Below are 54,849 nucleotides of genomic sequence, written 5' to 3' on the forward strand. Positions count from 1 at the left end.
CCGTGCGCGATGCCGGCCCGCTGATGGGTCTGAAACAGCCGTTCCAGATCCTGAAAATGGACCGCCGCCGTGGCAATATCGTCGTGTCGCGCCGCGCCATTCTGGAAGAATCGCGTGCTGAACAGCGTGCCGAAGTCATCAGCAACCTGACCGAAGGTCAGGTCGTCGACGGCGTGGTTAAAAACATCACCGAATACGGCGCCTTCGTCGATCTGGGCGGTGTGGACGGCCTGCTGCACGTCACCGACATGGCGTGGCGTCGCGTGAACCACCCGTCGGAAATCCTGAACATCGGCGAAACCGTCAAGGTTCAGGTGGTCAAGATCAACAAGGACAGCCACCGCATCAGCCTGGGCATGAAGCAGCTTCAGGCCGATCCGTGGGATACCGTTGGTTCGAAATTCCCGCTGGGCAGCGTCCATTCTGGCCGTGTGACCAACATCACCGACTATGGTGCCTTCGTGGAACTGGAAGCCGGTGTCGAAGGTCTGGTTCACGTTTCGGAAATGAGCTGGACCAAGAAGAACGTCCATCCCGGCAAGATCGTCTCTACCTCGCAAGAGGTTGACGTGATGGTTCTGGAAATCGACGAACAGAAACGCCGCGTGTCGCTGGGTCTGAAACAGACCATGCGCAACCCGTGGGAAGTGTTCAGCGAAACCCACCCGACCGGCACCGTCATCGAGGGCGAAGTCAAGAACATTACCGAATTCGGTCTGTTCGTTGGTCTGGACGGCGACATCGACGGCATGGTTCACCTGTCGGACATCAGCTGGGATACTCGCGGCGAAGACGCGATCCAGGACTTCCGCAAGGGCGATGTCGTTAAGGCCGTCGTTCAGGAAGTGGACATCGAGAAAGAGCGGATCAGCCTGTCGATCAAGGCGCTGGAAAACGATGCCATGGTCGAGGCGACTGATGGCGTCAAGCGCGGCTCGGTCGTTACCGTCGAAGTGACCGCCATCGAAGACGGCGGCATCGAGGTGGAATATAACGGCGTCAAGTCGTTCATCCGCCGCAGCGATCTGGCCCGCGACCGTCAGGACCAGCGCCCCGAGCGTTTCCAGGTCGGCGACAAGGTTGACGCGCGCGTGACCAACATCGACACCAAGACCCGCCGTCTGGGTCTGTCGATCAAGGCCCGCGAAATCGCCGAGGAAAAAGAAGCTGTTGAGCAATATGGCTCGTCCGACTCGGGCGCCTCGCTGGGCGATATTCTGGGGGCCGCGCTGAAAGGCCGGAACTGATTGATTCTTCGGAATAAATGATGACGCCGCCTCGTGATGGGGCGGCGTTTTTCGTTGCGGGGCAGCAGGGGGCGCTCGCGCCCCCTCTTGGCCTTGCGGCCAATTCACCCCCTGAGGATATTTTCAGACAGAAGATGCAGCCGGGCGGCGTGAACGCGGCATTTCTGGTGTATAACTGTGGCGGCGGGCCTGGGCTGGTCTTTATGCGCTGCGCGAGTCGGCACGATTCCGCGCCAGTCCATGCAACCAAATGAAGTCTTTTACGTTTCCTCTTTCAACACTGGTTAAAAATGCCTAAGATTGCCGTCGCACGGGGCGACGAGTCGGGCCAGCCGCAGGGGTAATGATGATCCGTTCTGAACTGATCCAGAAAATTTCTGATGAGAACCCGCATCTGTTCCGCCGGGATGTCGAGCGGATCGTGAATACCGTGTTCGAAGAAGTCATCGGCGCGATGGAGCGTGGGGATCGTGTCGAGCTGCGCGGTTTTGGCGCGTTTTCGGTAAAAAAGCGTGACGCGCGCACCGGGCGCAACCCGCGCACGGGTGAATCCGTTGAGGTCGAACAAAAGCATGTGCCGTTCTTCAAGACCGGCAAATTGCTTCGCGACAGGTTGAACGGCGAGGCCTGATCGGTCACAACAGACCCGTCTGTCGCCGAAAGGATTCCCGATGCGTCTGATCCGCCTGATCTTTGTTGTTTTGCTGGCTCTGATCCTGATCGCCGTGGCTTTGGCCAACCGGCAGGTGGTGACGCTGAACGCCTTTCCGGCGCAGTTCGGCCAGTATCTTGGCGGCACATGGTCGGTGCAACTGCCGCTGTTTCTGGTGATTCTGCTGGCGGTGCTGGTCGGCATGGTGGCCGGCCTGATCTGGGAATGGCTGCGCGAGGCGCATTTGCGCCGCGAATCCAGCTATCGTGCTGCTGAACTGGCGCGTCTGGAACAGTCGCCGGGCCAAAGCAAGGCGAACCTGCGCCCGCAGGATGAAATTCTGGCCATCGTGGACGCGCCCAAGCGGATGCCTGTGACCCCGCGACCCATTGCCTCGGCTGAACCGGCTCCGGGCACTACGCTGCCGTCGGCTCCGCGCGGCTGATATGGCGCAGGTCAAGATTTGCGGTCTGCGTCAGGCAGCGCATGTTGATGCTGCCGCACGGGCAGGTGCGCGCTATCTGGGCTTTGTGTTTTTCCCGAAATCGCCGCGTGCGGTGACACCGGATCAGGCGGCGGCGCTTGGTGCGGATGTGCCGCCCGGTGTGGCGCGTGTCGGGCTGTTCGTGAACCCCGATGATGCGCTGCTGACCGAGACGCTGGCGGTGGCGCCGCTGGACCTGATCCAGTTGCACGGCGGCGAATCCCCCTCGCGCGTGGTCGAGGTCAGGGCGCTGACCGGCCTGCCAATCATCAAGGCTGTGGGGGTTGCCGCCCCGCCTGATCTGGAACAGTTGTGGGATTACGGGCTGGTCGCCGACATGTTGCTGGTCGATGCCAAGGCGCCGCCGGGGGCCGATCTGCCGGGCGGCAACGGGCTGGCCTTTGACTGGCGGTTGATGGCCGGGCGGCGGTTGCTGAAACCGTGGCTGCTGGCGGGCGGGCTGACGCCGGGCATTGTGGCCGAGGCGATCCGGCTGACCGGCGCGCCGGGGGTGGATGTGTCCTCGGGGGTGGAAACCGCGCCGGGGCAGAAGGACGCTGGGCTGATCCGCGATTTCGTCGCAGCCGCATCATGATCTGGCGTCAGGCCACCCGTGCAGACATCCCGGCCGTGGCGGCCATGCTGGCCGATGACATGCTGGGCCGTGCCCGTGAAAGCGCCGATCTTGCCCCCTATCTGGCCGCCTTTGACGCCATGCGGGCCGAAGGGGCGAACCATCTGATCGTTGCTGAGGAGGCCGGGCAGGTCATCGCCTGCTATCAGATTACCTTTATCAGCGGCCTGTCCCTGACCGCTGCGCGGCGGGCGCAGATCGAGGCGGTGCGCGTCGCGCGCAGCCATCGCGGGCAGGGCGTGGGCGAGGCGATGATGGCCGATGCCGAAGCGCGCGCCCGTGCTGCCGGATGCCGCCTGATCCAGTTCACCACCAACAAAGCGCGGGTCGATGCGCATCGCTTCTATGACCGCATGGGCTTCACGGCCAGCCATATCGGCTATAAGAAGGCGCTCTGACCCCCAGCAAACAAAGGCAGCGCCATGGCCGACGATCTGATGAACAGCTTTATGAAAGGCCCCGACGAACAAGGCCGGTTCGGCATTTTCGGCGGGCGCTTTGTCAGCGAAACGCTGATGCCGCTGATTCTGGATTTGCAGGCGGAGTATGAAAAAGCCAAGACCGACCCGAGTTTCTGGGCGGAAATGGACGATCTGTGGAAGCACTATGTCGGGCGGCCCAGCCCTCTGTATCGTGCCGACCGGCTGACCGAACGGCTGGGTGGGGCGACGGTTTACCTCAAGCGCGAGGAACTGAACCACACCGGCAGCCACAAGATCAACAACGTCTTGGGGCAGATCCTGCTGGCGCGGCGTATGGGCAAGACGCGGATCATCGCCGAAACCGGCGCGGGGCAGCATGGCGTTGCGACGGCGACGGTCTGCGCGAAATTCGGGCTGAAGTGCATCGTTTACATGGGCGCGCATGACGTCGAACGGCAGCAGCCGAACGTGTTCCGGATGCGCCTTTTGGGGGCCGAGGTCGTGCCGGTCAGATCGGGGCGCGGCACGCTGAAAGACGCGATGAACGACGCGCTGCGCGATTGGGTGACGAATGTGCGCGACACGTTTTATTGCATCGGCACGGTCGCGGGGCCGCATCCCTACCCGGCGATGGTGCGCGATTTCCAGACCATCATCGGACGCGAAACCAAGGCGCAACTGGCCGAGGCCGAGGGGCGCTTGCCGGACACCGTGATCGCGGCGATTGGCGGCGGGTCCAATGCGATGGGCCTGTTCCACCCGTTCCTTGACGACCCGACCGTGAAGATCATCGGGGTCGAGGCGGGCGGCAAGGGCGTTGATGATCGCGTGGAACATTGCGCCAGCCTGTCGGGCGGTCGGCCCGGCGTGCTGCACGGCAACCGCACCTATCTGTTGCAGGATGCCGAGGGGCAGATTCTGGAAGGGCATTCGATCAGCGCGGGCCTCGATTACCCCGGCATCGGGCCGGAACATGCCTGGCTGCATGATGTGGGTCGGGCCGAATATGTCAGCGTCACCGACGACGAGGCGCTGGCCGCCTTTACCCTTTTGTGCGAGACCGAGGGCATTATTCCGGCGCTGGAACCCAGTCATGCGCTGGCCTATGTCGCCAAGATTGCGCCCGATCTGCCGCGCGATCACCTGATCGTGGTGAACCTGTCGGGGCGTGGCGACAAGGACATCTTCACCGTCGCCAAGCACCTTGGGGTTGATATTAGGACCTGAGATCATCGCAATTCGCCACCTGCGGTAGAAAAAAACCGCCGCCGGAAACCTGATCCGACGGCACGCGTTTCTGTCTCATACCGCAGATGACGGAGAACAAGATGCTTATCAAGAAACCATTGACCCTGACCCTGATCGCCGGCAAGGCTGCCGCGCTGTCGGTTCTGATGTCGGGTGCTGTGATGGCACAGGCCCCCACGGTTGTTGAAACCCCCGGTGCGCCGGTAGCGGTGATCCCACCCGCTGCTGCCACTGAAACCCCGCCGCAGCATGTCTATCCGCTGACCGTGGATCGCAGCGCCAATGATCAGGCAATTGCCGAAACCCTGATCGCGCAGGGGTTCAGCAATGTGCATATTCTTCGCGACGCCGCCAAGCTGACGGTGACGGCACAGCGTGACAATCAGCCGATTGAACTGGTCTATCATCTGGTGCGCGGCGAGCTGCTGACCGTGAATGGCCAGCCGGTGCCTGCGGAAACCCCGGTGGATACCACTGCGGGCGGGCAGGACAGCCATTCGGCCCATGCGGATGCTGTCAGTGATGACGCGGCGGGCGACGACAGCAATACCGATGACGCTGCTGCCGATGATTCCGGTGCGGATGACACCTCGCAGGATGGTGAATCCGGCGATAACGGTTCGTCTGACAGTGGCAGTGAGAACGACTCGGGCGAAGGCACCGACGGCGAAAGCTGATCCTGGTTTCGTAACGAGTTTTCAGCCGGGGTTCAGATGCCCCGGCTTTTTGCGTTCAACGTGTCAGCACCAGCACGTTCAGCACAGATTCGACATAAGGGCGCGGAAACAGAATGCGCCCGCTATCCGGCCCGGTCATCTCGATCACCCCGACATCCGGGGCTGTGACGCCCGGATCAGGCGGCGGCGCCTCTCCGAAATCGGCATAGCGCAGAGGCGTGCTGCCCTGCACATAGGCGGTGCCAACATACAGCGGCAGCCCCGAAAAAATCGTTGTCTGCCCTGTCGTTCGCTGAGATCCCGTCACCTTGTCAAAGCTGCCGTCCGGCCCCGCCTGACAGCGGAACGGCGGATACACCACCAGCGGCAGGCCCCCACCGACCTTGATTGTCTGGCAGGTCCATTCGCCCTGCAAAGCCGTCAAAGCCTCTTGCGGGGGCAGGGGCTGGCCTTGCATGGCTTTGGTCAGCGTGGCCAGATCGGCGGGTGCAGCCTCGGCCAGTGCCTGACGCAGCGCCTGTCCGGTGGCGGCATCCAGATCGTTCAGCCGCGCGGCATCATCGGCGCGCAGCAAGGTGCCGTCGGGCAGGGTTGCAGTGCGATCTTGCGCAGCGGCAGGCGCCGCCAGCAGCACAGCCAGCAGCAGTGTGCGTGAAAAAGACATTTTCGGCTCCTGTTCAGTTCTGTGCGGGAACGGCGTGGCGGCGCAACAGTTCCAGCGGCACAATATCAACAGCACGTGCATGGGTTGATTCCAGCACCACCTGCGGTGCGGCCAGCTCACCCGCTGCTTGCAGAAAGCGCGCCGCGCACAGGCACCAGCGGTCGCCGGGTTTCAGCCCCGGAAAGCGGAACTCGGGGCGTGGCGTGGTCAGATCGTTGCCAAGGTATCGCGACATGGCCAGAAACTCGGCATCGACGATCACGCAGACGGTATGGCTGCCGTGATCGTCGGGTCCGGTATTGCAACAGCCATCACGATAAAACCCGGTCATCGGGTCTGTCGAACAGGGCTGTAAAGGCCCGCCAAGGACATTCAACGAAGGTTCCATTCCCGCAGGCTAGCGCGCCTGTCGCCGCGCGCCAAGCCCCTAGCGAAACCGATCTGCCAGCGATTTCAGCCGCTCGGTCAGGCTGGGGGGGTGGTCGGCGGCGGGTTTGGGGGCAGGTTTGGGGGCGGGGCGCGTGTCGTCTGCCGGTCTGGTGCCACTGTTGCGTGCAGGTGCGGTGCGGGCGGCGACGGCGTTCTGAAACCGCGCCTCGTCGCCTGCGGCCAAGGCAGGTGCGCCGTCCGACAATCCGCGCAGCAGATCGTCCAGCCAGTCCGCATCTGCCTTGGCGAAATCCGACAGAACATAGCCCGCCACCCGGTCCTTGTCGCCGGGATGGCCGATTCCCAGACGGACACGCCTATAGTCAGCGCCGATATGCTGGTGAATCGAGCGCAGCCCGTTATGCCCGGCATGACCTCCGCCACGTTTGACCCGGCATTTGCCGGGGGCCAGATCCAGTTCGTCATGCAGGACGATGACATCAGCGGGCGTCAGTTTCAGATAACGCATCGCCTCGCCCACCGACTGGCCGGAAAGGTTCATGAAAGTATGTGGTTTCAACAGCATAACGCGGGTGTCATTCAGCCGCCCCTCGGCGGTCAGGGCCTGAAACCGGCTTTTCCAGGGCGAAAAACCGTGGTCAGAGGCGATGCGGTCCACCGCCATAAAGCCGATGTTGTGCCGGTTCGCGGCATATTTCGCGCCGGGATTTCCCAGCCCGACAATGATCTTTCCCATGGTGGCCCTCTGTTAGATCAGGCAAATTTTCTGCATCCCTTGCGGCGGGCGTCGCCGGTTACTAAGACTCTGTCAACCTTTCCCGTCTATCACAGGCCAACAGTCAGGGGCGAATCGTGCGCGACGGGGCAAACAGGCAAAGGAATAAGATGAGCGATCCGGCAGAATTCTATATGAACACGCTTGTCCCGATGGTGGTCGAACAGACCTCTCGCGGGGAACGGGCCTATGACATTTTCTCGCGCCTGCTGAAAGAACGGATCATTTTCGTGTCCGGCCCCGTCCATGACGGCATGTCCACGCTGATCTGTGCGCAACTGCTGTTTCTTGAGGCGGAAAACCCGTCCAAGGATATTTCCATGTATATCAACAGCCCCGGCGGCGTCGTGACCTCGGGCCTGTCGATCTATGACACGATGCAGTATATCCGGCCCCGCGTGTCCACGCTGGTGGTGGGGCAGGCGGCATCCATGGGGTCGCTGCTGCTGTGCGCGGGCGAAAAGGGGATGCGCTATTCGCTGCCCAACAGCCGGGTGATGGTGCATCAGCCCTCGGGCGGGTATCAGGGGCAGGCGACCGACATCCTGATCCACGCGCGCGAAACCGAAAAGCTCAAGCGGCGTTTGAACGAGATTTACGTTCAGCACACCGGTCGCACACTGGACGAGGTGGAGCAGGCGCTGGAACGCGACCGCTTCATGTCCCCGGAGGAGGCAAAAGACTGGGGCCTGATCGACGAGGTTCTGGCCCCGCGTGGCAAGGCAGAGGTCGAAAAGAAGTAACGTCGGCGGCTTGCTGCGGGGCGGCAACTTTGGGATTGTGACGGGGCGTTACCATCCTTAACATAAGCGGATAATGGGTGCCCTCGATCATCGTGGGTATCCGTCAACGAAACGCAGCCCGCCGCAGCAAAGCGGATGGACGGCGAAAGGGGAATGGACGATGGCAACTCAGTCCGGCAGTGACAGCAAGAATACACTCTATTGCAGCTTTTGCGGCAAAAGCCAGCACGAGGTGCGCAAGCTGATCGCTGGCCCGACCGTGTTCATCTGCGATGAATGCGTTGAACTGTGCATGGACATCATCCGCGAGGAAACCAAATCCTCCAGCCTGAAATCCGGCGATGGTGTGCCCACCCCGCGCGAAATCTGTGGCGTGCTAGATGATTACGTGATCGGTCAGGAACACGCCAAGCGGGTTCTGTCGGTGGCGGTGCACAACCACTACAAGCGGCTGAACCACGGATCGAAAACCGATATCGAACTGGCCAAATCCAACATCCTGCTGATCGGTCCGACCGGCTGCGGCAAGACCTTGCTGGCGCAAACGCTGGCTCGGATTCTGGATGTGCCGTTCACCATGGCCGACGCCACCACCCTGACCGAAGCCGGTTACGTGGGTGAGGATGTTGAAAACATCATCCTCAAGCTGTTGCAGGCCAGCGAATACAACGTCGAACGGGCGCAGCGCGGCATCGTCTATATTGACGAGGTGGACAAGATCACCCGCAAGTCCGACAACCCCTCGATCACCCGTGACGTGTCGGGCGAGGGGGTGCAGCAGGCGCTGCTGAAAATCATGGAAGGCACGGTCGCCAGCGTGCCGCCGCAGGGTGGGCGCAAGCATCCGCAGCAGGAATTTCTGCAAGTGGACACGACCAATATCCTGTTCATCTGCGGCGGTGCCTTCGCCGGGCTGGAACGGATCATCGCGCAGCGTAACAAGGGCACAGCGATGGGCTTTGGCGCTTCGGTCAAGGAAAACGATGATCGCGGCGTGGGCGAACTTTTCAAGGAGCTGGAGCCTGAGGACCTGCTGAAATTCGGTCTGATACCGGAATTCGTCGGTCGTTTGCCGGTTATCGCCACCCTGACCGATCTGGACGAAGAGGCCCTGATTATCATCCTGACCAAGCCCAAGAATGCGCTGGTCAAGCAGTATCAGCGCCTGTTCGAACTGGAAGACGTCAAGCTGACCTTTACCGAAGACGCGCTCAAAGCGATCGCCAAACGTGCTATCCAGCGCAAAACGGGGGCGCGTGGTCTGCGCTCGATCATGGAAGACATTCTGCTGGATACCATGTTCGAACTGCCGGGCTTGACCAGCGTTGATGAGGTTGTGGTGAACGAAGAAGCGGTCGAGACCGCTTCGGCCAAGCCGCTGCTGATCCATGCCGAGACGAAAAAGGAAACCGCCAGCGCCAGTTAACGGTGTGCTTTGGGGGGGGGCGCTGCGGTAAGCTGGCTTCGTCAGGTGCTTGCCGTGGCTATCATCGCGGCCATACTGTATGCGCCCGTGATGTGGTGGCGGTCTTCTCACGCGGCAGAAGATCGCGACTATGCCGCGACACTGTTTGCGGGGCGTCTGCCTGTTGACGAAGTTTTGGCGTCACGTCGCTGGAATCGGGCGTTGATCTGGGACTGCACCTTCGCCGTGGTTCGGCTGGACAACGATGCGCCGCACATCCCGGCGACATGGCGCACTGATCGTCGGGCCTTTGATTTCGGCGGCGATTGGCGGCGAACACCGGCTCCGCCTTTACCGCAGGCCACCCGCGATGCCGTGGCCAGTTGTGCCAACCAGATACCACCTGAGGTGGCGAGGGAACTTGCAGTGGCACTGGCTGCACCCGGCGGCTGGTTCACCCGCGAACCGCCCGGTGAGGTTGTGCAGGTTTATGCCCCCGGCATGCGCTTGGCCGCGAAAATTCGTTATGGTGATTGAGGCGGGGCGAATACTGGCGATGATTGTGCCGATGCACTGATCCGTCAGCATGACCATCTGGCGAGGCAAGTTGATCCACACGCTGATTGGCCGCCTTGTCGGAATGGTCGCAATCCCTCTTTTCGGTGTGCTGTGGCCGCCCGCCCGGCGCAGCAAACCTCGGTTCCGGCTGGACCTTGGGCCGAATTTACGCCATATCCCGACATATACGCCGCTGATCCGAGGTGCCGACCCATGTCGTTGAAATCTACGTTCATCCGCTTTCTGACCTGGTGGAACGGGCAGACCTTCAACACGCAGTTCTGGACCTGGCGCCATGGCAAAAAGGTCGGCGAGGACGATCAGGGCAACGTGTTTTACCAGACCGCAGATGGCAAGCGCCGCTGGGTGATCTATAATGGCGAGGCCGAGGCCAGCCGGATCAGCCCGGAATGGCATGGCTGGTTGCACCACACTTGGGACCAGCCTCCGACCAAGGAACCGCTGCCGCATCGCGCGTGGGAGGAACCGCACCTGCCGAACCGGACCGGAACGGCGCAGGCCTATCTGCCTGAAGGATCGTTGTATCGTGCCGATCCGGTTCAGCGGCGCGACTACGAATCCTGGAAACCCGAATGAAGCCTGTCTTTGCCGCGCTGGCTGTCACGCTGGTGCTTGCCTCAGGTGCCGCCGCGCAGCAGGTGTCGCGCGGTGGCGGTGCGTTGTTGCGCGGGTTGGACAAAATTTCCGGGCAAACCACGGATATGGTCGTCGTTGTCGGGCAATCGGTTGATTATGGGCGCCTGACCGTCCGGCTGGGTGAATGTCGTTTTCCGTCGGGCGATCCCAGTTCTGACGCGTTTGCCCAGATGACTATTACGGATCGCGATCAGAATGTGACGCTGTTCAGCGGCTGGATGATCGCCTCGTCGCCCGCGCTGTCGGCGCTCGACGATGCGCGTTATGATGTCTGGGTGATTTCCTGCCAAAGCTGATCGGCATCGGGCAGCGGTTCGGCGTGGAAATTTGCCGGGGTTTGCAGGGCCGTCACCAGCCTGCCGCGATAATCGGCGCGGGAAATTTCGACACCGCCCATGCTGGCCAGATGCGGGGTCAGGAATTGCGTATCAAACAGCGTAAAGCCACAGCGCGCCAGATGCGATGATAGCCAGATCAGCGCTATACGCGATCCGTTGCGCCGCTGCGAAACCATTGATTCGCCAAAGAACGCCCCACCCAAGGTGACACCGAAAATGCCGCCCGCCACTTTACCATTCTGGCGAATGGTCAGCGCCTCGGCATAACCCAGATCGTGCAATTCGTGGTAAAGATCGCGCAGAGGTGCGTTGATCCACGTTTCGTCGCGGTCCGCGCAGGCCGCCACCACAGCGCCGAAATCATCGTCCAGATGCGCGCTCCACCCGCCGCGGCGCAGGTCGCGCAGCAAGGACCCTGCGGCATGGACCCCGCCGATTGGCAGGATACCGCGACGGGGGGGATCGAACCAATAAAGCCGTGGGTCATCCGCCGATTCGGCCATGGGGAAAATCCCCTGCGCATAGGCGTTCAAAAGATGCGCAGGGGTCAGCACGTCAGCCGAAACGCTGCTCCAGCCAGCGTTCCAGCCAGTGGATTGAATAGTCGCCCGACAGAATGTCGGGTTCTTGCAGCAAATCACGGAACAGCGGAACGGTGGTATCCACGCCATCCACGATCAGTTCCGACAGCGCACGTGCCAGCCGGGCCAACGCTTCGGGTCGGTCACGGCCATGCACGATCAGCTTGCCGATCAGGCTGTCGTAATAGGGCGGGATCGAATAGCCGTCATACAGCGCCGAATCGATCCGCACGCCCAAGCCACCTGGCGCGTGATATTGCGTGATCCGACCGGGGCAGGGGGTAAAGCCGGGCACGCGTTCAGCGTTGATCCTCACCTCGATCGCGTGGCCGCGAATCGACAGATCATCCTGTTCCAGCTCCATCGGCAGGCCCGCCGCCACGCGGATTTGTTCACGCACCAGATCGACGCCAAAGATTGCCTCGGTCACGGGGTGTTCCACCTGAAGCCGGGTGTTCATTTCGATGAAATAGAACTGTCCGTCTTCGAACAGGAACTCGATGGTTCCGGCACCGCGATAGCCCATTTCGCCGATAGCACGGGCACAGATGCCACCGATTTCGGCGCGCTGTTCAGCAGTGATGACTGGGCCGGGTGCCTCTTCCAGCACCTTCTGGTGGCGGCGTTGCAGCGAACAGTCACGTTCGCCCAGATGAACGCCCTTGCCACGCCCGTCGCCAAAGACCTGAATTTCGATATGACGCGGTTTTTGCAGATATTTTTCGATATAAACTTCGTCGTTGCCAAAGGCTGCCTTGGCTTCGGCCCGCGCGGTGCGGAAGGCGGTTTCCAGCGCGGCGGCATCTTTGGCGACCTTCATGCCGCGCCCGCCGCCGCCCGCCGTTGCCTTGATGATGACGGGATAGCCCATGTCATCGGCGACCTTGCGCGCGGTTTCGATGTCGGGCACGCCGCCATCGGACCCCGGCACCACCGGAATACCCAGCGATTTCGCGGTTTCCTTGGCGGTGATCTTGTCGCCCATCAGGCGGATGTGTTCGCTGGTCGGGCCGATAAAGCTGATGCCGTGGTCCTCGAGCATCTGCACAAAGCCCGCGTTTTCCGACAGGAAGCCATAGCCGGGATGCACCGCCTGCGCGCCGGTGATTTCGCAGGCCGAGATGATGGCAGGCATCGACAAATAGCTGGCCGACGAGGACGGCGGCCCGATGCAGACCGATTCATCGGCCATACGCACATGCATGGCGTCGGTGTCGGCGGTCGAGTGCACTGCCACCGACTGAATGCCCATTTCGCGGCAGGCGCGGATCACCCGCAGCGCGATTTCGCCGCGATTGGCGATCAGGATCTTGTCGAACATGGCCGCCTCACTCGACGACCATCAGAGGGGCGCCGAATTCGACCGGGGTGCCGTCATCGACCAGAATTCGCCGCACCGTCCCTGCGCGTGGGGCCGGAATATGGTTCATGGTCTTCATCGCCTCGACGATCAGCAGGGTATCGCCCTCGGCCACGGTCTGACCGATGGTGACAAAGGGGGCCGCGCCGGGTTCGGGCGACAGATAGGCCGTGCCGACCATGGGCGAGGTGACGGCACCGGGCAGGCTGGCGGGGTCGTCGGTGGTTGCGCCCGGCGCTGCCGTCGGGGTCGAGGGGCTGACAGGTGCTGCGGCAACCGGCGCGGGCATGGAAGCCGGGGCTTGCATCATGATGGCCTTGCCGCCTTTGGACAGGCTGACAGTCAGGCGGTCATTTTCACCGTATTCGCGCTTGACCGACAGTTCGGTCAGGTCATTCCGGTTCAGCAATTCCGCCAAGGCCTGGATAAAGGCCACGTCGCCTGCGTTTTCCGGTTTCTTGTTATCGGAGTCCTTGCTCATGCCGTCCTCTGGCTTGTTGGGGTGGCCGCGTTCTGGTCGCGCGGGGATTTGTATCGGGTTATATGTGTTCCCCGACCCGAGGGAAAGCAATTTGGGCTGACAGTTCGCCGCAACCCCGCCGGGCAATAAAAAAAGCGCCCGCACAAGGCGGGCGCAAGTCATGAGGCAGGTTTCATACAGGCAAGAAACCTATCGAGCAGTGAGCATGTTATACGCCACCGGATGGGTGATTCCAAGGCGAACTTTGGCCGGGGCGTTGACGGCGCGCCGGTCTGGCGGTTGAAATCGCAGACAATCTTAGGAAAGGCAGGCTGGCAGCGATGAGAATCTTCAAATTCCTTGACATTTCCGCGATCCGCGGCGGTTTTTGGGCCGCCACGCTGGTCTGCGGGACTGTTGCAGCGATGCCGCTGGCAAGCCTTGCTGAACCCGCCCATGGCATTGCGATGTATGGCGAACCGGCCTTGCCGCCGGGCTTCGATCATCTGCCCTACGCCAACCCGGACGCGCCCAAGGGCGGGGCGATTCGTCTGGCCGAGCCGGGGGGATTCGATTCGCTTAAACCCTGGGTGCTGAAAGGCAATGCGGCCTGGGGCGTGGGCGTGCATGTGGCCGAAAGCCTGATGTATCGCAGTATTGATGAACCGTTTACTCTTTACGGCCTGCTGGCGGAGACGGTCGAGACAGGCCCCGATCACATGTGGGTCGAATTCACCCTTCGCCCTCAGGCGCGGTTTTCCGATGGATCGCCGGTTACGGTCGAAGATGTGATCTGGTCCTATGAAACGCTGGGGACAGTCGGGCATCCCCGTTATCTGGCGACCTGGGCCAAGATCGAGCGCATCGAACAGACCGGCGAACGCAGCCTGCGGTTGACCTTTACCGAACCCGATCGAGAGTTGCCATTGCTGATGGGCATGCGCCCGGTTCTGAAAAAGGCACAATGGGACGGCAAGGATTTCGCGGAATCAGGGTTGGAGGCGCCAATCGGTTCGGGCGCTTATGTGGTGGATCGTGTCGATCCGGGCCGCTCGATCACATTTCGCCGCAATCCTGATTACTGGGGCAAGGATCTGCCGCTGAATCGCGGCCTGCACAATCTGGATACGATCCGCTATGATTACTTTGCCGACGCCAACGCGATGTTCGAGGCGTTCAAGGCCGGTGAAGTCACCTTCTGGCGCGAGCTTTCGGCCCAGAAATGGGCGACCGAGTATAATTTTCCACTGCTGACGCAGGGGCGCGTGGTGCAGTCGGACATCCCGCATCAGCGTCCGTCGGGGATCATGGGGCTGGTGATGAACACCCGCAATCCGATCTTTGCCGACTGGCGGGTGCGGCAGGCGATGATCGAGGCGTTCAACTTTCGCTTTATCGACGGTGTGCTGAATGGCGGGCGAGAGCCGCGGATCACCAGCTATTTCGCCAACTCGCCGCTGGCCATGACACCGGGCGAGGCGGCGCAGGGGCGCGAGGCCGAGTTGCTGGCCCCCTTTGCCGCCGACCTGCCGCCCGGCACGATTGAGGGCTATGCGCTGCCCCAGGGCACTGACCGGGTGCTGGATCGCGCGGGTCTGCGCCGTGCGCTGGCCTTGCTGGAACAGGCAGGCTGGACGGTGCAGGATGGCGTGCTCAAGAACGCGCAAGGCCAACCGTTCCACTTTGAAATCCTGCTCAATCAGGCGGGGACGGCGATGCGCACCGCCTCGGAAACCAAGCAGATTGTCGATATTTATGTGCAGGCACTGGCCAATCTGGGTATCACGCCACGCGTCACCCTGCTGGATTCAGCGCAATATATCGAACGAACGGGTAACTATCAGTTCGATATGGCCTGGTTTGAGCGTGCGCTCAGCCTGTCACCGGGGAACGAACAGATGCTATATTGGGGGCACGAGGGCGTCACCCGCCCCGGCAGCCGCAACTGGATGGGCATGAACAGCCCTGCCGCCGAGGCGATGATCGTAACCATGCTGAACGCGGCAACCGCCGAGGATTACACCGCCGCCGTTCGCGCGCTGGACCGGGTGCTGACGGCAGGACGCTATGTCATTCCGGTCAGCTATTCACCGATTTCCCGCTTGGCCCATGGCGCCGATCTGCATTATCCTGAACATACCCCGCTTTATGGTGACTGGCCGGGCTTTATGCCCGAAGTCTGGTGGCAGGCGGCGCAGTAAGGGAGGCTGGCCAATGAAATGGCGTCATGTGCAGGACAACTGGAATGCCTTCTACGAGGCGATTCTGGATCGCTGGCCCGAAACGAGCGAGGCTGATCTGGATGAAATCGACGGCGATCAACGCGCCTTCATCGCCTATATCGCTCAGGTTACGGAACAGGACCCGGCCGAGGCCCGTGATGAAATCCGCGAATGGCTGGCCGGGGAAATTCCGTCCGATGTGGTGATGGACCCGGCGCATGATAACCATTCGATCGCGCTGTCATCGAAATACGTCGGCGACGGCGAGGACGAATACGCCGACGACGCTCGCTTTGGCGATGACGACGACGAGAACGACGACTTCGATAATCGCGACTGACCGCACTGTCGCACGGGGGGCTGTCTGCCCCCCCACGCCGCGTTCCGCGGCTCCCCCCGAGGATATTTATCAACGAAAGACGACGCGGCGTTTGTCTTTCGTTTAAAAATATCCTCAGGGGGTGAATTGGCCGCAAGGCCAAGAGGGGGCGCGAGCGCCCCCTTTGCGACCGCGCTGTTAACCGTCCCGTTCGCCGACTCCGAACAGGCGCCCGTGTTCGGCCATGGCATAGCGATCCGTCATGCCCGCGATGTAATCCAGCACCACCCGCGCGCGCCCGGTTTCGTCAGGTGTCGCTTTGGCGATACCGGCCCAGTCCTCGGGCAGTTGCGTCGGATCATGCAGGAACAGTGGGAACAAGTCGTTCAGCACCCTGGTCACATGGGCGCGTTCGTCCACCACGCAGGGCGCGCGATACATGCGGGTGAAGAGGAACGCCTTGATCGCCTTGATGTTCTGATAGAGCGGCTTGGAGAAGCGAATGATCGGCCCGTCCATGGCGCGGATGTTATCGGCGGATTGCGGTTGCAGGCCGGTCAGGCGGTTACGGGCAACGGCGATTACATCCTCGACCATGATGCCAAAGACGCGGCGCAGCGCCTCGTGGCGGCGGCGCATCGGATCGAGGCCGGGGTGCAGCCGGTCCACTTCGGCAAAGGCGGGGCCGACGACGGGCAGTTCGGCCAGATCATCCTCGGTGAACAGACCGGCGCGCAGCCCGTCATGCAGATCGTGATGATTATAGGCCACGTCATCGGCCACGGCGGCCACCTGCGCTTCGGCGCTGGCATTCGTGTGCAGTTCCAGATCCCACGCCGCGTTCACCTCGGCCAGCGCATAGGGCAGCGGGCCAGTGACTGGGCCATTGTGCTTGGCGATGCCTTCCAGCGATTCCCATGTCAGGTTCAGCCCGTCAAAGCCCGCATAATGCCGCTCCAGCCGGGTGACGATGCGCAGCGCCTGGGCATTGTGATCGAATCCGCCGTAAGGGGTCATCAATGCCGCCAGCGCATCCTCGCCCGTGTGACCGAATGGCGGGTGGCCCAGATCATGGGCCAGCGCCACGGTTTCGGCCAGATCCGTGTTCAGGCCCAAGGCCCCGGCGATGGTTCGGGCGACCTGCGCCACCTCGACCGTATGAGTCAGGCGGGTGCGGAAATAATCGCCGCGATAGGCGTCGCCTTCCAGTTCGACGAAAACCTGCGTCTTGTGTTTCAGCCGCCGGAACGCGCTGGAATGGATGATCCGGTCGCGATCTCGCTGCCACGGGCTGCGAAAGGTGGACAGCGCCTCGGAGAACAGGCGGCCTCGGCTGGCGTCGGGCTGGCTGGCATAGGGTGCTGCGGTCATGGGGCTTCCTTGCGGCAATGCAGGGGTAAGCCTATATTCGGGGGAACACGACGAAAACGGGAACGCCCCATGAACCTGCCACCGAAAGTCACCGACCGCGCCTTTGCCCGGCTGGCCGAGATCAACGCCGGTGCCGCGCCGCGCCCCTTGCGGGTGGCCGTGGCGGGGGGCGGCTGTTCGGGATTTCAGTATGATATCCGGCTGGACGATGCCGCCGCTGACGATCTGGTCCTGAACGGCGGCGGTCAGACGGTGGTGGTCGATCCCGTCTCGCTGCCGTTTCTGGCGGGCGCGGTGATTGATTTTAGCGAAGAACTGATCGGCGCGCGGTTCGTGATCGAGAATCCGAATGCCGCGTCCTCTTGCGGCTGTGGCACCTCGTTTTCCATCTGATGTGGCTGGAAATCGCCATTATCCTGGCGCTGACGCTGGTGAATGGCGCGCTGGCCATGGCGGAGCTGGCGGTGGTCTCGTCGCGCCCCATGCGCTTGCAGGCGATGGGTGGGCGCGGGGCGGATGCGGCGCTGCGGCTGGCGGAAAATCCGGGGCGCTTTCTGTCATCGGTGCAGATCGGGATCACGCTGGTCGGTATTCTGAACGGTGCCGTGTCCGGGGCGACGCTGGGGCTGCGCGCGGGGACGGCGCTGGCCGGACTGGGCCTGCCCGCCACGCTGGCCGCGCCTTTGGGTGTGGGGCTGGTGGTCGCCGCGATCACCTTTCTGTCGCTGATCGTGGGCGAGTTGGTGCCCAAACAGATCGCGCTGTCCAACCCCGAAAAGGTCGCGGCGCGCGTGGCCCCGCTGATGACCGCTATCGCCCGGATCGCCGCCCCGCTGGTCTGGCTGCTGGATAGCACCGGGCGCCTGGTGCTGGGCCTGCTGGGTATCCGCAAACAGAACGCCAGCACCATCACCGACGAGGAAATCCGCCTGACGCTGGCCGAAGCGGCGCAAGCCGGTGTGCTGCTGCCCGCCGAACAGGCGATGATCTCGGGGGTGATGCGCGTTGCCGACCGGACCGCACGGGCCATGATGACGCCGCGCCGCGATGTCACGGTGCTGGACCTGTCACGGGGCACTGATGTGGTGCTGACGACGGCACGACGCGCGACCGTTTCGCGGCTGCCGGTGATCGACGGTAATCCAGATGATGTCAAAGGCGTGATCGCCCTGCGCGATCTTTTGCCCGATGGCGGCGCGCAGCCCGATCCGGCCAGCGTGATCCGCGAAGCTCCGGTGGTGCTGGACGTGGCCAGCGCCGTCGATGTCATCGGCAAGCTGCGCACCACACCGGCCCGCATGGTGCTGGTTTATGACGAATACGGCCATTTCGAAGGTGTGGTGACAGCGATGGACCTGCTGGGCGCGATCACTGGCGATTTCATCGACATCGAGGGCGAAGAACCCGACATGATCCGGCGCGAGGATGGCAGCTGGCTTGTCTCGGGTGCGGAAAACGCGGATGAATTCGCAGGCGAGACGGGCTATAGCCTGCCGCGCGGCGAATTTGCCACCGTCGCCGGTCTGGTGCTGCACCTTTTGGGCCGTATCCCGCGCACGGGCGAAGTGTTCACCGACCGGGGCTGGTGCTTTGAGGTGGCCGATATGGACGGGCTGCGGATCGACAAACTGATCGTGACCGCGCCAAAGGGGGACGGATGAAGATTGCGACATTCAACATCAACGGCATCAAGGCGCGCATTAACGCGCTGACTGACTGGCTGTCCGAAACCGACGCCGATGTGGTGGTTCTGCAAGAGATCAAATCCGTGGACGAGGGTTTCCCCCGCGATCACTTCACCGACCTGGGTTGGAACGTGGAAACCCACGGCCAGAAAAGCTTTAACGGCGTCGCCATCCTGTCACGCCTGCCGCTTGAGGATGTGACGCGCGGTCTGCCCGGCGATGATGCCGATGAACAGGCCCGCTGGATCGAGGCGAGTGTGATCGGCGATACGGCAGTGCGCATCGCGGGCCTGTATCTGCCCAATGGCAACCCGGCACCGGGGCCGAAATACGACTATAAACTGGCCTGGATGAACCGCCTGCGCAGCCGCGCCCGCGCGTTGCTGGCATCCGAAATGCCGGTGGTGATGCTGGGCGATTACAACGTCATCCCCGAAGCCCGCGACGCGGCCCGCCCGCAGGCATGGGTGGATGATGCGCTGTTCCTGCCCGACAGCCGCGCCGCCCTGCGCCGGATCGTATGGGACGGCTGGACCGACGCCATCCGTATCCGCGATCCCTTTGCCCTGCGCGGCCCGTTCACCTTCTGGGACTATCAGGGCAGTTCGTGGGAACGGGATAACGGCATCCGCATCGACCACCTGTTGCTGTCACCACAGGCCGCCGACTTGATGCAGGATGCGGGCGTTGACCGCGATGCGCGGGGCAAGGAAAAACCCAGCGATCACGTCCCGGTCTGGGTGACGCTGGCGGCGTGACTGGCAAACCTGCCCCTATCTTTGGTCCGAAAATATCCTCAGGGGGTGAATTGGCCGCAAGGCCAAGAGGGGGCGCAAGCCCCCCTACCGCGCCGCCTTTTCAGCGATGCCTGACACACCCTCGCGCCGCTCCAGTTCCGCCAGCACGTCGGCCAGCGTCACATCCCGCGCCGCCAGCATCACCAGCAGGTGATAGATCACATCCGCCGCCTCGGCGGTCAGGCGCGCGCGGTCGCCACGCACGGCCTCGATCACGGCCTCGATCGCTTCTTCACCGAATTTTTCGGCGCATTTCTCGGGGCCTTTGGACAGCAGCTTGGCCGTCCAGCTTTCGTCGGGGTCCGCGCCCTTGCGTGCGGTGATGGTGGCGGCAAGGCGATCCAGCGCGCTCATGTCCGCCTCACCGGGATACCGGCGGCGGCCATATGGGCCTTGGCCTCGCCGATGGTGTAGGTGCCAAAGTGGAAAATGGATGCCGCCAGCACTGCCGAGGCCCCGCCCTGCGTCACACCCTCGACCAGATGATCTAGCGTGCCGACCCCGCCCGAGGCGATGACCGGGATGTTCACCGCATCCGCAATGGCGCGCGTCAGCGGGATGTTGAAGCCGGTCTTGGTGCCGTCGCGGTCCATGCTGGTCAACAATATCTCACCCGCGCCGCGCGCCTCGACCGTGCGGGCGAATTCCACCGCGTCGATTCCCGTCGGGCGGCGACCGCCGTGGGTGAAGATTTCCCATTTCCCCGGCGCGACCGTCTTGGCGTCGATGGCCACGACGATACACTGGCTGCCGAACCGATCTGCCGCCGCAGCCACCACATCCGGGTCAGCCACCGCAGCCGAGTTGAACGACACCTTGTCCGCCCCCGCCAGCAACAGCGCCCGCACATCGGTATGCGACCGCACGCCGCCGCCGACCGTCAGCGGCACAAAGCATTGTTCGGCCGTGCGCGTCACCAGATCGAACATGGTGCCACGGTTTTCATGTGTCGCATGAATGTCGAGAAAGCAGATCTCGTCCGCGCCCGCCGCATCATAGGCCTTGGCCGCCTCGACCGGATCACCGGCGTCGATCAGGTCAACGAAATTCACGCCCTTGACCACGCGGCCATCGGCGACATCAAGACAGGGAATGATCCGGGTTTTCAGCATGGCGGTGTGATAGCGCGGGTGGCGGCGCAGGAAAAGGGGGCAGGGTGCCCGGTCAGGCGTGCAAGAGGTGCCGAATGTCGCATTCTGGCCGCAACCTGTCGCCTGCCCCTGTCGCGCGCGCGGACTGTCTGACTAGAAAAAGACGACAGGCTGACAGGGGATTCGGGCTATGAAGACACATGTAAAGGCGTTGGTTGTGGGTGGCGGGGCCGTCGGCTGCGGGATCGCGCTGCATTTGGCGCGCGCGGGCTGGGATACCATGCTGCTCGAACGCGACGAACTGACCGCCGGGTCCACCTGGCACGCCGCCGGTTTGCTGCCGCTGTTCAACATGGGCTATGCGACCAGCCATATCCATGATTATTCGGTGAAACTCTATTCGGGGCTAGAGGCGGAAACCGGGTTGAACGCGGGTTTCGCGCGCGTGGGCAACCTGCGCATGGCGCAGACCGATGCACGGATGGATGAATACATGCTGTATTCCGCCACCGCTGAAACCGTCGGGGTCGAACACGAATTCCTGACGCCCGCGCAGATCAAGGACCGCTGGCCGCTGGTGCGCACCGAAGACCTGAAAGGCGCGCTGTTTCACCCGACTGACGGTTATATCAACCCTGCCGATGTGACGCAGGCGATGGCCCGCGCCGCCCGCATGGCCGGTGCTTCGATCGAGCGCAAGATTCAGGTGAATGCCTATAAATGGACCGGCGATGAATGGATCGTCACCTGCGATCGCATGGTGGAAAAGGGCGGCAACCTTGTGCCCGCCAATGAACCCTTTGAAATCCACGCCGAACATGTCGTGACCGCCACAGGCAACCATGCACAGCGCACCGCCCGCCTGCTGGGGATCAAGATCCCCGCGATCCCGGTGGAACATCAGTATATCGTCACCGAACCCGATCCCGCGCTGGTGAAATGGCGGGCCGAAGGCAACCCCGAACACCCCGTTCTGCGCGATGCCGATGCGAAATGGTATGTGCGCGAGGAACGCGGCGGCTGGATTCTTGGCCCCTATGAACGCAATGCGCCGGCGCGGTTCATATATGACGTGCCGGAAAGTTTCCGCGCCGATCTGTTTCCGCTGGATCTGGAACGCATCGAAGAAGAATACATGTCGATGATCCACCGGATTCCAACCTCGGAAACCGTGGGCCTCAAGGACGATTTCAACGGCCCGATCTGCTATACGCCCGATGGTAATCCGCTGGTCGGCCCGGCACCTGGTCTGCGCAATATGTGGCTGGCCGAAGGGTTCAGCTTTGGTATCACCGCCGCCGGGGGCACCGGCTATTATCTGGCGCAGATGATGACGCAGGGCGAGGCCGAAATCGACATGGCCAGCCTTGATCCGCGCCGTTTCGGGCGCTGGATGACCACCGATTACGCGGTGAAAAAGAACGAGGAATGCTACGAACACGTTTTCGTTCTGCACCACCCCGACGAAGAACGCGAAGCCGCGCGCCCGCTGCGCACCGCGCCCGCCTATGACCGCCAGATCGCGGCGGGGGCGCAGATGGGGCAGGTGAACGGCTGGGAACGTCCGAACTACTATGCGCCGCAGGGCTTTGACGATCATGCCGCGCGGTCGTTCCGTCGCGGCGGCTGGTGGCAATATGCGCTGGACGAGGCCAAGGCGGTGCGCGAAACCGCCGGGCTGATCGACGCATCGGCCTTTGCCAAGCATCGGGTCTATGGTCCCGGCGCGACAGCGTTTCTGGACTGGTTCACCACCAATAAACTGCCCAAGGTCGGGCGCATCAACCTGACCTATGCCCTGACCGAAGCCGGAACCACGCGCACCGAATACACCATCGTGCGGTTGGCCGAGGATGATTACTATGTCATCTCTGCCGGGGCCTGGGCCGATTACGACGGCGACAACCTGCGCAAGCTGGCCGAGGAAATGGGTGGCGAATTCGGCCCCGTCATCATTCAGGACATCACCACGCAATGGGGCGTCTATGCGCTGGCCGGGCCGAACAGCCGCGCGATCCTGCGCGAACTGGTGCGCGACGCCGACCCCGACACGGTGCTGGGCAACAAGCGATTCCCGTGGCTATCGGTGCGCGACATCGAACTGGGCATGTGCCCCGTCCGCGCCATTCGCGTCGCCTATACCGGCGAATTGGGCTGGGAACTGCACTATCCCATCGAATTCGGCCGTTACCTGTGGGATGAACTGATTAAGGCGGGCGAAAAGCACGGGCTGAAACTGGTCGGCGCGCGGGCGCAGAACTGGCTGCGGCAGGAAAAATCCTATCGCGCCTTTGGCACCGAACTGGGCCGCGATGCCACCCCGCTAGAGGCCGGGTTGGATCGCTTTGTCGATCTGTCGAAATCCTTCAACGGCAAAGACGCGATGCAGGCCAAGGGCATCCGGTCGAAATGCGTCACCCTGCTGATCGACGGGCCGGATGACGCCGACCCGTGGGGCCGCGAGGGGCTGTTCCTGGACGGGCAGCGCGTCGGGCGGTTGACCTCGGGCGGGTATTCGGTGGCCTTTGGCAAGCAGATCGGCATGGGCTATGTCCGACCTGATCTGGCGGTGCCGGGCACGAAACTGAAAGTGCGCATGTTCCGCGAGCTGTGGAACGCCCAAGTGACCGAGGACAGCCCCTTCGACCCCGAAAACGCCCGTATCCGCGTGGACGGTTAAGACGTCTGATCTGTTGCAGCCGGTTCCGCCGGCTGCAATATGTCCATAACGCTCATAGCCTGCATCAGATCGTCCAGCGAGGGCGCACCAAAGGGCGGGGGCAGGCCGTTCACCCGTTCGGCACAGCCCAGCACGGCATAGCCATGTGCAACACACCAGATTACCGTCTCGATCATGTTCCGGTCGCGGCCCTTGATAAAGGGGGCTGTGGCAGTGCGCAGCGGTTCATAGGCATATCCCATCGCACTGACCAAATCTGCGTTATCATGATCCACATCGGTCTTGAGGAACATCAGATCGAACAGTGCCCCTTGATGCTGGGCAAAGTGGCAATAGGCGCGGCCCAGATTGCGCAACCTTTCGCGCGCCGGTTCGGGGTGGTCGGCCGCCACCGGCTGGTTCAGCGCATCACGCAAGAGCTTGCCGAAATCGCGGAATGCCTTGGTGGCGATGGCGGTCTGCAACCCTGACAAGCCGTCAAAGTGATGCGCCGGTGCCCCGTGCGACACCCCCGCCCGCGCCGCAGCGCCACGCAGGGTCAGCGGCTCGCCTGACAGCAAGATTTCCATTCCGGCCTGGATCAGACGCTCTGACAGGGGAAGGGACAAATTTTTAATCGTCATCTTGTCCATCGTTGCTGATTTTCTTGACAGATGTAGCGGGATGCAGCAAAGGACGGGCGGAGGTTTACAGTGTCAGATTTGTCCGCATCCCGGTGGCAGGGGGATGTGAACCGGACTGTTGCCTTTTTAACCAGTCCTGCCAACCTTTTCCCGACCCGACCCGACCCGACCCGACCCGACCCGACCCGACGGTTGTATGTGTTCGCTGTCCGGCGGCATCTTACAGGTCATCGGATCGCCACAAATAAAAACGCCGCCCTTACAGGCGGCCTTTGCCGACTGGAGCGGGCGATGAGATTCGAACTCACGACCCTAACCTTGGCAAGGTTATGCTCTACCCCTGAGCTACGCCCGCACTCCGTTTCGGTGCGCAGGATGTAACGCCCGGCGCAGCGGGGTGCAAGGGGGGCGGCGCGAAAAAATCCGTGCCGCCCGTCCATGTCAGCGCGCCGCCAGAAATTCAGGCACATCCAGCAGGATGAACTCGTTCTGTGCCGCCTCGCCCAGCTTGCGCCCGGCGGAAAACGGCAGGTTGTTGTCGTTGGCGACCATGATCTGCGTGTTGCTGACCGCCATCACGTTTTCGATGGTAAAGAAGGGAAAGGTGAACGGCCCGTCCCCCATGCGCGAGGTGTCCAGCCGCGCCAGCCCGTCCGGGTCGGCGATGTTCATCAGGTCGATATGACCGATGCGGCGCATAAAGCCATCGGCGTCACGGTCGGCGGTATCGACCAGCACGATACGCTTGTGCAGCGCCGGGTTCGGGTAACAATCCTGCGCCGGTTCGCCCTGGCATTTCAGCGACGGGTCGCCCTCGCCATTGTCGCGCTCGATTACCAGCGCGCGGGTATTGTCGATAAAGTTGAAATCGCCGATGGCGGTGGCCCCTTCGGCCAGGGCAAAGCGCGCAGTCTCGCCGGTCCATTCACCCGCCGCCGGATCAAAGATCAGCACGCGCAGGAAATTGCCCTCTGGTTCGCCGCCTTCGGCCAGCAGCGGCTTTTCCAGCATCGCCCACAGCAGGTTGGTGCCGGGTTGCAGGGCCATCCCTTCGTAACCGCCGGACCGCTGGCTTTGATAATCCGTGCCCGCCGTGGCCGGAATGCGCAGGGCAGGGTGGTCGGGGCTGCGCAGCGGCTGGCCGTCGATCAGCGTCGGATAAACGTCGATGATGCGCCCGTCCAGCCCGGCGCGGATCAGCCACGGGCCGAATTCGTCGCCGATCCAGACCTCATCGTTCAGCACCTGAATGCTTTCGGGGTCGAAATCAGCCCCGGTCAGATAGCGGGAATCGCTGCCCTCATAGGCGATGCGGAACGGCACCTTGTGATCGGGGTCATGCAGAAACACGGTTTCGGTGATCGCGACCTTGCCCGATTCAAAATCCGGCGTCATGCGGTTGAACATCAGCAGCGCGTCGGGGCTGTTGGCTTTGGACCCAAAGCCGTTGTCGATCAGCACATAGACTGCGCCATCCTCGGCCCGGTTCATCGCAAAGCCGGAAAAGCCCTGAATCGGTTGCCCCAAAAACGGCAGGCTGATGCCGGTCGGATGGCTGCCATAGGCCGCGCCGGTATCGCCGGGCCTGGTCATCGGCTGGCGGTTTGGGGCTTCGCCGGTGAACTTGCCCGACACCCAGGCATCGCGAGGTGCGTCGGCGGGCGGGGCGGTCATGGTCATCGCCGGAACAAAGGTGTGCCCGGCCAGCGTGGCGGGAAAGCTGTCCTCGGCCAGTGCGGGGGCGGCGGCGGTCAGAATGGTTGCGGTCAGAAAAAGGTGGCGCATGACGATCCCATTGAGTTGTCGATGGGGCGGTTATGCGGCGCGATTATGACGAAAGCTGCGCGCTGTCGTGACAAGATGATGACAACCGGCGCATTGGCCGGTGATCGTCTGACAGCAATGGCTGGAAAGAAACTGGAGCGGGCGATGAGATTCGAACTCACGACCCTAACCTTGGCAAGGTTATGCTCTACCCCTGAGCTACGCCCGCACTCCGTTTCGGTTTGGCGCGTTTAATCGGAGGATGTGCCGGGCGCAAGAGGAAAAATACAAGCGCGGCATTTTTCCGTTCCGTAGTCCGTGCGGCGGGGCTGGGGCGCGCAAAAGGGGGCCGGATGAACACTGCCGATCATCTGCTGGATTTCCTGCGTCGCGGGCTGGCCACCGGTCATTCGCTCGACCAATTGCCCCACGGCCAGCCCGGCGACATGGCGATGGCCAGCGCCAGCGCGGCCAGGGCCATCAGCGCACCTTCGATCCGTTGCCAGATGACCGGCGTCACGCGGCGGCCTTGGCCAGCCATGCGGCCAGTGCGGCATCATCCAGCGCGGCCAGTTCCTGCGCCTCGGCCGGATCTTCCAGATGAATAAGTGCCACAGCCTCGCCCGCGCGGGTGATGATGATGAATTCCCCATCCTCGCTGCCCGCGCCGCCGAATTCGGCGCCATAGCCCTGCGCCGCGATGGCATGGATCAGCCGTTCTGCCTGCGCCTCATACGCGGGCGAAAACCGTTCCCAGATTTTCACCGGCACGTCGCCGGTCAGGCCCCACGCGCGGGGCAGGTCGTCAGGGGTGCGGGGAAAGGTCGGGGTCATGATCGGGCCTCTGGCTGGATGGATGCAGGATAGATCGGAAGGTTAAAGATTCAGTGAAATCGTGTGGCCAAGAGGTCAGGACGGCTTAGGTGGTCAGCATTACCCGCGCCGCTGTCGCCAGTTCGGCATTGTTCGCGGCACAGCCATCGGGTGCGGTCAGCACATCTTCCAGCCCGATGCGCGCGGCCTCGCACCCCCAGTTGCGGGCGCGGACGACGAAATCCCATGCGGTGCCGTCAACGCCGTGCAACAGCACCGGCAGATCGGGCAGATCGCGGCGGATGCGGGACAGCATGACCCGAGCCACCGGCTCGTTGCCGCTCAGGTCGCCCGTATCCATCTCGATCATGGCGCGGACGGCACCCGCCGCCGGGTCGGACAGGCCCAACAGCCGGTCTAGATCGGCAAGGCTGGCAAGGCCAAGCTCGATCCCGATACCCATGCGGCGCATCAGTGCCATGACCTCGGGCGCGTCCGGTTCGGAAAGATAACGTAATCGGGCTTGTCAATCCAGGCCGCCATGTCCTCCAGTCGCCCACGCGCGGGCGTGATCCAGTTTCCGGTGCTGATACCAGCCGCCATGCCGGGCGCGACGAGGCGGACGGCGCGCAGATGCGCCGCGACATGGTTGGGGGCCGGCGTTTCCTGTGCCGCATCATCGCGCGGATGCAGATGCAGGCAATCGGCCCCCGCCGCACGGCAGGCCGCAGCATCCGCCGCCACCTGATCCGGTGTCAGCGGCAGATGCAGGGTATCCGCTGATCGCGCACCGTTCAGGGCGGCTTGCAGGATCATTCCGCCGCCCGCACTCTGGCCCCCAGCATTGGCCCAAGATAACGGCCCGTGTGGCTTTCGCTGATGCGGGCCACGTCTTCGGGGGTGCCGGTCGCGACGATCCGACCGCCGCCGTCGCCGCCTTCGGGGCCGATGTCGATGATCCAGTCAGCGGTCTTGATAACGTCCAGATTGTGTTCGATCACCACCACTGTGTTGCCCTGATCGACCAGTTCGTGCAGCACCTCCAACAGTTTGCGCACGTCTTCAAAGTGCAGGCCGGTGGTGGGTTCGTCCAGAATATACAGCGTCCGCCCGGTGGATCGCCGCGACAGTTCCTTGGACAGCTTGACCCGCTGCGCCTCGCCCCCGGAAAGCGTCGTCGCCTGCTGGCCGACCTTGATATAACCAAGTCCCACCCGCATCAGCGCGTCCATTTTTTCGCGGATCGAGGGCACCGCCTTGAAAAATTCCTGCGCGTCCTCGACCGTCATATCCAGCACATCAGCGATGGATTTGCCCTTGAACTGAACCTCCAGCGTTTCGCGGTTATACCGCTTGCCCTTGCAGGTTTCGCATTCGACATAAACGTCAGGCAGAAAGTGCATCTCGATCTTGATGACGCCATCGCCCTGGCACGCCTCGCAGCGGCCGCCCTTGACGTTGAAACTGAACCGGCCGGGCTTATAGCCCCGCGCCTTCGATTCAGGCAGACCGGCGAACCAGTCGCGGATCGGGGTAAACGCGCCGGTATAGGTCGCCGGGTTCGACCGAGGCGTCCGCCCGATGGGCCGCTGGTCGATATCGATCACCTTGTCCAGCAGCTCAAGCCCCTTGATCGTTTCGCAGGGTGCCGGCGTCTGCCGCGCGCCGTTCAGACGCATGGATGCCGTCTTGAACAGTGTCTCAATCGTCAGCGTCGATTTGCCGCCGCCCGAAACGCCGGTGACGCAGACGAACTTGCCCAAGGGGAATTCAGCGCTGACGTTTTTCAGGTTGTTGCCGGTCGCGCCGACAACCTTGACCGCCTTGCCGTTCCCCTTGCGGCGCTGGCCGGGCACGGCAATCTCACGCTGGCCCGACAGATATTGCCCGGTCAGACTGGCCGGGTCGGCGGCGATTTCCTCGGGCGTGCCTTTGGAAACGACCGTGCCGCCATGCACCCCCGCGCCCGGTCCCATGTCAAAGACGTAATCCGCGTGGCGGATCGCGTCTTCGTCATGTTCCACCACAATGACCGAGTTGCCCGCGTCGCGCAGCCCTTTCAGCGTATCCAGCAGCCGGTCGTTGTCGCGCTGATGCAAGCCGATCGAGGGTTCGTCCAGCACATACAGCACCCCGGTCAGCCCGCTGCCGATCTGGCTGGCCAGCCGGATGCGTTGGCTTTCGCCGCCCGACAGCGTGCCCGCCGCGCGGCTAAGCGTCAGGTAATCCAGGCCGACATTCACAAGGAAACCAAGGCGTTCGCGGATTTCCTTTAAAATCGCGGTGGCGATTTCGTTTTTCTGTTTCGACAGGCTGGCGGGGGCGGCCTGCACCCAGTCCAGTGCCTCGCGGATCGACAGTTCGACGACCTGCCCGATATGGCTGCCGTTGATCTTGACCGCCAGCGCCTCGGGTTTCAGGCGATAGCCCTTGCAGGCACCGCAGGGACGGTTGTTCTGATATTTCTCGAATTCTTCGCGCACCCAGGCGGAATCGCTTTCGCGCAACCGGCGTTCCATGTTGGGGATTACCCCTTCAAAGGCGCGGCTGATCTGATAGACCCGACCCGCGTCGTCAAAGCGGAATTCGATTTCCTCTTTACCAGACCCGTGCAGGAACAGCCGCTGCACATCGGGCGACAGATCCTTCCAAGGGGTTTTCTTGTCGAAGCCGAAATGTTTCGCCAGCGCGTTGATGGTTTGCGTCAGATAGGCGGATTTCGACTTTGCCCATGGCGCAATCGCCCCCTTGTCCACCGACAGGGCGGCATCGGGCACGATCAGCCGTTCGTCAAAGAACAGTTCCACCCCCAGCCCGTCACAGACCGGGCAGGCCCCGAACGGCGCGTTGAACGAAAACAGCCGTGGTTCGATTTCGGGAATGGTGAAACCCGACACCGGACAGGCAAAGTTCTCGCTGAAGGTGATGCGCTCGGGTTCCTCGGTCGCGGTTTCCAGAATGGCGATGCCATCGGCCAGATCCAGCGCGGTGCGCAGGCTGTCGGCCAGCCGCGTCGCAATATCGCCGCCGGTCACGATCCGGTCTACCACTACGTCAATATTGTGGCGGAATTTCTTGTCCAGTACCGGCGGTTCGTCCAGCTCATAGAACTGGCCGTTTACCTTGACACGCTGGAAGCCCTGCTTGCGCAGTTCGATAAACTCTTTCTTATATTCGCCCTTGCGGTCGCGCACGATGGGGGCCAGCAGATAGGCGCGCGTGCCCTCGGGCATCGCCATGATGCGATCCACCATGTCCTGCACCTGCTGCGCCTCGATCGGCAGGCCGGTGGCGGGGGAATAAGGGGTGCCAGCGCGGGCGAACAGCAGCCGCAGATAGTCATAGATCTCGGTCACGGTGCCCACGGTGGACCGGGGGTTTTTCGAGGTGGTTTTCTGCTCGATGCTGATCGCCGGGGACAGGCCGCTGATGTGATCGACATCGGGCTTGCCCATCATGTCCAGAAACTGCCGCGCATAGGCCGACAGCGATTCGACATAGCGGCGTTGCCCCTCGGCATAGATGGTGTCAAAGGCCAGCGAGGACTTTCCCGACCCGGACAGCCCGGTAATCACCACCAGCTGATCGCGCGGAATATCCATGTCCACGCCTTTCAAGTTGTGTTCGCGCGCGCCGCGCACCTCGATGAACTTCTGTTCCATGGCGTGTTTCCTTTGGTTCAAGCGCATCAGATAATGCGCGCGTAGACAAAAGCAACTGAAAATCGGGAACGAAGGTAGAACAAAATCTGACTTTATTGATGGCACATTGCTGCGATATGGTAGAGTGAACATATCGAATCGAAAGGTGCCCGATGACCCGCCTTGCTGCGATCCTGCTGTCTGTCGCGATGCCCGTTGCTGCCACTGCCGATGTCGTGCTGACCGGGCCGGATGGGCTGAATGTCACGCTGACCGCCGAAACACTGGCTGCGATGCCGGTGCAAGAGGTCGATACCGTCCACGGCGGCAGCCGGGGCGAGATGCGCGGCCAGTATCGGGGTGTGCTGTTGTGGGATGTGCTTGCCGCCCACACCGATCTGGATGATGACGTGAAAACGGCGCTGCGCTATACCATCCTTGTCACGGCGACCGACGATCATCAGGTGGCTTTTTCGGTCGGAGAGATCGCCCCCGGTTTTGGCGCCCGCCCGATCATGGTCGGGTTTGAACTGGACGGCGCGCCGATCCCCGACGGGCTGCGCATGGTCGCGCCGGGCGACGAACGTGGCGCACGCTATGTCAAGGGCGTGGTCTCGCTGGACATCCGTTAAGACTGTCCCCGCCCACCAGCCTCCGCTTGCTTGATGCTGGCGATACCGCTGGTTTTTGATGCGCCCTTTCCGGCCTTTCCACAGGCAGGATCACACCGCCGCGTGATACCGGGGGAAACTGGCCGCGCTGGTTGTCGCAACGGCCTGCGATTGTAGCAAAATCCCCACCTGCGCGGCCTTGTTCTGACCATGCTGGTCAGGAATATCGACCATGCTACCCAGCCAAGGGTGCCGGACCCACCGCAGATGCCGGTCTCTGACCCCATGCTGTTCCGGTTCGCCTGGGCCGCCTTTGGGCTGATTGACACGCGGGGCGACTCAGCCAGGTGCGGACCCGAGCGGGGTTCGTTGGATCAGCGATGTGATCGCAGGGGAATGCGTGGGCTGCTGGCGGGGCATCGACCTGAGATGGCCCGCCTTGCGCGGTGCCTGCCGTAGCTGACCATGCACCACCATCGCGCCAGACAGCAGGCGCGGCAAGCCTTGGTTTCCCAAAGGCCGCGCCTGCAAGGCAGTCGGAGCGTCAGAACATCCCTTCGGGATCAACGCTGTCAAAGCCGCGCCGGATTTCGAAATGCAGCACGCCGCTTGATGTGGATTTCCCCAAAGCCTGCCCCCGGCTGACAGCATCACCGCGCGATACGGTCAGATCGTCCATCCCGGCATAGACCGACAGCATATCGTTTTCGTGGCGGACCACGACGATGGGCGTGCCCTCGGTGTCGCGGGTGATCGCGGCCACGCGCCCGCTTGCCGCCGCGTTGATCCGTGTGCCTGCGGGGGCGGCGATGTCGATGCCTTCGTTCCGGCCCTTGGCATAGGGGCGGATGATCGGGCCGTTCACCGGCATCGTGAACCTGCCGCGCGTGCTGGCCGCTGTGCGGGTCGCGCCCAGATCGGGGCCTGCGGGCGGCGGGGCCGGAGTTGCTGCGGCGGGCGTCCGTTCGGTCGGCAAGGCGCGCGACGCGGACGGAGGCTGGGGCGTGGGGCTGCCGGTGCCGGGGGCGGTCACGGCGACGGTGCGAGTTTCAGCCCCCGCCTGTGCGGCAGAGGCAGAGGCGGGGGCGGCCAGACCGGCAACCGGGATCAGCAGCCGCTGACCGGGCCGCAGGCTCATGTCCGAGGGCAAGCCGTTCCACGCCGCCAGATCGGCTACGCTGACGGAATAGCGCCGTGCAATGGACCACGCCGTTTCGCCCGCCGTCACCACATGCTGACGTGGCGCGGCAGAGGCAGGCGCCGCCCCCGCGCTTTGCTGCGCCGCGGGTGTGGGGGCAGCCGCGGTCCGGTTGCCGCCACCGCCCGCGCGTGCGGTGGGCTGACCGGGCAGGGCGACCACGGCCCCGGCGTGCAGCGGCACATTGGCGGCGATGGCGTTATAGCTGGCCAGTTGCGCCGCGTTCAGCCCCAGCCGGGCGGCGATGGCGGTGATCGTATCGCCCTGCCGCGCCACGGCGACGCGGGTGTTCTGAAAGGTGATGACGCCCTGTGCATCCGGGGCCGGGCGCGGCTGCGCTGCTTGTGCTGCGGGCGCGGTGTTCAGCGTGCCGGGGATCATCCCGCGCAGGTCTATATCCATGCCGCCGCTGCCCTGTCCGGTGCAGGACGCCAGAACCGCCAGCCCGGCTGACGCAGCCAAAGCCCTGAATGAATTGTGCATTTTATTGCCCTTTTCGCCTGTGTCGTGGCCGGGGGTCATGTCTGACCCAACCCCTCGACCAGCGGGACGAACCGCACCTGACGCAATTCGTCATAGTCGAACCCATCTTCGCCCCGGCGCACCCGGATCAGCGTTTGCACCGCATCCGACTGCCCCACCGGCACAACCATGATACCGCCGATCTTGAGCTGTGCCAACAGCGGCCCCGGAGGGTCTTCGGCGGCGGCGGTCACAAGGATGCGGTCAAAGGGCGCCTGATCCGGCAAGCCGCGCGATCCGTCGGCCACCTGCGCGGTGATATTGGTCAGCCCCAGCCGATCGAACAGCGCCTGCGCCTCGGTCACAAGGCGGCGGTGGCGGTCCACCGTATAGACGCGCCGCACCAGCCCCGACAGCACCGCCGCCTGATAGCCTGATCCGGTCCCCACCTCTAACACCGTGTCGCGCGGCCCGGTTTCCAGCGCCTGCGTCATCAGCCCCACGACCGAGGGCTGGCTGATCGTCTGCCCGCAGGGAATCGGCAGCGGCATGTCGTCATAGGCGCGTTCGGCGAACTGGCCGCGCACGAACTCGCCCCGGTCGATCCGCTCCATCGCGGCCAGAACACGCGGATCGGTCACCCCGCGCGAGCGAAGCTGGAACAAAAACCGCATCTTGCGTTCCGAGGCGTCGTCATCTTCCATCGCTCAGCCTTCGTTCAGGGCCGCCGCCACACCGGGCAGCGAATCGCGGCAGGTCAGATCGGCACGCATCGGCGTGACGGCGATATAGCCGTCCAGATTGGCCGCCACATCGCTGCCCGGTGTAGCACTGGCATTTTGCGGCCCGCCCGAAATCCACAGATACCGCCGCCCGTTCGGTGCGTCAAAAGGCTGCATCGCAAAGCGCGACCCGCCGCGCCGCCCCTGCGGCGTCACCCGGATGCCGCGCACGGCCGTGGCGGGCAGAGGCGGAAAGTTCACGTTATAGAACAGCGGGAAATCGGCCTCGCTGCTCCAGTCGCCGTGATCCAGAATGGCGCGGATCACGCGGGCGCCGTGCTGGCGTGCGGCCTGAAACGGATCGTCCAGAGCGGCGGTTTCGGGGCCAAGATATTGCGACAGCGCAATGGCGGGCACATCTTGCAGCGCCGCCTCCATCGCGCCACCGATGGTGCCGGAATACATGACGTTTTCGCCCGCGTTATTGCCCCGGTTCACCCCCGACAGCACCAGATCGGGCGGATTATCGGCCATCACATCCGAAATGGCGGCCATCACGCAATCGGCCGGGCTGCCCTCGGCGGCAAAGCGGCGCGGGCCAAGCTGCGCCACCATGGTCGGGCGGGAATAGCTGATACAATGGCCGACGCCCGATTGTTCAAAGGCAGGGGCGACGGTCCAGACCTCGCCATCCTTCCCGGCGATCTCGGCGGCGATTTCGGCCAGAACCTCCAGCCCCGGCGCGTTGATCCCGTCGTCATTGGTAATGAGAATGCGCATCGCCGCCCCGTTTCGCTGTCACTTTACGTCTGATTAACGGTGCATGGTGTAGTCATCAAGGCACAGCGGGCGCAAAGCCCTTTGACGCCGCCCCGCAGCACGGGCAGGATAGGGAAAGGGCACAACAGGCAGGCCATGCAGATCTACCTTCCTATCGCCGAAGTTTCGGTCAATGCGTTCACGCTGATCGGCCTTGGCGGCATTGTCGGATTGATGAGCGGGCTGTTCGGCGTCGGCGGCGGCTTTCTGATTACGCCACTGCTGTTCTTTATCGGTATCCCCCCCGCCATCGCGGTGGCGACCGGGGCCAATCAGGTCGTCGCCTCGTCGGTCAGCGGGGTGCTGGCGCATCTGAAGCGCAAGACGGTCGATTTCCGCATGGGCGGGGTCTTGCTGGCGGGGGGGATGGTCGGGTCGTGGCTGGGCGTCTGGGTCTTTACCCTGCTGCAACGGCTGGGGCAGGTCGATCTGGTGGTGCAGCTTTGCTATGTGGTGTTTCTGGGCCTGATCGGGGTGATGATGTTGCAGGAAAGCCTGCGCGCCCTGTCTGCCAGCCGCAAACCCGCCGTGCGCAAGCGGCTGCATCAGCATAATTGGGTGCATCGCCTGCCGCTGAAGGTGAAATTCCGGGCGTCGGGCCTGTATATCAGCGTTATCCCGCCGCTGGTGGTCGGGCTGCTGGTCGGGGTGCTGGCCGCGATCATGGGGGTGGGCGGCGGCTTTATCATGGTTCCGGCGATGATCTACCTGCTGGGAATGCCGACCAAGGTCGTCGTCGGCACCTCGCTGTTCCAGATCACCTTCGTCACCGCCTTTACCACGCTGATGCACGCGGTCAGCTATAATACCGTGGACATCATGCTGGCGGTGCTGCTGATTGTCGGTGGCGTGACCGGCGCGCAGCTTGGCACGCATCTGGGCGCCAAACTGCGGGCGGAACAGTTGCGTATCCTGCTGGCGCTGCTGGTGCTGGCCGTCTGCGGCAAGCTGGCGCTGGATCTGTTCCTGCGGCCCGACGATCTGTATTCCATTGCGGTGGGCCAGACATGAGGGCGTTTGTGCTGGCTGCATTGCTGTTCGCCCTGCCTGTTGCCGCCGCTGCGCAGCAGCCCGATGATACCTATCCCACCTATCGCGATTTCGGCCGCCCCGCCGATGAACCCGGCGTGCCCCCCCCGCAGGAAGAGGTGGTCGCGGGCCTGTCCAGCGATGCGGTGGCGATCACCGCCAGCTTTGACGGGTCCGACATCCTGATCTATGGCGCGGTCAAGCGTGAAACCCCGATCCCCCCCGGTCCGCCCTTGCAGGTGATCGTCACGGTCGAGGGGCCGGGGCAGGTGCTGACCATCCGCCGCAAATCGCGCAAGCTGGGCATCTGGTTGAACACCGAATCGCTGCATGTGGGTGCGGTGCCCAGTTTTTATGTGGTGACAACCTCGGCCCCGTTGTCGCAGATTTTGCTGCCGGAATACGACACCCGCTATCGCATCTCGGTGCCGCTGGCGATGCGCGCCTTTGCCGGGCCGGTTCAGGTCGAGGATACCGTGCCCTTTACCGAGGCGCTGGTCCGTCAGCGCCAGCAGGACGGGATCTATCGTCTGGACGAGGGCGATGTTCACATCGCCGAACAGACGCTGTTCCGCGCCGACGTGCGGCTGCCTGCCAATCTGATCGAGGGCGAATACCGCACCCGCATCTTTCTGTTGCGCGATGGCCGGATCATCGACGTCTATCGCGCCCCGATCGAGGTGCGAAAGGTCGGGCTGGAACGCTGGCTTTACCGCATGGCCTTTGACCAGCCGCTGCTTTACGGGTTGATGTCATTGGCGGTCGCCGTGATCGCGGGCTGGGGCGCGTCAGCGGCCTTCCGGCTGGTGCGGCGGAGCTGACTGCCGGTGCCAGCTTTCCCGACTTGAGACCGAAACCAACGCAAGGAACATCGAATGCTGACTGTCGATGCTGTCGATCATCTGGTTATCAACGTCACGAACGTCGAGGCGTCAGCGGCATGGTATGCGCGCGTTCTTGGCATGAAGCGCGTCGATAACCCGGCGAGCGGGGGCCATATCAGAACCAGCATGATGTTCGGGCAAAGCAAGATCAACCTGCGCCCCGCCGATTTCAGTCAGGATCTGTGGTTTACCGGGCTGGTGCCCGCGCCGGGCAGCGATGACATCTGTTTTCTGACCCAAAGCACACCGGACGAGGTGGTGCGGCATTTCCAGGACTGCGGGGTGGAGATTGTCGAAGGGCCGACAGATAAAAGCGGCGCCTTGGGGCGGCTTTGTTCGGTCTATATCCGCGACCCGGACGGGAACCTGATCGAAGTGTCGTCCTACATCGACTGCTGAGGCGCTGCGCCTGCCCAGAAGGCTGCGCAGCGCGCGTATGTGTCATCCTTTGGCGGCGATCTTGTTGGCCTGATCGACGATGACCTGTGCCTGTTTGATCGAGGCGATGTCCACCAGCCGCCCCTTGTAAACGGTCGCGCCTGCGCCGGTGCGGGTGGCCTCGGCCATGGCGGCCAGAATCTCATGTGCTTCGGTCACGGCCTTGTCGCTGGGCGAAAACACCTCATTTGCCAGCGCCACCTGACTGGGATGGATCGCCCATTTCCCGACCATCCCCAGCGTGGCCGAACGCAGCGCCTGCGCGCGAAAGCCCTCGGGGTCGCTGAAATCGCCGAACGGACCATCGACCGGCAAAACGCCATGCGTGCGGCAGGCGGCCACGATCTTGGCCTGCGCCCAGTGCCACGGATCGGACCAGTATTTCGCCCCCTCGCGGTGCATGTAATAGTTTTCCTGCGTCCCGCCGATGCCGGTCGTCGCCATGCCCATCGAGGCGGCGAAATCGGCCGCGCCAAGGCTGATCGCCTCCATCCGGGGGGATGCGGCCGCGATTTCTTCGACATGGCATATGCCGGCGGCGGTTTCGATAATCGCCTCAAACGCAATGGGCTTTGCCCGCCCCTTGGCCTTTTCCACCGCCGTCACCAGCGCATCGACGGCATAAATGTCGCTGGCGTTCCCGGCCTTGGGAATCATGATCTGGTCCAGCCGGTCCCCGGCCTGTTCCAGCAGGTCCACCACGTCGCGATACCAGAACGGCGTATCCAGCCCGTTGATCCGCACCGACAGCGTTTTGTCGCCCCAATCCACGTCACCGATGGCCTGAATGACGTTCTTGCGCGCCTGTTCCTTGTCGTCGGGCGCAACGGAATCTTCCAGATCAAGGTTGATGACATCCGCCGCCGAAGTCGCCATCTTTTCAAACAGCGCGGGGCGAGAGCCGGGGCCGAACAGCTGGCAGCGGTTCAGGCGGGCGGCGGGCAGAGGCTGGGTGCGAAAGCTCATCTTGGGCCTTTCGGAAAGTTGCGTGAAAATCTGCCTGATGGCTAGATTATTGCCACACCCCATGCAAGGCGCATCTCGCACCCGCAGCAAAAAGCCGCGCCAGCAAAACCGGCGCGGCTGAATTTTCAGTCAGGGCAGGGCGGTCAGTGACCGCCAGCCGCCGGTATCGGCAGGTTGCTGGCCGGTTGGTTCGGCTTGGTGCGGATCATCAGCGTCGCCAGTGCCGCAAGGATCAGCAGCACACCGGCAAAACTGATGGCCGTGCTGGGGTTCGATCCAAGGAAGGTTTTGTAGATAAACCCGAATGTCACCGTCTCGATCAGCATCGGGATCACGATCATCATATTGATGATGCCCATGTAAACGCCATAGCGTTCCTTGGGGATCTCGGTCACGGCGATCAGATAGGGCACGCCCATCATGCTGGCCCAGCCGATCCCGAACCCGATCATCGGCACGAACAGCATGTATTTGTTCGAAATATGCGGGAAGATCAGCAGTGCCGCACCTGCCAGCGTGACGGCAAAGGCATGGACCATCTTGGGTGCCCAGCGATGCGCCAGCCAGACCAGACCAAAGGCCGATGAAAAGGTGACGACGTTATAGAAACCGTTGACCAGCCCGGTCCAGCCCACCGCCTCTTGATACAGGGCATGGTCGGCGACGGTGGCGTTCCAGACAGATTTCGCAATGGAATGCGATACATACTGCCAATAGATGAACATCGCATACCACTGGAACAGATAGACCAGCGCCAGTTGCCACAATGCGTTGGGCATCACGCGGATGGCGTCAAAGATTTCCGTAATGGCGGCAAACAGCCCTTTGGGCTTGGCGCGCAATTCGGCCAGTTCGGCTTCGGTCGGCGGGTTTTCGGGCGTGGACAGCACCGAAACCAGCACCGAGCCAATCGAACAGATCGCGCCGACATAGAATGAACCGAACACCCAATAGGGAATGCCCGATTCCGTCACGCCGCCAATATATTTCTGGAACACATACAGCGAGACGTTCGCCAGCGTGATCCCAAGCCCTGTGAAAAAGCTCTGCATCAAAAAGCCGGTGGCGTGCTGACCAGCGGGCAGTTTGTCGGCGATAAAGGCGCGGTAAGGTTCCATCGCGGTATTGTTGCTGATGTCCAGCATCCACAGCAGCAGCACGGCCATCCAAAGCGCGGTGACATGCGGATAAAAGAACAGACAGATCGAACAACCGATAGCGCCGATCAGGAAATATGGCCGCCGGCGACCAAGACCCGGAATCCAGGTGCGGTCCGACAGTGCGCCGATGATCGGCTGCACGATCAGCCCCGTCACCGGCCCCGCCATGTTCAGCAGCGGCAGCTGTTCCGGGTTGGCGTTCAGAAAGCTGAACACCGGGTTGATTGCCGTTTGTTGCAGGCCAAAACTATATTGAATCCCGAAAAAGCCGAAATTCATCAACATGATCTGGCGAAATGTCATCGCCAGACGTGGATCGACTGCCATTCTTTCCCCCATTTGACAGACCGTATGAACGGCGGATTCGTAGACACCCCTTCCCGAATCACTTTTCCGTTGGCGGTAGCGATAGCGCAAACACAAGAATTTTATAGTCACAATATTGTCGCATGGCGCGGCGTTGGGCAGGATCGCTCCTGCACAGCAGTTTCTGCTTGATTTTTAGGCAAACCCGGCAAGCCTTGACGGGCGATCCCTTTCGGCGGAAACCCCCCATGTCAACAAGAGGATAGCGACATGACCCGCACCGTCTATGTGAACGGCGATTACCTGCCCGAAGATCAGGCCAGGGTTTCGGTTTTCGATCGGGGTTTTCTGATGGCAGACGCGGTGTATGAGGTGACCAGCGTGCTGGGCGGCAAGCTGATCGACTTTGCCGGGCATCTGACCCGGCTGAAACGCTCGCTGGCCGAGCTTGAGATGACCAATCCGCACAGCGATGACGAATGGCTGGCGATCCATCGCCGCATGGTGGCGGATAACGGCATCGACGAAGGGCTGATCTATCTTCAGGTCACGCGCGGCAACCCCGGCGACCGCGATTTCGCCTATCCGTCCGCCGACACCGCGCCGACCGTGGTTCTGTTCACGCAGGCCAAGACGCAACTGGCCGACAGTCCGGCGGCCAAGGTCGGCATCAGCGTTATTTCCGTGCCCGACCTGCGGTGGAGCCGCCGCGACATCAAGACGGTGCAGCTTTTGTATCCGTCGATGGCCAAGATGGCCGCCAAGGCGGCGGGTGCCGATGACGCGTGGTTCGTCGAGGATGGTTTCGTGACCGAGGGCAGCAGTAACAACACCTATATCGTCAAGGATGGCGTCATCGTCACCCGCGCGCTGTCGAACGATATTCTGCACGGTATCACCCGCGCCGCCGTCCTGCGCTTTGCAGCCGAGGCGCAGATGAAAATCGAAGAGCGCAACTTTACCATTGCCGAGGCTCAGGCGGCGGATGAGGCGTTCTATACCTCCGCGTCGTCCTTTGTGATGCCTGTGGTGTCGGTTGACGGGGCGTCGGTCGGTGACGGCAAACCCGGCCCGGTGGCGGCTCGCCTGCGCGACATTTACCTTGAGGAAAGCCGCAAATCGGCGGTCTGACCCGCCCCAGGGTGTGCATCGGGGCAAACAGCACGCCCTGACAGATCAGGCGAACCGTGCCTTGGTGCGGTTCGCAAACGCCACCAGTGACAGCATCACCGGCACTTCGACCAGAACGCCGACCACGGTGGCCAGTGCCGCGCCTGAATTCAGCCCGAACAGGCTGATCGCCACCGCCACCGCCAGTTCGAAAAAGTTCGAGGTGCCGATCAGCGCGCAAGGGGCCGCGATCTTGTGCGGCACGCGCCACGCCCATGCGGCGGCATAGGCCAGCGCAAAGATGCCATAGGACTGGATCAGGATCGGCACCGCGATCATGGCGATGACGGCGGGGCGATCCAGAATGGTGCCGCCTTGCAGGCCGAACAGGATCGTCACGGTCGCAATCAGCCCGATCATCGACCACGGCTTGATCCGGGCGGTAAAGGCGTCGATTGCCTGCGGGCTGCCAAGGGCGCGGCGGGTCGCCATCCCCGCGATCAGCGGCAGCACGATATACAGCACCGTCGCCAGAACCAGCGTTTGCCACGGCACCGAAATATCGGTCACGCCCAGCAAAAAGGCGACGATGGGCGCAAAGGCGAAAATCATGATGACATCGTTCACCGACACCTGCACCAGCGTATAGGTTTCGTCTCCGCGCGTCAGTTGTGACCAGACCAGCACCATCGCTGTGCAGGGCGCGGCGCCCAGCAGGATCAGCCCGGCGATATATTGCGCCGCGTCTGCGGGGGCGATCCATGGCGCAAACACATGGTCAAAGAACAGCACCGCCAGCAGCGCCATGGTAAAGGGCTTGATAAGCCAGTTCACCGTCAGCGTAATCAGCAGCCCGCGCGGCTGGCGGGCGACTACGGGCAGCGCCGCCGGATCGACGCCGATCATCATCGGATAGACCATCGCCCAGATCAGCAGGGCGACGACCAGATTGATGTTGGCCACCTCGGCTGCGGCGATGGCGGCGAACAGGCCGGGCATGACGACGCCAAGGGTCAGACCGGCAAGGATCGCCAGCCCGACCCAGATCGTCAGGTAACGTTCGAAACGGCTCATTCCGGGGTGTTTCCGATGTTTTCGACTTCGCTTTGCAAGGAATTGCGGCCAAGCGTTTCGACGGGCAGGGCGGCCAGCAGGCCGATGCGCGTGGCCAACAGGCGGTGCGCGCGGTTAAAGGCATGGGCGATTTCGGCCTCGGTGCCGGTTGCGGCGCCGGGATCGGGGATCGACCAATGCGCGCTGATCGGATGGCCGGGCCAGATCGGGCAGGTTTCGTTCGCGGCGCTGTCGCAGACGGTGAACACGAAATCCATCTGCGGTGCATCGGGTGCGGCGAATTCATCCCAGCTTTTGGACCGCAGCCCGGCGGTTGGATAACCCAGCCGTTCCAGCAACTGGATCGTGCACGGGTTCGGTGCCGCGGCGGGCTGCGAGCCTGCCGAAAACCCCCGAAACCGGCCCGAGGGGTCGGCATTCAGGATCGCTTCGCCGATCAACGAGCGGGCCGAATTGGCGGTGCACAGGAACAGCACATTGAAAGGACGTTCGGTCATCGCAGCCTCGCTTTGTGTGATAAGCCGGTCCAGCGACGGGCCGCACAGCCCCGGACGCCCGCCGCAACAATCGCGCAGCAAAAAGGCGGCCAGCGCGGCGATATGGTCGGGCCGGGCATGGTAACGAATACTGCGCCCCTGCCGTTCCGTCGTTACCAGCCCCGCCTGCGCCAGAACCGACAGGTTTGCGGACAGGCTGTTGGGCAGGGCATCCAGACGGGCGGCCAGTTCGCCTGCGACAAGGCCATGCGGATGGGCCGCGACCAGTTCGCGCAGCGCGGCAAGGCGCATCGGCTGGGCCAGCGCGGAAAATCCGGCGATGGCCATTTCGGGTGTCATCGACATTGATTCCATATTTCCAGAATAATGGAAATATAAACCGAGACAAGCCCCATCAGACCTCTGCCTGCACCAGAACCTGCGTCAGCACCGGGGCCAGCCGCGCCGCCCACTCGCGCTGGCCTGCCTCGTCGCGGATCAGATCGTTGCGCAATTCGATCAGAACATTCGGGCGCCCCGGTTTCAGCGCGTGGCGGTCGATGGAATCGCCGTCCAGATGCCCGGCGTAGGGTTCGTTGTCGCCGGTGATCCATCCCTGTTCCCGGCAGGCGGCAATCAGCGGCGGGCCAAGCCGTTCGTCGTCATGCGAATACAGCACCCCCACCTGCCAAGGCCGGGGCGCGCGGCCCTTCAGGCGCGGGGTGAACGAATGCACCGCGCAGATGCAGCGATCCGGGTGCCGCGCCGCCAGTGCCCCCAACGCCGCGTGATAGGGGCGATGCAGCCGTTCAAGCCGTTGCAGTTTGTCATCCGGTGTGGCGTGTTTGTTGGCGGGGATCACCGTGCCGTCATACAGCCGCATCAGCAGGGTCGGGTCGTCCTCGCCGCGATTCGGGTCGATCACCAGCCGCGAAAAATTGGAAAAGATCGCCGGGGCGTCCAGCAACCCGGCCAGATGCGCCGCCACGCCAGCCGCGCCCACGTCATAGGCGATATGGCGGGCCATATCTTCGGCTGCGATGCCCAGATCGCCGCCCCCAACCCAGCCGGGCACATGATTCGTCGCATGATCGCATGTCACCAGCCAGCGCGAGGGGCGGTCGGCCCCGGTGATCCAGAATGCTTCGTCCGTCATGATTCCGCCGTAATTGACCCGCAGGATTTAGGCCATCGAGGCGCGTAACACCAGTTGCCACCACAAGTTGAATCCGGCATAGATAGCGCAAACACGGTCAAAAGGACGGAACGGATGAGACGCCATCGCAATGTGAAAATCGTCGCCACGCTTGGCCCGGCCTCCAGCGACTATGAAACCATCCTTGCCCTGGCCGAGGCCGGGGCCGATGTGTTTCGCCTGAACATGAGCCACGGCAGCCATGACGATCACCGCGCCCGCCACGCCGCCATCCGCCGCGTCGAAGAGGAAACCGGCCGCCCCATTGCCATCCTGGCCGACCTGCAAGGCCCGAAACTGCGCGTCGGCCCCTTTGCCCACGGTCCCCATGATCTGGCCGAAGGCGACAGCTTCCGCTTTGATCTGGATGCCGTGCCCGGTGACGCCCAACGGGTGCAACTGCCTCACCCCGAGATTTTCGCCGCCCTGCAACCTGGATCGGAACTGCTGGTCAATGACGGCAAGATCCGTTTGCGCGTCGATGACTGCGGCCCGGATTTTGCCAATTGCACCGTGACGGTGGGCGGCACGATTTCCGACCGCAAGGGCGTGAACGTGCCCGATGTGGTGCTGCCGCTGGCCGCCCTGTCCGACAAGGATCGTGACGATCTGGAATTCGCCTGCGAACTGGGGGTGGACTGGCTGGCGCTGTCCTTTGTCCAGCGCCCCGAGGATGTCGAGGAGGCCAAGCAACTGGCGCGGGGCCGTGCCGCCATTCTCTCCAAGATCGAAAAACCCGCCGCGGTCAAGGCTTTCACTGAAATTCTGGCCGTATCCGATGGCATCATGGTGGCGCGCGGCGATCTGGGGGTGGAACTGCCGGTGCATTCGGTGCCGCCGATTCAGAAACGTCTGGTGCGCCATTGCCGCGCGGCGGCCAAGCCGGTGATCGTCGCCACGCAGATGCTGGAATCCATGATCGAAAGCCCGATGCCCACGCGGGCCGAGGTCAGCGACGTGGCCACCGCCATCTATGAGGGCACCGACGCCATCATGCTGTCCGCCGAAAGCGCGGCAGGCCAGTATCCGGTCGAGGCCGTCACCACGATGGACAGCGTGGCGCGCAGCGTCGAAAGCGACCCGACCTATCGCGAGATCATCGAATCCAGCCGCAAGGCCAAGCTGCACAGCATTGCCGACGGGATCGTGACCGCCGCGCGCGAGATTGCCGAAACCACCGACATCGCCGCGATCTGTGCCTTTACGCAATCCGGCGCGACCGCCCGCATCGCCGCGCGCGAACGCCCGCGTGTGCCGATCATCGCCATGTCCTCGCTGATGGGCACGCTGCGGCGGCTGTCGCTGTCCTGGGGGTGCCATTGCTTCAAGACGCCGGAACTGGTCCGTTTTAAACAGGCGGTGGTGAATGCGGCCCGCGTTGCCCGCGATCAGGGCTTTGCCGATGACGATGATCATATCGTCGTGGTGGCCGGGGTGCCCTTTAACGTGCCGGGCACGACGAACATCCTGCGCATCGCGCCTTGCGACGAACGCTTGATCTATCGGACCGACCCTGACTAAGTGGCGGTGAACGTTTCAATCTATCGCGTGACCTATATGACCGACCTTCTGCTTCTTGGCGGCATTGCCCTGTGCCTGCTGTCGGTGATCTTTGCCATCGTGCAACTGGCCCAGACCCGGCCGCCCCGTGCGGCGGCGATTTTGCTGGTGCTGGGCCTTGCCGCCATTCTGGCGGTGACGTTCCTGGATGGCCCGACCCGGATCAGCACTGATGGTATTGCCGAGGCATGGCACCGGGTGACGGGCGATGCCGCCCCGCAACCCGCGCAATAACCGCTTGCATTTACCCCCCCGCGCCTCTATACGGCGCGCTTCCACCCGCGTGGCCGGCCCCTTTTGGCATTGCCGAGCCGCGCGTTCACTCTGAAAGGAGACGAAAATGCCTAAGATGAAGACCAAAGCGGCCGCGAAAAAGCGGTTCTCGATGACGGCGACGGGCAAGGTCAAATCGGGTCAGGCCGGCAAACGCCACGGCATGATCAAACGCACGACCAAGTTCATCCGCGATGCGCGCGGCACGATGATCCTCAGCGAAGCTGATACCAAGATCGTCAAGAAATACATGCCCTACGACCGCTGAGGAGAGCTGAGATATGTCCCGCGTTAAATCCGGCAAAGTCACCCACGCCCGCCACAAAAAGGTTCTGGATCAGGCCAAGGGCTATTACGGCAACCGCTCGCGCAACTTCCGCACCGCGACCCAGGCCGTTGACAAAGCCAACCAATATGCGACCCGCGACCGTAAAAACCGCAAGCGCAACTTCCGCGCGCTGTGGATTCAGCGGATCAACGCCGCCGTTCGCGCCATCGACGCCGATCTGACCTATTCGCGCTTTATCAACCTGCTGGCGAAATCCGGCATCGAGGTTGACCGCAAGGTTCTGGCCGATCTGGCCGTTCATGAACCCGAGGCATTCGGCGCGATCGTCGAAAAAGCCCGCGCCGCCGCCTAAGCTGCGCCGCATCGGAGTGAAGGGCCGTCCCATTCGGGGCGGCTTTTTTTATGTCAAGATTGCCCCGCACAGCGTGCTGCGGGGGTATTGGGGGGACTGTCAAAGAGAGGCCCCTTCATAGATGCGGCCCTCGGCCACCCGCATTGCGGCACCGTGCAAAAGCCGGATCGACCTTCCGGAGTGCGTATATTCTTTTGCTGTCGCTTGATTGTTCCTGATCCGAGATGCCTTGCGGCATGTCGTGTGCTGATGGTTCTTGGTCCACGCAGGGGGGGCAGGCCGCGCATCCTGTGGATGCTTGAACGGATCGGGTGGAATGCGGAAAGCCGTGCCGCACGGGCTGCGGCAAAAATTAAAATCGAGACCAGCAAGAACAGGCGAAAGCCTGCGAAATTCACGTGCCGTTCCTGCTGTCGAAGATATTGTCGAAACATAAGCTACCTGACGAATCGCTTGAAGTTTCAGTTAAGCATGGTTTCGTAAAGAAAAGATTGACCGTTACCGGATGGTCAAAAAGATTCAGCAATATTTATCCCAAGGGGTCGTCCTGTCCGGTGGCGCATTGCAACGATAGATCAATATGAACCGCCGAATGTGGACGATTTAACGTAACCACAAACGACCGGCGATTTCGATCGCCACTAAATTTTCCCAGTCAACGCACGACCAGCGCAAAGCCGATGAACCGTCACTCGCCGCAGCAGATGGCGTCACCAAGCCCAATCCGCCCTGAAACGTGGCCCAGAGTGGTGGGCCATAGCACCGTCAAGAAAGGCAAAGCCCCTCACAGAATCGGGTGCCTTCGACTTGCTTCCGTCAGCCATCACAGAAATGCCCGCGCGCATGGCGGATGTCCGCTTCGGGAACGGCGATGGTCGTGGTTTCCTGTGTGCATAATCGGCCTTTTGTTGCCGCGGCCAAAAGGGTTGTTAGCCGGGATCGCGTGAAAATCTCTGTTTGAACACAGGGCGATTTTTATTGCGGAGTTCAAGTTGCGCCCGCGCATCCCTTAATTTTGGAAAGATCAGTTGGAATATTATAACTAAAAGGGCGTGCCGTTCGTTTGCCGGCTGACTCTCTCGGCTTATGCCCCGCACATGAGAATACATCACGCGCTCAGGTGGCTTTTCTGTTTATAAGCTGTTTTTCGGGCAGTTATACGCATCACCACCTGCTTTTATCACCCGGCAAACCCGTATGGATTCCACGTCATCCAGCCGACAAAGCCTGCCGCCGGGGCCGATCATGCGACCCCACCCGATCCGCCCACCCCTAATCATTTCCTGTTTACCCAAATACGCATCTTGAGGCGGGCCGTGCTGATGTGAAATGTCCGCGCAACGCGCGCAGCCTGTGCACAGGTTGTGCACGCCCTGTGCACAGGTTGTGCACGCCCTGTGCAGCCAAAAACCCAGCAAATGCTGGCTCAATTTGCCCCGCTGTTGCGCCGAAACCGCCACGCAACGCCCGCTGCCGTTGCGCATCCGCAGATGCTCACACAGCCGTTGTTGGCGGCCTGTCCGCTTTCGGTCTATGCTGGCACAGAACAGGGGGGCAGGATGGACAGCACAAGGCAAGAGCCGGTCAAGGTCCATCTGGCCACGCGCCCCCTGGGGATCATCGCCTCGGCCATGACGGCGCGGCGTAACCTGTTGGAACTTATCCCGGAACTGGCGCTGCGTCAGCCGATGGTGTCGGGCAAGCTGGGCATCCGCTGGCATATGGTGATGGACCCGGACGCGCTGGAACGGGTGCTCAAGGACCGGGTGGACGACTATCCCAAGTCCTCGGTCACGCGGATGCTGCTGGAACCTGCAATCGGCCAGTCTCTGTTCGTGGCCGAAGGTGCGCATTGGCGCTGGCAGCGCCGCGCCGCTGCCCCGGTTTTCGCCACCCGCAACGTGCAGGCTCTGGGCCCGGTGATGACGGCGGCAGCGCGGGCCAGTGCCGCGCGGATCGCGCGCGCGAACGACCAGTCCATTGATATGTTTCAGGAAACGGTCGCGGCGACCTTCGAGGTGATCTCGGATGTGACCTTTTCAGGCGATGACGTATTCGACCGCGACATCGTTCACGGCGCGATTGATGCCTATATCGCGCAAACGGCCAAAGTGTCGGTGCTGGATGTGCTGGGCCTGCCCGCCTGGGTGCCGCGTCCGGGGCGGCTGATCTCGGGGGCGTCGCTGAAACGGATGAAGTCCTTCGCCGACCGCGCCATTGCGGACCGCGCCACCCGCGGGCCGCGCCCGGTGCCTGATCTGCTGGACCTGCTGCTGGCCGGACAAGACCCGGAAACCGGCCGCCGGATGAGCCGCGACGAACTGCGTGACAACCTGCTGACCTTCATCGTCGCGGGCCATGAAACCACGGCGCTGACGCTGGCCTGGGCGCTGTATCTGTGCGCTTTTGATCCCGCGATTCAGGACCGCGCCGCAGCCGAGGCGCAGGCTGTTCTGGCGGGCCGCGACGCTGCCGAGGCGGCAGATCTGCCCGCGCTGCGCTTGCTGACGCGTATCGTCGATGAAACGCTGCGCCTGTATCCACCGGCCGCCTTTCTGTCGCGCACGGCCCGCAAGGCCGATACCCTTGGCGGGCGCGAGGTGCGGCCCGGCGATACCGTCATGCTGCCGATCTATGCGCTGCACCGGCACCGGATGTGGTGGCGCGACCCCGATGCCTTTGACCCCGACCGTTTCCTGACGCCACCCGCCAGAAACACCTTTTTACCCTTTGGGGCCGGGCCGCGTATCTGCATCGGCGCGAATTTCGCCGTGCAAGAGGCGGTCATCATCCTTGCCACGCTGCTGGCGCGGTTCCGGTTCCATCTTGCCCCTGACCACCCCTTGCCGCAGCCCCGCATGATCCTGACCCTTCGCCCGGCCCAAGGCGTATGGTTGCGCATAACGCCACGGGCGTGATATGCGCAGGCAGTCTTGTTCCTGAGTTTCAGTTTCCTGCCATGCGCCCGATTCCCGATCATCAGACCTTTCTGGAAACCCGCCATTTTGCCTCGCTTGACGGGTTGCGCTTTATCTGTATCGCGGCGGTGCTGTGGCATCATTCCGATGTGATGCGCACCGTGGACATGGCGCTGGCCAAGCGTGGCTTTACCGGGGTGGACTTTTTCTTTGTCATCAGCGGCTATCTGATTACCACGCTGCTGCTGCGGGAACGCGCGAACAAAGGGGCGGTGTCGCTGCGCGGGTTCTATTGGCGCCGGTTCCTGCGCATCGTTCCCATCTATTTTCTGGCCGTCACCGCCGTGTCCGCCTATTACATTCTGGTCAAGGGGCAGACGCAGTATCTTGAAATCCTGCCGTTTTATTACCTGTTCCTGTCCAACTATCTGACCGAGCACATCCCCACGCTGTCGATCACATGGTCGCTGTCGGTCGAGGAACAATACTATGTCGTCTGGCCCCTGCTGTTGATCCTGACACCGTGGCGGTGGGTGCCCGCGCTGCTGGTGGCGCTGATCGCGCTGAACATTGCCGGGGCGGTGGGTGCGCTGGCCCCCTTTGGCATCCACGCGTTCGAGCTTGGGCCGCTGTGGCTGCGGATCGGCACTTTTGGTTACTCGGCCATCCTGATGGGGTCGCTGGCCGCCGTTCTGCTGCACAGCACGCGTGGCTTCAACCTGATCGCGCCGCTTCTGGGGCGTCGCTGGATGCCGCTGGTGCTGTTTCCGGCGATCATTCTGCTGCTGCAATTCCTGCCGGATAATCTGGTCGGCTGGCCGAACCTGCTGCTGCACGTCACCATGACCGCCGCTCTGATCTCGATCGTCATGCGCGAGGATAACATCCTGCGCCCGGCCCTGACGCTGGCCCCTGTGGCGCGCGTTGGGCAGGTCAGCTATGGCATCTATATCTATCACCTGATCGCGCTGCATGTGGTGAATATGATCAGCCTGGGGCAGGGGATGGCGCAGTTCCTGATCTATTCTGCTTTGTCTTACCTTATCGCCGAGATCAGTTTCCGCACGCTTGAGGCATATTTTCAGCAGTTGCGACACAAACAGGTCGGGTCCGTCGGCAGAGCGCCGGAAACGGTCTGAAACGCTTGCATGGTTGCGCAAACAGGCAGACAGTCCCTCTAGGGTAGAAAAGAACGGGGGACATCATGGTCTGGATGATAGATCAACTGAATACGATCTTCTGGGGCTATATCCTGATCTATGGCTTGCTGGGCGTAGGTCTGTTTCTGACGATCCGGCTGGGTTTCTTGCAGTTCCGTCACTTTGGCGAGCTGTTTCGCTGTGTGATCGGGTCGGGATCATCCGACAAGGACGGTATTTCGCCCTTTCAGGCGCTGACCGTATCGCTGGCCAGCCGCGTCGGCACCGGCAACATCACCGGGGTTGCGGTGGCGCTGACCCAGGGCGGACCGGGGGCGATCTTCTGGATGTGGATGGTGGCGCTGGTCGGCATGGCGACGGCCTATGCCGAATCAATGCTGGCGCAGCTTTACAAGGTGCATGGTCCCGGCGGCATGTATCGCGGTGGCCCGGCCTATTACATCTCGAATGGCCTGGGGATGCCATGGCTGGGCGCGGTGTTTTCGGTCGCGCTGATTATCTGTTTCGGACTGATTTTCAACGCCGTGCAGGCCAATTCTATCGCCGAGGCCGTCACTGGCGTGACCGGCGTCAACAAGCTGTGGATCGGGTTGGGTGTCGCGGTTCTGTCTGGCATCATCATCTTTGGCGGTATTCCCAAAATCGCGCGTGTGGCTGAATTTGTGGTGCCCTTCATGGCGGGTGCCTATCTGCTGGCTGCTCTCTGGGTGCTGGTCACGAATTTCAGCGAAGTGCCCGGCGTTCTGGGCCATATCGTGAAAAACGCCTTTGGGATCGAACAGGCCGCATGGGGCACGGCCGGCGGCATCATGGCTGCGGCACTGAACGGCATCAAGCGTGGTCTGTTCTCGAACGAGGCGGGTATGGGGTCGGCCCCCAATATCGCCGCGGTTGCCACGCCGAACCCGCATCACCCCTCGAGCCAAGGTTTCGTGCAGGCGCTTGGGGTGTTCATCGACACGATACTGGTCTGCACCGCGACTGCTGTGATGATCCTGCTGTCGGGCGTGATCCCTTCGGAATCGCTGACCGGGGTGGCGCTGACGCAGGCCGCTTTGGGCGAACATTTCGGCGGTTTCGGGCATACGTTCGTTGCTGTGGCGATCTTCTTTTTCGCCTTTACCTCGATCATCGGGAACTATGCCTATGCTGAAAATGCCGTGATCTTTCTGGGCCATGGCAACCCGACGATTGTCACCGCTCTGCGTGTGGGCGTTATGGCCATGGTGGTCTGGGGTGCGATGCAGGCGGTAAAGACAGTGTTCGATTTCGCCGATGCCTCGATGGGGGTGATGGCGACGATCAACCTGATCGCCGTGGTGCTGCTGTCGGGCACCGTCGCCGCCGTCACGCGCGATTATCTGCGCCAGCGGGCCGACGGGCGCGAGCCGGAATTCCGCGTCAGCGATCATCCGGGGATCGCCCCCGGCGTGGATCGCGGCATCTGGGGCTGACCGGGGCCGCTGCGCCTTGATGCGGAACGAAATTGCGGGCGCGGCGGTCTTTTCGCCGCGCCCGCTGCATGATAACGCATCCTCCGACCGGAAAGGATGCTGACATGACCGACCTTGCCCCTCTGCGCCAGACCTGGCTGACCCGTATTGCCGACGCCACCGACCCTGCCGCGATCGAGGATGTGCGCGTCGCCGCCTTGGGCAAAAAGGGCGAAATCAGCCTGATGATGCGCGAGCTGGGCAAGATGACGCCCGAGGAACGGCAGATCGCCGGCGTGGCCCTGAACCAGTTGCGCGACGAGGTGGACACGGCCCTGCGCGCCCGCAAGGTAGCGCTTGAGGATGCGGCACTGGACGCCCGTCTGCGCGACGAATGGCTGGACGTGACCCTGCCGGGCCGCCCGCGCCCTGCCGGGACGATCCACCCGGTGTCGCAGGTGATGGAGGAAGTGACGGCGATCTTTGCCGATATGGGTTTCGCCGTGGCCGAAGGGCCGCAGGTTGAATCCGACTGGTATAACTTCGACGCGCTGAACATTGCCCCCGAACACCCCGCGCGGCAGGAACATGACACGTTTTTCATGGCGCGGGCGGCGGGGGATGATCGCCCGCCGCATGTGCTGCGCACCCATACCAGCCCGGTGCAGATCCGCGCGATGCAGGATCAGGGCGCGCCCATCCGTATCATCGCGCCGGGCCGCGTTTACCGGATGGACATGGACCAGACCCACACCCCTATGTTCCATCAGGTCGAGGGGCTGGCCATCGACCGCGACATTTCCATGGCGCAGTTGAAATGGACGCTGGAAGAATTCTGCCGCGCCTTTTTCGAGGTGGGTGAGGTTGAGTTGCGCTTCCGCGCGTCGCATTTTCCGTTTACTGAGCCTTCGGCCGAGGTGGACATTCGCTGTTCCTGGGAAGGCGGCACGCTGAAAATCGGGCAGGGGGATTCTTGGCTGGAGATTTTGGGCTCCGGCATGGTGCATCCCAAGGTTTTGCAGGCGGGCGGGATTGATCCGGCTGAATGGCAGGGGTTTGCCTTCGGCATGGGGATCGACCGGATTGCGATGTTGAAATATGGGATACCGGATTTGCGCGCGTTCTTTGAGAGTGATCTGCGGTGGCTGCGGCATTATGGATTTGCGGCGGGGGATGTGCCGTCGGTGAGCGGGGGGCTGAGTAGGTGAGTTATCGTATAGATGAAGGTATTAGCGTCACGACTGATCGGCTTGGGTTAAAGTCCGGGATATATCAAGAGGAGTCCTCCAACCCGTTCGGGCTTGAAAACATATGGCTGGATCAGGACAATCTAAGCCTTCGGTGTTCCCAGGAAGCTAGGGGCGTGACCGTTACCATCAGTATAAGTTTAGACAAATTAGAGCAGCTTTTTGGGAAAGCGATGAAAGAGTTTCCTGACCAGACTGAAGCTTTTGCATTCCGTTTGCTAGGCTTGGTCGGTAAAGAAAAGTCGATGAGAAAGCGTAAGTAAGATGCTCATCAATAGGGCCTTAATAGAGTTCAGGCGTCCGCTCTCAAAGCGTTTAGTTGCGAGTCTCCTACTGGGCTTAATGCCAGTGGTAGCCAATGCTGACTGCCGTTCGGACAAGGCGCAAAATGTGCTCTCGTATCTAGTTACTGAAAGTGAGGTACGAGCATTTGCTATGGCCAACTGCTCAGACGAAATGATCCGAGTTTTTATGCCCAAGGTGATTTCTAGGCAAAATCAGGAACGGATGTCCGGCGCTAGAAGGTCAAATGCTGTCCCAGCTGATTCTGTGACTGCCTATCAACTTCAGTTCAGAAGAAATGGGAGATGGTATGCTGGTCCCACCTATTTATCCGCTTGGCAATGTAGCGATGCGCAGTGGGCTCCGGGTATGATCGGCGCAAGATGCGTCGAAGTTAAAGTGCGACCCGTTGAATAAGTAATCAGCAAGCGCGCAATCCAAGGTTAGCAATGAAATTCACCCTCTCCTGGCTCAAAGAGCATCTCGATACCACCGCCACCACGTCGGAAATCGCCGAGGCGCTGACCGATCTTGGCCTTGAGGTCGAGGAGGTCTCGGACCCGGCGGCCAAACTGTCGAACTTCACCATCGCCCGCGTCACCCATGCCGAACAGCATGCTGACGCCGACCGGCTGCGCGTCTTGCGCGTCGAAACGGATGAGGGCGAAAAGCAGATCGTGTGCGGCGCGCCGAATGCGCGGGCGGGGCTGATTGGCGTTCTGGCCAAGCCCGGCGATTATGTGCCGGGGATCGACACCACCCTGTCGGTCGGCAAAATCCGCGGCGTGGAAAGCCACGGCATGATGGCCTCGGAACGCGAGCTGGAGCTGTCGGATGAGCATGACGGCATCATCGAACTGCCCTCGGGACAGGTCGGGCAGCGGTTTACCGATTGGCTTGCCGAAAACGCGCCCGAAAAGATCGACCCGATGATCCATATCAAGATCACCCCGAACCGCCCCGATGCGCTTGGCGTGCGTGGCATCGCGCGTGATCTTGCGGCGCGGGGGCTTGGCAGGCTGAAGCCGCTGAAAACCGCTGACATCAAAGGCGAGTTTCCCAGCCCCATCACTGTCACCATCGCGCCGGAAGTCGCGGAAAAGGCGCCGTTTTTCGCCGGCCGCGTGGTGCGCGGGGTCAAGAACGGACCGTCGCCGGATTGGCTGCAAGCTCGCCTGCGCGCTATCGGGTTGCGGCCGATCAGCGCGCTGGTCGATATAACCAACCTGTTCACCTATGACCTGAACAGGCCGCTGCATGTGTTTGATGTGGCGAAACTTTCCGGTGATCTGCACCTGCGCGGCGCAACGGCGGGCGAACAGATCACGGCGCTGGATGACAAGACTTACAGCCTGCCCGAAGGGGCGGTGGTGATTTGCGACGATCACGGCCCGGACAGTATTGCCGGGGTGATGGGCGGCGCACGCTCGGGCAGTCATGAGGACACGACCGATGTGTTCATCGAGGCCGCCTATTTCGACCCGATCAGCATTGCCGCGACGGGGCGGGCGCTGAAGATCAATTCAGACGCGCGCTATCGGTTTGAACGCGGGATTGACCCGGCGTTCACGCTACAAGGGCTTGATCTGGCGACGCAAATGATAATCGAGCTGTGCGGCGGCACCCCTTCGGATGTGGTGACGGCGGGCACCGTGCCAGATACCGCGCGCGCCTATCGGCTGGATCCGGCGCGCACCGCCAGCCTTGTCGGGCTGGATATTCCAGCAGATGTTCAGCACAAAACGCTGGAATCCCTTGGTTTTGTTATGAGTGGCGATATGGCGCAGGTGCCAAGCTGGCGGCCCGACATCTTGGGCGAGGCCGATCTGGTCGAGGAAATCGCCCGCATCGCCAGCCTGACAAAGCTGCAAGGCAAGCCACTGCCGCGCCCGCGCCCCGGCGTGCCGCGCCCGGTGCTGACACCGTTGCAGGTCCGCGAAAAGGCGGCGCGACGCATGGCGGCGAGCCTTGGCTATAACGAATGCGTCACCTACAGCTTTATCAGTGCGCATCAGGCTACGTTGTTCGGCGGTGGGACCGATGCGGTGCGGGTGGAAAACCCGATTTCGTCGGAAATGACGCATCTGCGCCCCGATCTTCTGCCCGGTCTTTTGGCAGCGGCGGCGCGCAATCAGGCGCGTGGCTTTGCCGATCTGGCGTTGTTCGAGGTTGGCCCGGTGTTTTCTGGCGGCGAGCCGGGCGATCAGGCGCTGCAACTCGCGGGCCTGCTGGTCGGGGCCACCGCGCCGCGCGATCCGTTCGCCAGCCGCCGCAAGGTCGATCTGTATGATGCCAAGGCTGATGTCGAGGCGCTGCTGTCGACCATCGGCGCACCGGCCAAGGCGCAGATCAATCGCAAGCTGGACGGCTGGTGGCATCCGGGCCGTGCCGGGAATATCGCTCTGGGTCCGAACGTTTTGGCGACGTTCGGGGAATTGCACCCGCGTGTGCTGAAGGCGATGGATGTAAAAGGTCCGGCCGTGGCCTTTACCCTGCATATCGCCGCCGTGCCCTTCCCGAAAACACGCACCCCGGCCCGGCCTGCGCTGGATGCCTCGGGGTTGCAGGCGGTCGAGCGGGACTT

The 54,849-nt window shown here is 62.5% G+C and carries 57 protein-coding genes and 2 tRNA genes (1 of these 59 only partly in view); 33 read left to right on the plus strand and 26 right to left on the minus strand.

Features of this window, described 5'->3' with window-relative positions:
- From Q4G22_RS11235 to Q4G22_RS11265, 7 genes are all read left to right on the plus strand, one after another.
- Nucleotides 1-1,247: 30S ribosomal protein S1 (locus Q4G22_RS11235; RefSeq protein ID WP_303385996.1), on the plus strand; the 1,247-nt coding region annotated here is incomplete at its 5' end.
- 346 nt (nt 1,248-1,593) lie between these two features.
- On the plus strand, nt 1,594-1,878 hold the full coding sequence (ihfB, locus tag Q4G22_RS11240) for an integration host factor subunit beta (RefSeq protein WP_303385997.1): 285 nt from the start codon (nt 1,594-1,596) through the stop codon (nt 1,876-1,878).
- A 40-nt stretch (nt 1,879-1,918) separates the two neighbouring features.
- Entirely contained in the window at nt 1,919-2,344 is a 426-nt protein-coding gene (locus Q4G22_RS11245; RefSeq protein ID WP_303385998.1) for a lipopolysaccharide assembly LapA domain-containing protein, read from the plus strand.
- A gap of 1 nt (nt 2,345) precedes the next feature.
- The gene (locus tag Q4G22_RS11250) at nt 2,346-2,978 is read left to right on the plus strand and encodes a phosphoribosylanthranilate isomerase (protein WP_303385999.1); all 633 of its coding nucleotides are present in this window, start codon (nt 2,346-2,348) and stop codon (nt 2,976-2,978) included.
- Entirely contained in the window at nt 2,972-3,415 is a 444-nt protein-coding gene (locus tag Q4G22_RS11255; RefSeq protein WP_303386065.1) for a GNAT family N-acetyltransferase, read from the plus strand. Before Q4G22_RS11250 ends, Q4G22_RS11255 begins: the two co-directional genes overlap by 7 nt.
- A gap of 24 nt (nt 3,416-3,439) precedes the next feature.
- Nucleotides 3,440-4,666 carry a tryptophan synthase subunit beta gene (gene trpB / locus Q4G22_RS11260; RefSeq protein WP_303386000.1) on the plus strand — a complete coding sequence of 409 codons (1,227 nt, stop codon included), beginning with the start codon at nt 3,440-3,442 and terminating at the stop codon, nt 4,664-4,666.
- Nucleotides 4,667-4,767: 101 nt separating this feature from the next.
- Nucleotides 4,768-5,364: a hypothetical protein gene (locus Q4G22_RS11265; RefSeq protein ID WP_303386001.1), complete on the plus strand. Its 597-nt coding sequence runs from the start codon at nt 4,768-4,770 to the stop codon at nt 5,362-5,364.
- 55 nt (nt 5,365-5,419) lie between these two features.
- On the opposite strand, the gene Q4G22_RS11270 is transcribed toward Q4G22_RS11265, so the two are convergent.
- The 3 genes from Q4G22_RS11270 to pth are packed head-to-tail and all read right to left on the minus strand — an operon-like array spanning nt 5,420 to nt 7,154.
- A complete protein-coding gene (locus Q4G22_RS11270; RefSeq protein WP_303386002.1) occupies nt 5,420-6,028 on the minus strand; it encodes a DUF4893 domain-containing protein in 609 nt (202 codons plus the stop codon).
- Nucleotides 6,029-6,041: 13 nt separating this feature from the next.
- Nucleotides 6,042-6,416 (minus strand): DUF2237 family protein, encoded by a 375-nt coding sequence (locus Q4G22_RS11275; protein WP_303386003.1) that lies wholly within the window; start codon nt 6,414-6,416, stop codon nt 6,042-6,044.
- Between the two features lie 39 nt (nt 6,417-6,455).
- The gene (gene pth / locus Q4G22_RS11280; RefSeq protein ID WP_303386004.1) at nt 6,456-7,154 is read right to left on the minus strand and encodes an aminoacyl-tRNA hydrolase; all 699 of its coding nucleotides are present in this window, start codon (nt 7,152-7,154) and stop codon (nt 6,456-6,458) included.
- A gap of 149 nt (nt 7,155-7,303) precedes the next feature.
- On the opposite strand from pth, the gene Q4G22_RS11285 reads away from it, so the two are divergent.
- From Q4G22_RS11285 to Q4G22_RS11305, 5 genes are all read left to right on the plus strand, one after another.
- Complete coding sequence (locus tag Q4G22_RS11285) at nt 7,304-7,936, plus strand: ATP-dependent Clp protease proteolytic subunit (protein WP_303386005.1); 633 nt, start codon at nt 7,304-7,306, stop codon at nt 7,934-7,936.
- A gap of 160 nt (nt 7,937-8,096) precedes the next feature.
- On the plus strand, nt 8,097-9,362 hold the full coding sequence (gene clpX, locus Q4G22_RS11290; protein WP_303386006.1) for an ATP-dependent Clp protease ATP-binding subunit ClpX: 1,266 nt from the start codon (nt 8,097-8,099) through the stop codon (nt 9,360-9,362).
- A gap of 54 nt (nt 9,363-9,416) precedes the next feature.
- Entirely contained in the window at nt 9,417-9,878 is a 462-nt protein-coding gene (locus Q4G22_RS11295; RefSeq protein WP_303386007.1) for a hypothetical protein, read from the plus strand.
- Between the two features lie 234 nt (nt 9,879-10,112).
- Nucleotides 10,113-10,496, plus strand: a complete 384-nt coding sequence (locus Q4G22_RS11300; protein WP_303386008.1) for an NADH:ubiquinone oxidoreductase subunit NDUFA12 — start codon at nt 10,113-10,115, stop codon at nt 10,494-10,496.
- Nucleotides 10,493-10,852 carry a DUF2155 domain-containing protein gene (locus tag Q4G22_RS11305; RefSeq protein ID WP_303386009.1) on the plus strand — a complete coding sequence of 120 codons (360 nt, stop codon included), beginning with the start codon at nt 10,493-10,495 and terminating at the stop codon, nt 10,850-10,852. Before Q4G22_RS11300 ends, Q4G22_RS11305 begins: the two co-directional genes overlap by 4 nt.
- Here the strand turns inward: Q4G22_RS11305 and aat are convergent.
- Genes aat through accB form a run of 3 tightly spaced genes read right to left on the minus strand, consistent with a single transcriptional unit; the run spans nt 10,819 to nt 13,316 of the window.
- Complete coding sequence (gene aat, locus Q4G22_RS11310) at nt 10,819-11,448, minus strand: leucyl/phenylalanyl-tRNA--protein transferase (protein ID WP_303386010.1); 630 nt, start codon at nt 11,446-11,448, stop codon at nt 10,819-10,821. The genes Q4G22_RS11305 and aat overlap by 34 nt on opposite strands.
- A 1-nt stretch (nt 11,449) precedes the next feature.
- On the minus strand, nt 11,450-12,796 hold the full coding sequence (gene accC, locus Q4G22_RS11315) for an acetyl-CoA carboxylase biotin carboxylase subunit (RefSeq protein ID WP_303386011.1): 1,347 nt from the start codon (nt 12,794-12,796) through the stop codon (nt 11,450-11,452).
- Nucleotides 12,797-12,803: 7 nt separating this feature from the next.
- Nucleotides 12,804-13,316, minus strand: coding sequence for an acetyl-CoA carboxylase biotin carboxyl carrier protein (gene accB / locus Q4G22_RS11320; RefSeq protein ID WP_303386012.1), 513 nt, complete (start codon nt 13,314-13,316; stop codon nt 12,804-12,806).
- A gap of 320 nt (nt 13,317-13,636) precedes the next feature.
- Between accB and Q4G22_RS11325 the strand changes: the two genes are divergently transcribed.
- On the plus strand, nt 13,637-15,496 hold the full coding sequence (locus tag Q4G22_RS11325; protein ID WP_303386013.1) for an extracellular solute-binding protein: 1,860 nt from the start codon (nt 13,637-13,639) through the stop codon (nt 15,494-15,496).
- Nucleotides 15,497-15,509: 13 nt separating this feature from the next.
- On the plus strand, nt 15,510-15,857 hold the full coding sequence (locus Q4G22_RS11330) for a hypothetical protein (protein ID WP_303386014.1): 348 nt from the start codon (nt 15,510-15,512) through the stop codon (nt 15,855-15,857).
- Nucleotides 15,858-16,034: 177 nt separating this feature from the next.
- On the opposite strand, the gene Q4G22_RS11335 is transcribed toward Q4G22_RS11330, so the two are convergent.
- The gene (locus Q4G22_RS11335; RefSeq protein ID WP_303386015.1) at nt 16,035-17,207 is read right to left on the minus strand and encodes a deoxyguanosinetriphosphate triphosphohydrolase; all 1,173 of its coding nucleotides are present in this window, start codon (nt 17,205-17,207) and stop codon (nt 16,035-16,037) included.
- Between the two features lie 69 nt (nt 17,208-17,276).
- On the opposite strand from Q4G22_RS11335, the gene Q4G22_RS11340 reads away from it, so the two are divergent.
- From Q4G22_RS11340 to xth, 3 genes are read left to right on the plus strand one after another with little or no spacing between them, the layout of a single operon-like run.
- A complete protein-coding gene (locus tag Q4G22_RS11340) occupies nt 17,277-17,600 on the plus strand; it encodes an iron-sulfur cluster assembly accessory protein (RefSeq protein ID WP_303386016.1) in 324 nt (107 codons plus the stop codon).
- Nucleotides 17,600-18,868 carry a hemolysin family protein gene (locus Q4G22_RS11345; protein ID WP_303386017.1) on the plus strand — a complete coding sequence of 423 codons (1,269 nt, stop codon included), beginning with the start codon at nt 17,600-17,602 and terminating at the stop codon, nt 18,866-18,868. The genes Q4G22_RS11340 and Q4G22_RS11345 overlap by 1 nt, the downstream gene beginning before the upstream one ends.
- The gene (gene xth / locus Q4G22_RS11350; protein WP_303386018.1) at nt 18,865-19,650 is read left to right on the plus strand and encodes an exodeoxyribonuclease III; all 786 of its coding nucleotides are present in this window, start codon (nt 18,865-18,867) and stop codon (nt 19,648-19,650) included. The genes Q4G22_RS11345 and xth overlap by 4 nt, the downstream gene beginning before the upstream one ends.
- An 84-nt stretch (nt 19,651-19,734) precedes the next feature.
- On the opposite strand, the gene Q4G22_RS11355 is transcribed toward xth, so the two are convergent.
- Both Q4G22_RS11355 and hisF read right to left on the minus strand, forming a co-directional pair.
- Nucleotides 19,735-20,043, minus strand: coding sequence for a phosphoribosyl-ATP diphosphatase (locus Q4G22_RS11355; protein WP_303386019.1), 309 nt, complete (start codon nt 20,041-20,043; stop codon nt 19,735-19,737).
- Entirely contained in the window at nt 20,040-20,801 is a 762-nt protein-coding gene (gene hisF / locus Q4G22_RS11360; protein ID WP_303386020.1) for an imidazole glycerol phosphate synthase subunit HisF, read from the minus strand. The genes Q4G22_RS11355 and hisF overlap by 4 nt, the downstream gene beginning before the upstream one ends.
- Before the next feature lie 169 nt (nt 20,802-20,970).
- On the opposite strand from hisF, the gene Q4G22_RS11365 reads away from it, so the two are divergent.
- On the plus strand, nt 20,971-23,460 hold the full coding sequence (locus Q4G22_RS11365) for an FAD-dependent oxidoreductase (protein ID WP_303386021.1): 2,490 nt from the start codon (nt 20,971-20,973) through the stop codon (nt 23,458-23,460).
- Here Q4G22_RS11365 and Q4G22_RS11370 read toward each other — a convergent pair.
- The 9 genes from Q4G22_RS11370 to uvrA all read right to left on the minus strand — a co-directional run bounded on the left by Q4G22_RS11370 (nt 23,457) and on the right by uvrA (nt 30,322).
- Nucleotides 23,457-24,029, minus strand: a complete 573-nt coding sequence (locus tag Q4G22_RS11370; RefSeq protein ID WP_303386022.1) for a TetR/AcrR family transcriptional regulator — start codon at nt 24,027-24,029, stop codon at nt 23,457-23,459. The genes Q4G22_RS11365 and Q4G22_RS11370 overlap by 4 nt on opposite strands.
- Before the next feature lie 334 nt (nt 24,030-24,363).
- A tRNA-Gly gene (locus Q4G22_RS11375) sits at nt 24,364-24,438 on the minus strand.
- A gap of 86 nt (nt 24,439-24,524) precedes the next feature.
- Nucleotides 24,525-25,868, minus strand: coding sequence for an esterase-like activity of phytase family protein (locus tag Q4G22_RS11380; protein WP_303386023.1), 1,344 nt, complete (start codon nt 25,866-25,868; stop codon nt 24,525-24,527).
- A 133-nt stretch (nt 25,869-26,001) separates the two neighbouring features.
- Nucleotides 26,002-26,076: transfer RNA gene (locus tag Q4G22_RS11385), tRNA-Gly, on the minus strand.
- 177 nt (nt 26,077-26,253) lie between these two features.
- The gene (locus Q4G22_RS11390; RefSeq protein ID WP_303386024.1) at nt 26,254-26,388 is read right to left on the minus strand and encodes a hypothetical protein; all 135 of its coding nucleotides are present in this window, start codon (nt 26,386-26,388) and stop codon (nt 26,254-26,256) included.
- Nucleotides 26,364-26,681, minus strand: a complete 318-nt coding sequence (locus Q4G22_RS11395) for a hypothetical protein (protein WP_303386025.1) — start codon at nt 26,679-26,681, stop codon at nt 26,364-26,366. Before Q4G22_RS11395 ends, Q4G22_RS11390 begins: the two co-directional genes overlap by 25 nt.
- An 85-nt stretch (nt 26,682-26,766) precedes the next feature.
- Nucleotides 26,767-27,141, minus strand: coding sequence for a hypothetical protein (locus tag Q4G22_RS11400; RefSeq protein ID WP_303386026.1), 375 nt, complete (start codon nt 27,139-27,141; stop codon nt 26,767-26,769).
- A complete protein-coding gene (locus Q4G22_RS11405; protein WP_303386027.1) occupies nt 27,132-27,476 on the minus strand; it encodes a 3-keto-5-aminohexanoate cleavage protein in 345 nt (114 codons plus the stop codon). The genes Q4G22_RS11400 and Q4G22_RS11405 overlap by 10 nt, the downstream gene beginning before the upstream one ends.
- On the minus strand, nt 27,473-30,322 hold the full coding sequence (gene uvrA / locus Q4G22_RS11410) for an excinuclease ABC subunit UvrA (RefSeq protein ID WP_303386028.1): 2,850 nt from the start codon (nt 30,320-30,322) through the stop codon (nt 27,473-27,475). The genes Q4G22_RS11405 and uvrA overlap by 4 nt, the downstream gene beginning before the upstream one ends.
- Before the next feature lie 152 nt (nt 30,323-30,474).
- Between uvrA and Q4G22_RS11415 the strand changes: the two genes are divergently transcribed.
- Nucleotides 30,475-30,933, plus strand: a complete 459-nt coding sequence (locus Q4G22_RS11415; RefSeq protein WP_303386029.1) for a hypothetical protein — start codon at nt 30,475-30,477, stop codon at nt 30,931-30,933.
- A 523-nt stretch (nt 30,934-31,456) separates the two neighbouring features.
- On the opposite strand, the gene Q4G22_RS11420 is transcribed toward Q4G22_RS11415, so the two are convergent.
- From Q4G22_RS11420 to surE, 3 genes are read right to left on the minus strand one after another with little or no spacing between them, the layout of a single operon-like run.
- Nucleotides 31,457-32,593, minus strand: a complete 1,137-nt coding sequence (locus Q4G22_RS11420; protein WP_303386030.1) for a LysM peptidoglycan-binding domain-containing protein — start codon at nt 32,591-32,593, stop codon at nt 31,457-31,459.
- A gap of 35 nt (nt 32,594-32,628) precedes the next feature.
- Complete coding sequence (locus Q4G22_RS11425) at nt 32,629-33,276, minus strand: protein-L-isoaspartate(D-aspartate) O-methyltransferase (protein WP_303386031.1); 648 nt, start codon at nt 33,274-33,276, stop codon at nt 32,629-32,631.
- Between the two features lie 3 nt (nt 33,277-33,279).
- Complete coding sequence (surE, locus tag Q4G22_RS11430; RefSeq protein ID WP_303386032.1) at nt 33,280-34,074, minus strand: 5'/3'-nucleotidase SurE; 795 nt, start codon at nt 34,072-34,074, stop codon at nt 33,280-33,282.
- A 135-nt stretch (nt 34,075-34,209) separates the two neighbouring features.
- On the opposite strand from surE, the gene Q4G22_RS11435 reads away from it, so the two are divergent.
- Genes Q4G22_RS11435 through Q4G22_RS11445 form a run of 3 tightly spaced genes read left to right on the plus strand, consistent with a single transcriptional unit; the run spans nt 34,210 to nt 36,425 of the window.
- Entirely contained in the window at nt 34,210-35,124 is a 915-nt protein-coding gene (locus Q4G22_RS11435) for a sulfite exporter TauE/SafE family protein (protein WP_303386033.1), read from the plus strand.
- The gene (locus Q4G22_RS11440) at nt 35,121-35,963 is read left to right on the plus strand and encodes a TIGR02186 family protein (protein WP_303386034.1); all 843 of its coding nucleotides are present in this window, start codon (nt 35,121-35,123) and stop codon (nt 35,961-35,963) included. The genes Q4G22_RS11435 and Q4G22_RS11440 overlap by 4 nt, the downstream gene beginning before the upstream one ends.
- A 54-nt stretch (nt 35,964-36,017) precedes the next feature.
- The gene (locus tag Q4G22_RS11445; protein WP_303386035.1) at nt 36,018-36,425 is read left to right on the plus strand and encodes a VOC family protein; all 408 of its coding nucleotides are present in this window, start codon (nt 36,018-36,020) and stop codon (nt 36,423-36,425) included.
- Between the two features lie 42 nt (nt 36,426-36,467).
- Here the strand turns inward: Q4G22_RS11445 and Q4G22_RS11450 are convergent, their stop codons facing one another.
- Nucleotides 36,468-37,430 carry an L-malyl-CoA/beta-methylmalyl-CoA lyase gene (locus tag Q4G22_RS11450; RefSeq protein WP_303386036.1) on the minus strand — a complete coding sequence of 321 codons (963 nt, stop codon included), beginning with the start codon at nt 37,428-37,430 and terminating at the stop codon, nt 36,468-36,470.
- 143 nt (nt 37,431-37,573) lie between these two features.
- Nucleotides 37,574-38,917, minus strand: a complete 1,344-nt coding sequence (locus Q4G22_RS11455; RefSeq protein ID WP_303386037.1) for an MFS transporter — start codon at nt 38,915-38,917, stop codon at nt 37,574-37,576.
- A 249-nt stretch (nt 38,918-39,166) separates the two neighbouring features.
- On the opposite strand from Q4G22_RS11455, the gene Q4G22_RS11460 reads away from it, so the two are divergent.
- Nucleotides 39,167-40,027 carry a D-amino-acid transaminase gene (locus Q4G22_RS11460; RefSeq protein ID WP_303386038.1) on the plus strand — a complete coding sequence of 287 codons (861 nt, stop codon included), beginning with the start codon at nt 39,167-39,169 and terminating at the stop codon, nt 40,025-40,027.
- 45 nt (nt 40,028-40,072) lie between these two features.
- On the opposite strand, the gene arsB is transcribed toward Q4G22_RS11460, so the two are convergent.
- Genes arsB through Q4G22_RS11475 form a run of 3 tightly spaced genes read right to left on the minus strand, consistent with a single transcriptional unit; the run spans nt 40,073 to nt 42,712 of the window.
- Entirely contained in the window at nt 40,073-41,080 is a 1,008-nt protein-coding gene (gene arsB / locus Q4G22_RS11465) for an ACR3 family arsenite efflux transporter (protein ID WP_303386039.1), read from the minus strand.
- Nucleotides 41,077-41,922 (minus strand): metalloregulator ArsR/SmtB family transcription factor, encoded by an 846-nt coding sequence (locus tag Q4G22_RS11470; protein WP_303386040.1) that lies wholly within the window; start codon nt 41,920-41,922, stop codon nt 41,077-41,079. The genes arsB and Q4G22_RS11470 overlap by 4 nt, the downstream gene beginning before the upstream one ends.
- Nucleotides 41,923-41,971: 49 nt before the next feature.
- Nucleotides 41,972-42,712, minus strand: coding sequence for an N-formylglutamate amidohydrolase (locus tag Q4G22_RS11475; protein WP_303386041.1), 741 nt, complete (start codon nt 42,710-42,712; stop codon nt 41,972-41,974).
- Between the two features lie 114 nt (nt 42,713-42,826).
- Here Q4G22_RS11475 and pyk point away from each other — a divergent pair, with 114 nt between their 5' ends.
- The 10 genes from pyk to pheT all read left to right on the plus strand — a co-directional run.
- A complete protein-coding gene (gene pyk / locus Q4G22_RS11480) occupies nt 42,827-44,272 on the plus strand; it encodes a pyruvate kinase (protein ID WP_303386042.1) in 1,446 nt (481 codons plus the stop codon).
- Between the two features lie 36 nt (nt 44,273-44,308).
- Nucleotides 44,309-44,545, plus strand: coding sequence for a hypothetical protein (locus tag Q4G22_RS11485; RefSeq protein ID WP_303386043.1), 237 nt, complete (start codon nt 44,309-44,311; stop codon nt 44,543-44,545).
- Nucleotides 44,546-44,651: 106 nt separating this feature from the next.
- Nucleotides 44,652-44,852 carry a 50S ribosomal protein L35 gene (gene rpmI, locus Q4G22_RS11490; protein ID WP_303361397.1) on the plus strand — a complete coding sequence of 67 codons (201 nt, stop codon included), beginning with the start codon at nt 44,652-44,654 and terminating at the stop codon, nt 44,850-44,852.
- A gap of 13 nt (nt 44,853-44,865) precedes the next feature.
- Nucleotides 44,866-45,225: a 50S ribosomal protein L20 gene (gene rplT, locus Q4G22_RS11495; protein WP_303386044.1), complete on the plus strand. Its 360-nt coding sequence runs from the start codon at nt 44,866-44,868 to the stop codon at nt 45,223-45,225.
- 1,559 nt (nt 45,226-46,784) lie between these two features.
- Nucleotides 46,785-48,143, plus strand: a complete 1,359-nt coding sequence (locus Q4G22_RS11500; protein WP_303386045.1) for a cytochrome P450 — start codon at nt 46,785-46,787, stop codon at nt 48,141-48,143.
- A gap of 41 nt (nt 48,144-48,184) precedes the next feature.
- Nucleotides 48,185-49,282, plus strand: a complete 1,098-nt coding sequence (locus tag Q4G22_RS11505; RefSeq protein WP_303386046.1) for an acyltransferase — start codon at nt 48,185-48,187, stop codon at nt 49,280-49,282.
- A gap of 65 nt (nt 49,283-49,347) precedes the next feature.
- Complete coding sequence (locus Q4G22_RS11510) at nt 49,348-50,757, plus strand: sodium:alanine symporter family protein (RefSeq protein ID WP_303386047.1); 1,410 nt, start codon at nt 49,348-49,350, stop codon at nt 50,755-50,757.
- 104 nt (nt 50,758-50,861) lie between these two features.
- Nucleotides 50,862-51,944: a phenylalanine--tRNA ligase subunit alpha gene (gene pheS / locus Q4G22_RS11515; RefSeq protein ID WP_303386048.1), complete on the plus strand. Its 1,083-nt coding sequence runs from the start codon at nt 50,862-50,864 to the stop codon at nt 51,942-51,944.
- Nucleotides 51,945-52,099: 155 nt separating this feature from the next.
- Nucleotides 52,100-52,246, plus strand: coding sequence for a hypothetical protein (locus Q4G22_RS11520; RefSeq protein ID WP_303386049.1), 147 nt, complete (start codon nt 52,100-52,102; stop codon nt 52,244-52,246).
- Nucleotides 52,247-52,714: 468 nt separating this feature from the next.
- Nucleotides 52,715-54,849, plus strand: partial view of a phenylalanine--tRNA ligase subunit beta gene (gene pheT, locus Q4G22_RS11525; RefSeq protein WP_303386050.1) — the 5' portion only. 253 nt of this gene lie beyond the right edge of the window; the window shows 2,135 of its 2,388 coding nt (coding positions 1-2,135); it begins with the start codon at nt 52,715-52,717; its stop codon lies off the right edge, out of view.

The sequence above is a fragment of the Paracoccus sp. (in: a-proteobacteria) genome, assembly GCF_030538655.1.
GTDB lineage: Bacteria > Pseudomonadota > Alphaproteobacteria > Rhodobacterales > Rhodobacteraceae > Paracoccus.

What these genes read in the sequence shown, in the direction of transcription:
- ihfB (WP_303385997.1), top strand. Translation starts at nt 1,594, where the DNA reads ATGATCCGTTCTGAACTGATCCAGAAAATTTCTGATGAGAACCCGCAT.
- Q4G22_RS11245 (WP_303385998.1), top strand. Translation starts at nt 1,919, where the DNA reads ATGCGTCTGATCCGCCTGATCTTTGTTGTTTTGCTGGCTCTGATCCTG.
- Q4G22_RS11250 (WP_303385999.1), top strand. Translation starts at nt 2,346, where the DNA reads ATGGCGCAGGTCAAGATTTGCGGTCTGCGTCAGGCAGCGCATGTTGAT.
- trpB (WP_303386000.1), top strand. Translation starts at nt 3,440, where the DNA reads ATGGCCGACGATCTGATGAACAGCTTTATGAAAGGCCCCGACGAACAA.
- Q4G22_RS11265 (WP_303386001.1), top strand. Translation starts at nt 4,768, where the DNA reads ATGCTTATCAAGAAACCATTGACCCTGACCCTGATCGCCGGCAAGGCT.
- Q4G22_RS11270 (WP_303386002.1), bottom strand. Translation starts at nt 6,028, where the DNA reads ATGTCTTTTTCACGCACACTGCTGCTGGCTGTGCTGCTGGCGGCGCCT.
- Q4G22_RS11275 (WP_303386003.1), bottom strand. Translation starts at nt 6,416, where the DNA reads ATGGAACCTTCGTTGAATGTCCTTGGCGGGCCTTTACAGCCCTGTTCG.
- pth (WP_303386004.1), bottom strand. Translation starts at nt 7,154, where the DNA reads ATGGGAAAGATCATTGTCGGGCTGGGAAATCCCGGCGCGAAATATGCC.
- Q4G22_RS11285 (WP_303386005.1), top strand. Translation starts at nt 7,304, where the DNA reads ATGAGCGATCCGGCAGAATTCTATATGAACACGCTTGTCCCGATGGTG.
- clpX (WP_303386006.1), top strand. Translation starts at nt 8,097, where the DNA reads ATGGCAACTCAGTCCGGCAGTGACAGCAAGAATACACTCTATTGCAGC.
- Q4G22_RS11300 (WP_303386008.1), top strand. Translation starts at nt 10,113, where the DNA reads ATGTCGTTGAAATCTACGTTCATCCGCTTTCTGACCTGGTGGAACGGG.
- Q4G22_RS11305 (WP_303386009.1), top strand. Translation starts at nt 10,493, where the DNA reads ATGAAGCCTGTCTTTGCCGCGCTGGCTGTCACGCTGGTGCTTGCCTCA.
- accC (WP_303386011.1), bottom strand. Translation starts at nt 12,796, where the DNA reads ATGTTCGACAAGATCCTGATCGCCAATCGCGGCGAAATCGCGCTGCGG.
- accB (WP_303386012.1), bottom strand. Translation starts at nt 13,316, where the DNA reads ATGAGCAAGGACTCCGATAACAAGAAACCGGAAAACGCAGGCGACGTG.
- Q4G22_RS11325 (WP_303386013.1), top strand. Translation starts at nt 13,637, where the DNA reads ATGAGAATCTTCAAATTCCTTGACATTTCCGCGATCCGCGGCGGTTTT.
- Q4G22_RS11330 (WP_303386014.1), top strand. Translation starts at nt 15,510, where the DNA reads ATGAAATGGCGTCATGTGCAGGACAACTGGAATGCCTTCTACGAGGCG.
- Q4G22_RS11335 (WP_303386015.1), bottom strand. Translation starts at nt 17,207, where the DNA reads ATGACCGCAGCACCCTATGCCAGCCAGCCCGACGCCAGCCGAGGCCGC.
- Q4G22_RS11340 (WP_303386016.1), top strand. Translation starts at nt 17,277, where the DNA reads ATGAACCTGCCACCGAAAGTCACCGACCGCGCCTTTGCCCGGCTGGCC.
- Q4G22_RS11345 (WP_303386017.1), top strand. Translation starts at nt 17,600, where the DNA reads ATGTGGCTGGAAATCGCCATTATCCTGGCGCTGACGCTGGTGAATGGC.
- xth (WP_303386018.1), top strand. Translation starts at nt 18,865, where the DNA reads ATGAAGATTGCGACATTCAACATCAACGGCATCAAGGCGCGCATTAAC.
- Q4G22_RS11355 (WP_303386019.1), bottom strand. Translation starts at nt 20,043, where the DNA reads ATGAGCGCGCTGGATCGCCTTGCCGCCACCATCACCGCACGCAAGGGC.
- hisF (WP_303386020.1), bottom strand. Translation starts at nt 20,801, where the DNA reads ATGCTGAAAACCCGGATCATTCCCTGTCTTGATGTCGCCGATGGCCGC.
- Q4G22_RS11365 (WP_303386021.1), top strand. Translation starts at nt 20,971, where the DNA reads ATGAAGACACATGTAAAGGCGTTGGTTGTGGGTGGCGGGGCCGTCGGC.
- Q4G22_RS11370 (WP_303386022.1), bottom strand. Translation starts at nt 24,029, where the DNA reads ATGGAAATCTTGCTGTCAGGCGAGCCGCTGACCCTGCGTGGCGCTGCG.
- Q4G22_RS11380 (WP_303386023.1), bottom strand. Translation starts at nt 25,868, where the DNA reads ATGCGCCACCTTTTTCTGACCGCAACCATTCTGACCGCCGCCGCCCCC.
- Q4G22_RS11390 (WP_303386024.1), bottom strand. Translation starts at nt 26,388, where the DNA reads ATGGCTGGCCAAGGCCGCCGCGTGACGCCGGTCATCTGGCAACGGATC.
- Q4G22_RS11395 (WP_303386025.1), bottom strand. Translation starts at nt 26,681, where the DNA reads ATGACCCCGACCTTTCCCCGCACCCCTGACGACCTGCCCCGCGCGTGG.
- Q4G22_RS11400 (WP_303386026.1), bottom strand. Translation starts at nt 27,141, where the DNA reads ATGGCACTGATGCGCCGCATGGGTATCGGGATCGAGCTTGGCCTTGCC.
- Q4G22_RS11405 (WP_303386027.1), bottom strand. Translation starts at nt 27,476, where the DNA reads ATGATCCTGCAAGCCGCCCTGAACGGTGCGCGATCAGCGGATACCCTG.
- uvrA (WP_303386028.1), bottom strand. Translation starts at nt 30,322, where the DNA reads ATGGAACAGAAGTTCATCGAGGTGCGCGGCGCGCGCGAACACAACTTG.
- Q4G22_RS11415 (WP_303386029.1), top strand. Translation starts at nt 30,475, where the DNA reads ATGACCCGCCTTGCTGCGATCCTGCTGTCTGTCGCGATGCCCGTTGCT.
- Q4G22_RS11420 (WP_303386030.1), bottom strand. Translation starts at nt 32,593, where the DNA reads ATGCACAATTCATTCAGGGCTTTGGCTGCGTCAGCCGGGCTGGCGGTT.
- Q4G22_RS11425 (WP_303386031.1), bottom strand. Translation starts at nt 33,276, where the DNA reads ATGGAAGATGACGACGCCTCGGAACGCAAGATGCGGTTTTTGTTCCAG.
- surE (WP_303386032.1), bottom strand. Translation starts at nt 34,074, where the DNA reads ATGCGCATTCTCATTACCAATGACGACGGGATCAACGCGCCGGGGCTG.
- Q4G22_RS11435 (WP_303386033.1), top strand. Translation starts at nt 34,210, where the DNA reads ATGCAGATCTACCTTCCTATCGCCGAAGTTTCGGTCAATGCGTTCACG.
- Q4G22_RS11440 (WP_303386034.1), top strand. Translation starts at nt 35,121, where the DNA reads ATGAGGGCGTTTGTGCTGGCTGCATTGCTGTTCGCCCTGCCTGTTGCC.
- Q4G22_RS11445 (WP_303386035.1), top strand. Translation starts at nt 36,018, where the DNA reads ATGCTGACTGTCGATGCTGTCGATCATCTGGTTATCAACGTCACGAAC.
- Q4G22_RS11450 (WP_303386036.1), bottom strand. Translation starts at nt 37,430, where the DNA reads ATGAGCTTTCGCACCCAGCCTCTGCCCGCCGCCCGCCTGAACCGCTGC.
- Q4G22_RS11455 (WP_303386037.1), bottom strand. Translation starts at nt 38,917, where the DNA reads ATGGCAGTCGATCCACGTCTGGCGATGACATTTCGCCAGATCATGTTG.
- Q4G22_RS11460 (WP_303386038.1), top strand. Translation starts at nt 39,167, where the DNA reads ATGACCCGCACCGTCTATGTGAACGGCGATTACCTGCCCGAAGATCAG.
- arsB (WP_303386039.1), bottom strand. Translation starts at nt 41,080, where the DNA reads ATGAGCCGTTTCGAACGTTACCTGACGATCTGGGTCGGGCTGGCGATC.
- Q4G22_RS11470 (WP_303386040.1), bottom strand. Translation starts at nt 41,922, where the DNA reads ATGTCGATGACACCCGAAATGGCCATCGCCGGATTTTCCGCGCTGGCC.
- Q4G22_RS11475 (WP_303386041.1), bottom strand. Translation starts at nt 42,712, where the DNA reads ATGACGGACGAAGCATTCTGGATCACCGGGGCCGACCGCCCCTCGCGC.
- pyk (WP_303386042.1), top strand. Translation starts at nt 42,827, where the DNA reads ATGAGACGCCATCGCAATGTGAAAATCGTCGCCACGCTTGGCCCGGCC.
- Q4G22_RS11485 (WP_303386043.1), top strand. Translation starts at nt 44,309, where the DNA reads ATGACCGACCTTCTGCTTCTTGGCGGCATTGCCCTGTGCCTGCTGTCG.
- rpmI (WP_303361397.1), top strand. Translation starts at nt 44,652, where the DNA reads ATGCCTAAGATGAAGACCAAAGCGGCCGCGAAAAAGCGGTTCTCGATG.
- rplT (WP_303386044.1), top strand. Translation starts at nt 44,866, where the DNA reads ATGTCCCGCGTTAAATCCGGCAAAGTCACCCACGCCCGCCACAAAAAG.
- Q4G22_RS11500 (WP_303386045.1), top strand. Translation starts at nt 46,785, where the DNA reads ATGGACAGCACAAGGCAAGAGCCGGTCAAGGTCCATCTGGCCACGCGC.
- Q4G22_RS11505 (WP_303386046.1), top strand. Translation starts at nt 48,185, where the DNA reads ATGCGCCCGATTCCCGATCATCAGACCTTTCTGGAAACCCGCCATTTT.
- Q4G22_RS11510 (WP_303386047.1), top strand. Translation starts at nt 49,348, where the DNA reads ATGGTCTGGATGATAGATCAACTGAATACGATCTTCTGGGGCTATATC.
- pheS (WP_303386048.1), top strand. Translation starts at nt 50,862, where the DNA reads ATGACCGACCTTGCCCCTCTGCGCCAGACCTGGCTGACCCGTATTGCC.